Annotated in this window: 51 protein-coding genes (2 of these 51 cut by a window edge); 22 read left to right on the top strand and 29 right to left on the bottom strand. The window is 72.1% G+C overall.

The genetic code is table 11. The annotated features are described in order from the left end of the window. The 4 genes from ACFWBY_RS24515 to ACFWBY_RS24500 form a co-directional block, all read left to right on the top strand. Positions 1-486 carry the 3' portion of an ABC transporter ATP-binding protein gene (locus ACFWBY_RS24515; protein WP_385341446.1) on the top strand. The gene continues 441 nt to the left of window position 1, outside the view, so only the last 486 of its 927 coding nucleotides appear in the window; the start codon falls outside the window, past its left edge; the stop codon is at positions 484-486. Next, entirely contained in the window at positions 483-1,265 is a 783-nt protein-coding gene (locus tag ACFWBY_RS24510; protein ID WP_385341444.1) for an ABC transporter permease, read from the top strand. Before ACFWBY_RS24515 ends, ACFWBY_RS24510 begins: the two co-directional genes overlap by 4 nt. 80 nt (positions 1,266-1,345) lie before the next feature. Further along, positions 1,346-2,482 carry a hypothetical protein gene (locus ACFWBY_RS24505; protein ID WP_385341442.1) on the top strand — a complete coding sequence of 379 codons (1,137 nt, stop codon included), beginning with the start codon at positions 1,346-1,348 and terminating at the stop codon, positions 2,480-2,482. A gap of 4 nt (positions 2,483-2,486) precedes the next feature. Next, positions 2,487-3,476, top strand: coding sequence for a heme A synthase (locus tag ACFWBY_RS24500; RefSeq protein WP_385341440.1), 990 nt, complete (start codon positions 2,487-2,489; stop codon positions 3,474-3,476). A gap of 27 nt (positions 3,477-3,503) precedes the next feature. Here ACFWBY_RS24500 and ACFWBY_RS24495 read toward each other — a convergent pair whose 3' ends face one another. The 3 genes from ACFWBY_RS24495 to ACFWBY_RS24485 form a co-directional block, all read right to left on the bottom strand. Beyond that, on the bottom strand, positions 3,504-4,604 hold the full coding sequence (locus ACFWBY_RS24495) for an amidohydrolase (protein WP_385341438.1): 1,101 nt from the start codon (positions 4,602-4,604) through the stop codon (positions 3,504-3,506). 130 nt (positions 4,605-4,734) lie between these two features. Beyond that, a complete protein-coding gene (locus ACFWBY_RS24490; RefSeq protein ID WP_385341436.1) occupies positions 4,735-5,085 on the bottom strand; it encodes a hypothetical protein in 351 nt (116 codons plus the stop codon). 24 nt (positions 5,086-5,109) lie between these two features. Continuing rightward, positions 5,110-6,057, bottom strand: coding sequence for a heme o synthase (locus tag ACFWBY_RS24485; RefSeq protein WP_385341434.1), 948 nt, complete (start codon positions 6,055-6,057; stop codon positions 5,110-5,112). Positions 6,058-6,325: 268 nt separating this feature from the next. Between ACFWBY_RS24485 and tkt the strand changes: the two genes are divergently transcribed. From tkt to pgl, 5 genes are all read left to right on the top strand, one after another. Then, positions 6,326-8,413: a transketolase gene (gene tkt, locus ACFWBY_RS24480; RefSeq protein WP_385341432.1), complete on the top strand. Its 2,088-nt coding sequence runs from the start codon at positions 6,326-6,328 to the stop codon at positions 8,411-8,413. A gap of 35 nt (positions 8,414-8,448) precedes the next feature. Further along, positions 8,449-9,567, top strand: a complete 1,119-nt coding sequence (tal, locus tag ACFWBY_RS24475) for a transaldolase (protein ID WP_385341430.1) — start codon at positions 8,449-8,451, stop codon at positions 9,565-9,567. Between the two features lie 2 nt (positions 9,568-9,569). Next, positions 9,570-11,102: a glucose-6-phosphate dehydrogenase gene (zwf, locus tag ACFWBY_RS24470; protein ID WP_385341464.1), complete on the top strand. Its 1,533-nt coding sequence runs from the start codon at positions 9,570-9,572 to the stop codon at positions 11,100-11,102. Beyond that, positions 11,099-12,157, top strand: a complete 1,059-nt coding sequence (opcA, locus tag ACFWBY_RS24465) for a glucose-6-phosphate dehydrogenase assembly protein OpcA (protein ID WP_385341428.1) — start codon at positions 11,099-11,101, stop codon at positions 12,155-12,157. The genes zwf and opcA overlap by 4 nt, the downstream gene beginning before the upstream one ends. Before the next feature lie 145 nt (positions 12,158-12,302). Next, entirely contained in the window at positions 12,303-13,085 is a 783-nt protein-coding gene (gene pgl / locus ACFWBY_RS24460; protein ID WP_385341427.1) for a 6-phosphogluconolactonase, read from the top strand. 76 nt (positions 13,086-13,161) lie between these two features. Here pgl and pgi read toward each other — a convergent pair whose 3' ends face one another. From pgi to ACFWBY_RS24395, 13 genes are all read right to left on the bottom strand, one after another. Further along, entirely contained in the window at positions 13,162-14,814 is a 1,653-nt protein-coding gene (pgi, locus tag ACFWBY_RS24455; RefSeq protein WP_385341425.1) for a glucose-6-phosphate isomerase, read from the bottom strand. Between the two features lie 149 nt (positions 14,815-14,963). Beyond that, entirely contained in the window at positions 14,964-15,299 is a 336-nt protein-coding gene (locus ACFWBY_RS24450; RefSeq protein WP_078904317.1) for an RNA polymerase-binding protein RbpA, read from the bottom strand. A gap of 179 nt (positions 15,300-15,478) precedes the next feature. Then, positions 15,479-15,709 carry a preprotein translocase subunit SecG gene (gene secG, locus ACFWBY_RS24445; RefSeq protein WP_266581313.1) on the bottom strand — a complete coding sequence of 77 codons (231 nt, stop codon included), beginning with the start codon at positions 15,707-15,709 and terminating at the stop codon, positions 15,479-15,481. 145 nt (positions 15,710-15,854) lie between these two features. After that, complete coding sequence (gene tpiA, locus ACFWBY_RS24440) at positions 15,855-16,643, bottom strand: triose-phosphate isomerase (protein WP_385341423.1); 789 nt, start codon at positions 16,641-16,643, stop codon at positions 15,855-15,857. A 6-nt stretch (positions 16,644-16,649) separates the two neighbouring features. Next, a complete protein-coding gene (locus ACFWBY_RS24435; RefSeq protein WP_385341422.1) occupies positions 16,650-17,873 on the bottom strand; it encodes a phosphoglycerate kinase in 1,224 nt (407 codons plus the stop codon). A 138-nt stretch (positions 17,874-18,011) separates the two neighbouring features. Further along, a complete protein-coding gene (gene gap, locus ACFWBY_RS24430) occupies positions 18,012-19,016 on the bottom strand; it encodes a type I glyceraldehyde-3-phosphate dehydrogenase (RefSeq protein WP_385341420.1) in 1,005 nt (334 codons plus the stop codon). A 208-nt stretch (positions 19,017-19,224) separates the two neighbouring features. Beyond that, positions 19,225-22,185, bottom strand: a complete 2,961-nt coding sequence (locus ACFWBY_RS24425; protein ID WP_385341418.1) for a M14 family zinc carboxypeptidase — start codon at positions 22,183-22,185, stop codon at positions 19,225-19,227. 167 nt (positions 22,186-22,352) lie between these two features. Continuing rightward, positions 22,353-23,354 carry a DNA-binding protein WhiA gene (gene whiA / locus ACFWBY_RS24420; RefSeq protein ID WP_112449750.1) on the bottom strand — a complete coding sequence of 334 codons (1,002 nt, stop codon included), beginning with the start codon at positions 23,352-23,354 and terminating at the stop codon, positions 22,353-22,355. Continuing rightward, complete coding sequence (gene yvcK / locus ACFWBY_RS24415) at positions 23,345-24,415, bottom strand: uridine diphosphate-N-acetylglucosamine-binding protein YvcK (protein ID WP_385341415.1); 1,071 nt, start codon at positions 24,413-24,415, stop codon at positions 23,345-23,347. Before yvcK ends, whiA begins: the two co-directional genes overlap by 10 nt. Next, positions 24,412-25,449 carry an RNase adapter RapZ gene (rapZ, locus tag ACFWBY_RS24410; RefSeq protein ID WP_385341413.1) on the bottom strand — a complete coding sequence of 346 codons (1,038 nt, stop codon included), beginning with the start codon at positions 25,447-25,449 and terminating at the stop codon, positions 24,412-24,414. Before rapZ ends, yvcK begins: the two co-directional genes overlap by 4 nt. Next, entirely contained in the window at positions 25,446-27,464 is a 2,019-nt protein-coding gene (gene uvrC / locus ACFWBY_RS24405) for an excinuclease ABC subunit UvrC (RefSeq protein ID WP_385341411.1), read from the bottom strand. The genes rapZ and uvrC overlap by 4 nt, the downstream gene beginning before the upstream one ends. Positions 27,465-27,681: 217 nt before the next feature. Beyond that, the gene (locus ACFWBY_RS24400) at positions 27,682-28,470 is read right to left on the bottom strand and encodes a hypothetical protein (RefSeq protein WP_385345124.1); all 789 of its coding nucleotides are present in this window, start codon (positions 28,468-28,470) and stop codon (positions 27,682-27,684) included. A gap of 4 nt (positions 28,471-28,474) precedes the next feature. Next, entirely contained in the window at positions 28,475-29,134 is a 660-nt protein-coding gene (locus ACFWBY_RS24395; RefSeq protein WP_385345127.1) for a papain-like cysteine protease family protein, read from the bottom strand. A gap of 238 nt (positions 29,135-29,372) precedes the next feature. Between ACFWBY_RS24395 and ACFWBY_RS24390 the strand changes: the two genes are divergently transcribed. Continuing rightward, positions 29,373-30,326 carry a hypothetical protein gene (locus ACFWBY_RS24390; protein ID WP_385345130.1) on the top strand — a complete coding sequence of 318 codons (954 nt, stop codon included), beginning with the start codon at positions 29,373-29,375 and terminating at the stop codon, positions 30,324-30,326. A gap of 24 nt (positions 30,327-30,350) precedes the next feature. On the opposite strand, the gene ACFWBY_RS24385 is transcribed toward ACFWBY_RS24390, so the two are convergent. After that, positions 30,351-30,782 carry a Rieske (2Fe-2S) protein gene (locus ACFWBY_RS24385; protein ID WP_385345132.1) on the bottom strand — a complete coding sequence of 144 codons (432 nt, stop codon included), beginning with the start codon at positions 30,780-30,782 and terminating at the stop codon, positions 30,351-30,353. 71 nt (positions 30,783-30,853) lie between these two features. On the opposite strand from ACFWBY_RS24385, the gene ACFWBY_RS24380 reads away from it, so the two are divergent. Continuing rightward, entirely contained in the window at positions 30,854-31,759 is a 906-nt protein-coding gene (locus tag ACFWBY_RS24380; protein WP_385345135.1) for a carbohydrate kinase, read from the top strand. A 128-nt stretch (positions 31,760-31,887) separates the two neighbouring features. Here the strand turns inward: ACFWBY_RS24380 and uvrA are convergent, their stop codons facing one another. Further along, positions 31,888-34,890, bottom strand: coding sequence for an excinuclease ABC subunit UvrA (gene uvrA / locus ACFWBY_RS24375; RefSeq protein WP_385342471.1), 3,003 nt, complete (start codon positions 34,888-34,890; stop codon positions 31,888-31,890). Between the two features lie 196 nt (positions 34,891-35,086). On the opposite strand from uvrA, the gene ACFWBY_RS24370 reads away from it, so the two are divergent. The 3 genes from ACFWBY_RS24370 to ACFWBY_RS24360 all read left to right on the top strand — a co-directional run bounded on the left by ACFWBY_RS24370 (position 35,087) and on the right by ACFWBY_RS24360 (position 38,055). Next, complete coding sequence (locus ACFWBY_RS24370) at positions 35,087-35,782, top strand: maleylpyruvate isomerase family mycothiol-dependent enzyme (protein WP_385342469.1); 696 nt, start codon at positions 35,087-35,089, stop codon at positions 35,780-35,782. An 84-nt stretch (positions 35,783-35,866) separates the two neighbouring features. Continuing rightward, on the top strand, positions 35,867-36,523 hold the full coding sequence (locus tag ACFWBY_RS24365; RefSeq protein ID WP_385342467.1) for an MBL fold metallo-hydrolase: 657 nt from the start codon (positions 35,867-35,869) through the stop codon (positions 36,521-36,523). Between the two features lie 215 nt (positions 36,524-36,738). Next, entirely contained in the window at positions 36,739-38,055 is a 1,317-nt protein-coding gene (locus ACFWBY_RS24360) for an MFS transporter (protein ID WP_385342473.1), read from the top strand. Positions 38,056-38,078: 23 nt separating this feature from the next. Here ACFWBY_RS24360 and ACFWBY_RS24355 read toward each other — a convergent pair whose 3' ends face one another. The 4 genes from ACFWBY_RS24355 to uvrB all read right to left on the bottom strand — a co-directional run bounded on the left by ACFWBY_RS24355 (position 38,079) and on the right by uvrB (position 44,177). Next, complete coding sequence (locus ACFWBY_RS24355) at positions 38,079-39,065, bottom strand: TerC family protein (protein ID WP_385342466.1); 987 nt, start codon at positions 39,063-39,065, stop codon at positions 38,079-38,081. 266 nt (positions 39,066-39,331) lie between these two features. Further along, positions 39,332-41,287 carry a TerD family protein gene (locus ACFWBY_RS24350; protein WP_385342464.1) on the bottom strand — a complete coding sequence of 652 codons (1,956 nt, stop codon included), beginning with the start codon at positions 41,285-41,287 and terminating at the stop codon, positions 39,332-39,334. 81 nt (positions 41,288-41,368) lie between these two features. After that, positions 41,369-41,947 (bottom strand): TerD family protein, encoded by a 579-nt coding sequence (locus ACFWBY_RS24345; RefSeq protein ID WP_329386964.1) that lies wholly within the window; start codon positions 41,945-41,947, stop codon positions 41,369-41,371. Between the two features lie 88 nt (positions 41,948-42,035). Beyond that, positions 42,036-44,177: an excinuclease ABC subunit UvrB gene (uvrB, locus tag ACFWBY_RS24340; RefSeq protein ID WP_385342462.1), complete on the bottom strand. Its 2,142-nt coding sequence runs from the start codon at positions 44,175-44,177 to the stop codon at positions 42,036-42,038. A 243-nt stretch (positions 44,178-44,420) separates the two neighbouring features. On the opposite strand from uvrB, the gene ACFWBY_RS24335 reads away from it, so the two are divergent. From ACFWBY_RS24335 to ACFWBY_RS24325, 3 genes are all read left to right on the top strand, one after another. Further along, complete coding sequence (locus tag ACFWBY_RS24335) at positions 44,421-45,305, top strand: glycerophosphodiester phosphodiesterase (protein ID WP_385342460.1); 885 nt, start codon at positions 44,421-44,423, stop codon at positions 45,303-45,305. Positions 45,306-45,342: 37 nt separating this feature from the next. Beyond that, positions 45,343-45,906: a methylated-DNA--[protein]-cysteine S-methyltransferase gene (locus ACFWBY_RS24330; RefSeq protein WP_385342458.1), complete on the top strand. Its 564-nt coding sequence runs from the start codon at positions 45,343-45,345 to the stop codon at positions 45,904-45,906. A 242-nt stretch (positions 45,907-46,148) separates the two neighbouring features. After that, positions 46,149-47,435: an MFS transporter gene (locus ACFWBY_RS24325; RefSeq protein WP_385342456.1), complete on the top strand. Its 1,287-nt coding sequence runs from the start codon at positions 46,149-46,151 to the stop codon at positions 47,433-47,435. Positions 47,436-47,494: 59 nt separating this feature from the next. Here ACFWBY_RS24325 and ACFWBY_RS24320 read toward each other — a convergent pair whose 3' ends face one another. Next, a complete protein-coding gene (locus ACFWBY_RS24320; RefSeq protein WP_385342454.1) occupies positions 47,495-47,884 on the bottom strand; it encodes a cupin domain-containing protein in 390 nt (129 codons plus the stop codon). Between the two features lie 73 nt (positions 47,885-47,957). After that, positions 47,958-48,758, bottom strand: a complete 801-nt coding sequence (locus ACFWBY_RS24315) for a class I SAM-dependent methyltransferase (RefSeq protein WP_385342452.1) — start codon at positions 48,756-48,758, stop codon at positions 47,958-47,960. 82 nt (positions 48,759-48,840) lie between these two features. On the opposite strand from ACFWBY_RS24315, the gene ACFWBY_RS24310 reads away from it, so the two are divergent. Then, complete coding sequence (locus ACFWBY_RS24310) at positions 48,841-49,812, top strand: pseudouridine-5'-phosphate glycosidase (protein ID WP_385342450.1); 972 nt, start codon at positions 48,841-48,843, stop codon at positions 49,810-49,812. Then, positions 49,809-50,759, top strand: coding sequence for a carbohydrate kinase family protein (locus ACFWBY_RS24305; RefSeq protein ID WP_385342449.1), 951 nt, complete (start codon positions 49,809-49,811; stop codon positions 50,757-50,759). The genes ACFWBY_RS24310 and ACFWBY_RS24305 overlap by 4 nt, the downstream gene beginning before the upstream one ends. A 32-nt stretch (positions 50,760-50,791) precedes the next feature. On the opposite strand, the gene ACFWBY_RS24300 is transcribed toward ACFWBY_RS24305, so the two are convergent. Beyond that, complete coding sequence (locus ACFWBY_RS24300) at positions 50,792-51,421, bottom strand: hypothetical protein (RefSeq protein WP_385342448.1); 630 nt, start codon at positions 51,419-51,421, stop codon at positions 50,792-50,794. 171 nt (positions 51,422-51,592) lie between these two features. Beyond that, entirely contained in the window at positions 51,593-52,252 is a 660-nt protein-coding gene (locus ACFWBY_RS24295) for a uridine kinase (protein ID WP_385342447.1), read from the bottom strand. Between the two features lie 90 nt (positions 52,253-52,342). Here ACFWBY_RS24295 and ACFWBY_RS24290 point away from each other — a divergent pair, with 90 nt between their 5' ends. Then, positions 52,343-53,788 carry a WGR domain-containing protein gene (locus ACFWBY_RS24290; RefSeq protein ID WP_385342445.1) on the top strand — a complete coding sequence of 482 codons (1,446 nt, stop codon included), beginning with the start codon at positions 52,343-52,345 and terminating at the stop codon, positions 53,786-53,788. A 49-nt stretch (positions 53,789-53,837) separates the two neighbouring features. Here the strand turns inward: ACFWBY_RS24290 and ACFWBY_RS24285 are convergent, their stop codons facing one another. Beyond that, positions 53,838-54,227, bottom strand: a complete 390-nt coding sequence (locus tag ACFWBY_RS24285; RefSeq protein WP_385342443.1) for a cupin domain-containing protein — start codon at positions 54,225-54,227, stop codon at positions 53,838-53,840. 140 nt (positions 54,228-54,367) lie between these two features. Between ACFWBY_RS24285 and ACFWBY_RS24280 the strand changes: the two genes are divergently transcribed. Continuing rightward, entirely contained in the window at positions 54,368-55,063 is a 696-nt protein-coding gene (locus ACFWBY_RS24280) for a DUF2293 domain-containing protein (RefSeq protein ID WP_385342441.1), read from the top strand. On the opposite strand, the gene ACFWBY_RS24275 is transcribed toward ACFWBY_RS24280, so the two are convergent. Then, on the bottom strand, positions 55,056-55,772 hold the full coding sequence (locus tag ACFWBY_RS24275; RefSeq protein ID WP_385342440.1) for a chaplin: 717 nt from the start codon (positions 55,770-55,772) through the stop codon (positions 55,056-55,058). The genes ACFWBY_RS24280 and ACFWBY_RS24275 overlap by 8 nt on opposite strands. 126 nt (positions 55,773-55,898) lie before the next feature. Here ACFWBY_RS24275 and ACFWBY_RS24270 point away from each other — a divergent pair, with 126 nt between their 5' ends. After that, positions 55,899-56,069 (top strand): hypothetical protein, encoded by a 171-nt coding sequence (locus ACFWBY_RS24270; RefSeq protein WP_385342438.1) that lies wholly within the window; start codon positions 55,899-55,901, stop codon positions 56,067-56,069. Between the two features lie 45 nt (positions 56,070-56,114). On the opposite strand, the gene ACFWBY_RS24265 is transcribed toward ACFWBY_RS24270, so the two are convergent. Then, positions 56,115-56,136, bottom strand: the final stretch of a protein-coding gene (locus tag ACFWBY_RS24265; RefSeq protein ID WP_385342436.1) for an SWIM zinc finger family protein. The gene runs 1,181 nt beyond the window's last position; the window shows 22 of its 1,203 coding nt (coding positions 1,182-1,203); its start codon lies beyond the right edge, outside the window; it ends in the stop codon at positions 56,115-56,117.

The raw sequence follows: 56,136 nt of genomic DNA, 5'->3' as shown, positions 1-56,136 counted from the left end.
GTGGGCCGGCCCGAGCTGGTCTTCCTGGACGAGCCGACCGCCGGCCTCGACCCGCAGGCCCGCCGCGCGACCTGGGACCTCGTACGGGAACTGCGTACGGACGGCGTCGGCGTCGTCCTCACCACCCACCACATGGACGAGGCCGAGCAGCTCGCGGACGAGGTCGCCGTCATCGACTGCGGCAAGGTCATCGCCCACGGCACCCCCGACCAGCTGTGCCGCGGCGGCGCCGAGAACACCCTGCGCTTCACCGGCCGCCCCGCCCTGGACCTCGCCTCGCTGCTCAAGGCCCTGCCCGACGGCACCCAGGCCGCCGAGCTCACCCCCGGCGTCTACCGGGTCGTCGGCGACGTCGACCCGCAGCTGCTGGCGACCGTCGCCTCCTGGTGCGCGCAGCACGGGGTGATGCCGGACAGCCTCTCGGTGGAGAGGCACACCCTCGAGGACGTCTTCCTCGAACTGACCGGTAAGGAGCTGCGCGCATGAGCGCCGGTACGTTCACCCCCCGCCCGGGGGCCGCGCCCGTGTCGCGCATGATCCTCGCGCAGACCGCGCTGGAGACGCGGATGCTCCTGCGCAACGGCGAGCAGCTGTTGCTCACCGTGATCATCCCGGCGCTGCTGCTGACCCTCTTCTCCGCCGTGGACATCGTCAGCGTGCCCCTCCAGGAGGGCGGCGGGCAGAAGTCCGTGGACTACCTCGCCCCCGGCATCCTGGCGCTCGCCGTCATGTCCACCGCCTTCACCGGCCAGGCCATCGCCACCGGTTTCGACCGTCGCTACGGGGTCCTCAAGCGGCTCGGGGCCTCCCCGCTGCCGCGCTGGGCGCTGATGGCGGCCAAGACCCTGTCGGTGCTGGTCACCGAGGTGCTCCAGATCGCCCTGCTGACGGCGATCGCCCTGGCGCTGGGCTGGTCCCCGCACGGCAACCCGCTGTCGGTCGCCGCCCTGGTCCTGCTCGGCACGGCCGCCTTCTCCGGACTCGGCCTGCTGATGGCGGGCACGCTCAAGGCCGAGGCGACGCTGGCCGCCGCCAACCTGGTCTTCCTGCTGCTGCTGGTCGGCGGCGGGGTGATCGTGCCGATGGAGAAGTTCCCGGAGGCCGCGCAGGGCGTCCTCGGGCTGCTGCCGATCGCGGCGCTCTCGGACGGACTGCGCGAGGTGCTCCAGCACGGGGCCGCGCTGCCGTGGGGCGACGCGGCGATCCTGGCGGCCTGGGCGGTACTGGGTCTGGGCGCCGCCGCGCGCCTGTTCCGCTGGGAGTGAATCCCTTCCCTTGAGCGTTGTACCGGCAGGAGGATGGACGCCTCCACACGACAGCGCACCACAGACGCCGGGGGGCGGGCATGGCGCAGCGGGAGGCCGTTCTGCGGCTGGACGAACAGTGGGCGCGGATCCGGTCGGGCGCGGCTCAGGCGGAGCCGGCGGAGGCGGACGCGCTGCTGGCCGAGCTGATCGGCGCGCTGCGCGAGCCGGCCCGCGCCGACGCCGAGTGCGCGGCCCGGCTGGGCCTGCGCCTGGGCGACCTGGCGGCCCGCCGCTTCGCCGGCGGCGACCGGGCCGGGGCGCTGGCCGCCATAGAGGAGGGGCTGCGGTTCTCGCAGCAGGCCGCCGGGCACGCCCCCGAGTACGCCCGGTGGTACGCCCGGGGCCTGATCAACCAGGGGGTCTGGCTGTCCTGGCCGCTCAGTGACGGGGAGCGGCTGCCCAAGCACCCCCTCGGGCCCGGCGCCGAGAACGGCCCGAGCGCCATGGAGCGGGCGGCCGGCGAGCGCGCCCGGGACCTGACGCGCAGCGCCGTGGAGGTCTGGGCGGCCCTGGACCAGGAGGACCCGGTCAACCAGCGGGGCCTCGCGCAGGCGAAGGTCTTCCTCGGCGACCGGCTCGCCGAGCTGGGCCTGGCCGAGGAGTCCGTGGCCTGGGCGGTGGACGCCGAGGGCGCCTTCAGGCGGCTGCTGCTCGCCGCTCCGGGCCCGGAGGAGTCCCAGGAGGCCGAGGAGGCCCTGGACCACATAGGCCGCCAGCTCGAACTGCGGCTGCGCTTCCTCGCCTTCGGCTCCCTGGCCGGCCTGCGCGCCCGCGGGCTGCTGCCCGAACGGCTGCTGCCCCAGGCCGTGGTGGCCGCGCGGATCCAGGGTGCCTCCGAGGAGGAGATCGCCGTCCGGCTGCGACTGGAGGCCGACCAGGTCCGCACGATGCTGGAGGTGACCCCCTGGCTCGCGGTGTGGCGGATCGAGGTGCGCGGCCCCGACGGGCTGTGGAACGCGCAGCCGCACCCTTGGCGTAGCGGGGCAGAAGTGCGAAACAGGACAGCTGAGGACGTAGCGTCCGAAGTGGTGCGAAGCTTCGCGGCGTCCCCCGACTTCCCGGGCGACGGCGCCTCTTGGCGGATCCGCGTCTGGTGGCACGCGGAGGGCGATCCCGCCGGAGCCCGCTTCCGAATGGTCGCCGGGCCCGACGCCCAGGCCGCCACCCCCTCGTGAAAGTTTGCACAAGGCGCCGCGTACGATAAGGGCCGTGTTGACCCCTCTCGCATACCTCGCCAGCCGCTGGACCCCCTCGCCCCGGACCGTCCAGCGGGCCGCGTTCGCAGCGGTGCTCATGAGCGTCGTCATCGTCGTCACCGGCGGCGCGGTGCGGCTGACCGGATCCGGTCTCGGCTGCGACACCTGGCCCAAGTGCACCGACGACAGCCTGATCGCGACCCAGGAGCAGGGCTTCCACGGGGCCGTCGAGTTCGGCAACCGCATGCTGACGTACGTACTGTGCGCCGCCGTTGGCTGGACCATCACCGCCGCACGCTGCGCCGTTCCGTGGCGCCGCTCGCTGACCCGGCTCGGCTGGGTCCAGTTCGCGCTGGTGATGGGCAACGCGGTCCTGGGCGGCATCACCGTCCTGACCGGGCTCAACCCCTACAGCGTGGCCGGGCACTTCCTGCTCGCCACCTCGCTGATCGCGGTGACGACGATCACCTGGCAGCGCACCCGCGAGGGCGACGGACCCGCCCGCCCGCGCGTGCCCGCTCCGGTGCGGGGGCTCTCGTGGGCGCTCCTCGCGTCCACTCTCGTACTGATCGCGGCGGGCACCGTGGTCACCGGCTCCGGCCCGCACGCCGGCGACAGCAGCGAGATCAAGCGGATGCCGTTCGACTGGGCGACGACCGCCCACGTGCACGCGGTCTCCGCGTGGCTGGTGTGCGCGCTCGCCGTCGCGATGTGGCTGCTGCTGCGCGTGGCCGACGCCCCCGACGACACCCGGGCCCGCGCCCGGGACCTGCTGCTCGTGCTGCTCGCTCAGGGCGCCATCGGCTACGTCCAGTACCTCACCCAGGTGCCCGAGGCCCTGGTCGCCGCGCACATGCTCGGCTCCTGCCTCGTGTGGATCGCGGTGCTCAGGGTCGCGCTGAGCCTGCGGGAGCGCCCGTCGGCCCAGGCCGGGATCCCGGCCCAGGGCGACGCCCGGCTCACCACGGTCTGAGCCGGGGGTAACCCCGACCGCGGGGCCTCAGCTCCGCTCGTCGAGCCGGTAGACGCGGCGCGCGTTGCCCGCCGCGACCATCGCCGCCACCCGTTCGGCGTCCCGCCAGGTCCAGGACCCCTCGGCGACCCATGCGCCGAGGACCCGGCCGAGCGCCTCGCGGAAGGCGAGGGCGCCGACCGCGTGCAGTTCGGGCAGCTGCCGCCCGCCGCCCGAGAACATCAGTTTCCCGAAGGGGGCGGTCTCCAGGGACTCGGCCAGCACCTCGGCCGCCCGGCCCCCGGCCGGTCCGAGGGCCGCGCCGAGGTCGGCGTGGACGTGGGGGAAGAGCGCCGCCAGCCGCGCGGCCTGCCGGTGGTAGGGGTAGCCGCCGAGGAGGACCAGCCGCGTCCCCGGACCGGCGGCCGCCCGCACGAACTCCGTCAGCCGCCCCGGCTCCCCCGCGTCCCCGCCCGTGTGCAGCTGGAGCGGCAGCCCGGACGCGAGCGCGCTCCACAGCAGGTGGCGCAGGAGTACGGGGTCCCGTACGGCCCCTCCCCTGGCCCGCCCGGCCAGCCACCGCCCGGCCGCGCCGTGCACCTCGCCCGGACCGGGCGGCTCGGGCGCGCCCGCGAGGGCGTCCGCGCAGTGCGGCCCGGCGCCGCAGGTGAAGGCCACGGCGCCGGTGGCGGCGTGGTGGAGGGCCTCGGCGAGGTTGGCCAGGAAGGCGGCCGCGGATCCGGAGGTGTCGGCGGCCTGTTCGGCCAGCAGCTCCAGACGCACCAGCTCGAAGGTCTCGCCGTCGCCGGCCCGGGCCAGCTCCTTGAGCCCGGTGAGGTCCCCGGGCGCCCCGGTGTCGACCAGCCGGGCGGCGACCCCCGAGCCGCGCAGCAGCCTGCGGGCGGATTCGGCGGCGCCCAGTTCGCGTCGCCGGGCGAGGTAGCGGGCGGGGGCGCAGTGCGGTTCCAGCCCGAGCAGCGGCGGGCACCAGCGGCGCAGCGCGAAGCCGGTCTGGGTGTCGAAGAGGGTGGTGCCGGCCGCGGGCGGGCCGGCCGATGGGACCAGCTGGGCCTCGAAGGTGGCGAGGCCCAGCTCCGTGCGGAGCACTCCCTGGCAGTACTGGTCCACCAGGGGCGGCGTTTCGATCATCCGGGCATCCCGTTGCGGACGTGAGGAAGGGGCTTCCACACGTCCTAACGGGTGAGCGGGGTGTGAGGTGTTGCTCGCGCTGTTGACCGAGAGGGTGACGGGCCGGGTGACGGCGCGTGCCGCGCCACGCTCAGGCCGCGGGCTTCCCGGCTCCGCCGAGCTGCATGCCGGCCATGCGGCTCCATTCGTAAGGCCCCGTCTTCACGCGCGCGGCGAACTCGCCGTCGAACTCCTCGTGAAGGGTCAGGCCGGCCTTCTCGGCCGCCAGCCGCGCCGTGTCGAAGGTCGGGGCCACCAGGTCGCCCCAGCCGCCGTCCGTGCCCACGAGCACGATCCGGGTGCCGGCCTGGCCGATGTGCGCGAGCTGGCCCTCGGCGCCGCCGTGCTGCTTGGCGAACGCGCCGATCTGCTTGGCCAGCCGCGCGGCCCTGCGGTCCTGCTTCTTGGCCGCGGTGTTCGCGGTCTCCTCGGTTTCTGCCATGGAAGGCATGCTACCGGCGAGTAATCAGCGGAGGAAGGGATCCACGGCGACGGCGACGAAAAGCAGCGACACATAGGTGATCGACCAGTGGAACAGTCGCATCTCCTTGAGCTTCGCGCCCGTCAGTCCCGACTTCGCCCGCGCGTTGAGCGCGTGGGCCTCCCACAGCCACCATCCGCCCGCCACCAGGGCGACGGAGGTGTAGAACCAGCCGGTGTACCCCAGCGGGGTGAGCAGCAGCGAGACCGCGACCATCACCCAGCTGTAGAGGACGATCTGCTTGGCCACGGCCTTGTTGCCGGCCACGACCGGCAGCATCGGCACGCCGACGCGCGCGTAGTCGTCCTTCACCTTCATCGACAGCGGCCAGTAGTGCGGCGGCGTCCAGAAGAAGATGACGAGGAAGAGGATGACCGCGGCCCAGGAGACCTCGTCCTTCACGGCCGACCAGCCGATGAGCACCGGCATGCAGCCCGCGATGCCGCCCCAGACGATGTTCTGGGAGGTGCGCCGCTTCAGCAGCATCGTGTAGACCACGACGTAGAAGAGGAGCGCGCCGAGCGAGAGCGCGGCCGACAGCCAGTTGATCAGCAGCCCGAAGAACAGCGTGGACAGGACACCCAGCGTGATACCGAAGACCAGGCACTCGCGGGGGCTGACCATGCCTGTCACCAGGGGGCGTTGCGAGGTCCTGTCCATCAGCGCGTCGATGTCGCGGTCGATGTACATGTTCAACGCGTTGGCGCCGCCCGCGGACAGGTAGCCGCCGAAGCAGGTCGCGAGGACCAGCAGCAGCGACGGCACGCCCTGTTCGGCGAGGAACATCACCGGCACTGTGGTGATCAGCAGAAGTTCGATGATCCGCGGCTTGGTCAAAGCCACGAAAGCCATGACCCGGGCCCCGAACGGCCGGTGAACGGGAGGGGTCCCGAGCACCCCCGCTGGACGGGATTCGACGGCCGTCACGCACACCCCTGACAGAGAATCTAGCAAGCCCCGACGCGAACCCCGCGGTACACAAGGGTTCGGTGAGGCCTGCGCGTACCACGCCACTCTAGACGTAGCCCTTACCTCGCCCCGCGCGGGGGTCGCCCCGTGTTGGTCCGATCGGCGCCCAGACTCCCGCAACGGACAGCGGGTACTCGAATAGCTGCACGCCGTTGCGGGGGTAGGCTCGGAAACGCGCCGGTGCACCGTTCGTCACCGGGACTAGACATGTGGAGAGGAGCCCTGACCCACGGTGAGCACCAAGCCGACGACCACAGAGCTCGACTGGACCGAACTGGACCAGCGTGCTGTCGACACCGCCCGCATCCTGGCCGCCGACGCGGTTCAGAAGGTCGGTAACGGCCACCCCGGTACGGCGATGAGCCTGGCCCCCGCCGCGTACACCCTCTTCCAGAGGGTGATGCGGCACGACCCGGCGGACCCGGAGTGGGTCGGTCGCGACCGTTTCGTGCTCTCCGCGGGGCACTCGTCCCTGACGCTCTACACCCAGCTCTACCTGGCCGGCTTCGGCCTGGAGCTGGAAGACCTCAAGGCCTTCCGCACCTGGGGCTCGAAGACCCCCGGCCACCCGGAGTACGGCCACACCGCGGGCGTGGAGACCACCACCGGCCCGCTGGGCCAGGGCATCGCCAACGCGGTGGGCATGGCCATGGCCGCCCGCTACGAGCGCGGCCTGTTCGACCCCGAGGCCCCCCAGGGCGCCTCCCCGTTCGACCACATGATCTACGCGATCGCGGGTGACGGCTGCCTCCAGGAGGGCATCTCCCACGAGGCGTCCGCGCTCGCGGGCCACCAGAAGCTCGGCAACCTGGTGCTGCTGTGGGACGACAACCACATCTCCATCGAGGGCGACACGGAGACGGCCGTCTCCGAGGACACCCTCAAGCGCTACGAGGCGTACGGCTGGCACGTCCAGCGCGTCGCGCAGCAGGAGAACGGCGACCTCGACCCGAAGGCCCTGTTCCAGGCCCTCCAGGCCGCCAAGGCCGAGACGGAGCGCCCCTCCTTCATCGCCGCGCGCTCGATCATCGCCTGGCCGGCCCCGCACGCCCAGGGCACCGAGGCCTCCCACGGCTCGGCCCTCGGCAACGACGAGGTCGCCGCCACCAAGCGCGTGCTCGGCTTCGACCCGGAGCAGACCTTCGAGGTCTCCGACGAGGTCCTCGCGCACACCCGCAAGGCGCTCGACCGCGGCCGCGAGGCCAAGGCCGCGTGGGAGAAGGAGTTCTCCGCCTGGCGCACCGCGAACCCGCAGCGCGCCGCCGAGTTCGACCGGATCAACGCCAACGAGCTGCCCGCGGGCTGGGAGGACGAGCTCCCGGTGTTCGAGGCCGGCAAGGGCGTCGCCACCCGCGCCGCGTCGGGCAAGGTCCTCGAGGCGCTCGGCGCGGTCATCCCGGAGCTGTGGGGCGGCTCGGCCGACCTGGCCGGCTCCAACAACACCACCATCGACAAGCACTCCTCGTTCCTGCCGGTGGGCAACCCGCTGCCGGAGGCGGACCCGTACGGCCGCACCATCCACTTCGGCATCCGCGAGCACGCCATGGCCGCGTCCATGAACGGCATCGCCCTGCACGGCCACACCCGTATCTACGGCGGCACCTTCCTGGTGTTCTCCGACTACATGCGCAACGCCGTGCGCCTCTCCGCGCTGATGCACGTGCCCGTCACCTACGTGTGGACGCACGACTCCATCGGCCTCGGCGAGGACGGCCCGACCCACCAGCCCGTCGAGCACGTCGCCGCGCTGCGCGCCATCCCGGGCCTGAACGTGGTCCGTCCGGCCGACGCGAACGAGACGGCCGTCGCCTGGCGCGAGATCCTCAAGCGCCACACCAAGGTGTTCGGCAAGGGCGCCCCGCACGGTCTGGCGCTGACCCGCCAGGGCGTGCCGACGTACGAGCGCAACGAGGACGCCGCCAAGGGCGGGTACGTGCTCTTCGAGGCGGAGGGGGGCGACGCGCAGGTCGTCCTCATCGGCACCGGCTCCGAGGTCCAGCTCGCCGTCGCCGCGCGCGAGGCGCTGCAGGCCGAGGGCGTCCCGGCGCGCGTCGTCTCGATGCCGTCCGTCGAGTGGTTCGAGGAGCAGGACCAGGCGTACAAGGACAGCGTCCTGCCGCCGTCCGTCAGGGCGCGCGTCGCGGTCGAGGCCGGCATCGGCCTGACCTGGCACCGCTACGTCGGCGACGCCGGCCGCATCGTCTCGCTGGAGCACTTCGGCGCCTCGGCCGACGGCGCCGTGCTGTACCGCGAGTTCGGGCTGACCGCCGAAGCCGTGACCGCCGCCGCCCGGGAATCGATCACCGCCGCCGCACGCTGACGTCCGCACCAAGACCAGTAGGAGATGCAATCCCCATGACAGACGCACTGAAGCGCCTTTCCGACGAGGGCGTCGCGATCTGGCTGGACGACCTGTCCCGCAAGCGCATCACGTCCGGCAACCTGGCCGAGCTCATCGACCAGCAGCACGTGGTCGGTGTGACCACCAACCCGGCGATCTTCCAGAAGGCCATCAGCGGCGGCGAGGGGTACGAGCAGCAGCTCGCCGACCTGGCCGCCCGCAAGGTCACCGTCGAAGAGGCCATCCGCATGATCACGACGGCGGACGTCCGCGACGCCGCCGACATCCTGCGCCCGGTCTACGACGCGACCGAGGGCCAGGACGGCCGCGTCTCGATCGAGGTCGACCCCCGGCTCGCCCACAACACCCCGGCGACCATCGCCGAGGCCAAGCAGCTCGCCTGGCTGGTGGACCGCCCGAACACGCTCATCAAGATCCCGGCGACCAAGGCCGGCCTGCCGGCGATCACCGAGGTCATCGGCAAGGGCATCAGCGTCAACGTCACGCTGATCTTCTCGCTGGAGCGCTACCGCGAGGTCATGGACGCGTACCTGGCGGGCCTGGAGAAGGCCAAGGCCGCGGGCCTGGACCTCTCCAAGATCCACTCGGTCGCCTCCTTCTTCGTGTCCCGCGTGGACTCCGAGATCGACAAGCGCCTGGACGCCGTCGGCACCGACGAGGCCAAGGCCCTCAAGGGCAAGTCGGCGCTCGCCAACGCCCGTCTGGCCTACGAGGCCTACGAAGAGGTCTTCGGGACCGAGCGCTGGGCCGCCCTGGACAAGGCGCACGCCAACAAGCAGCGCCCGCTCTGGGCCTCGACCGGCGTGAAGGACCCCGCGTACAAGGACACCCTGTACGTGGTGGACCTGGTCGCGCCCGGCACGGTCAACACCATGCCGGAGGGCACTCTGGAGGCCACCGCCGACCACGGCGAGGTCTCCGGCGACACCATCCGCGGCACCTACGACCAGGCGCGCGCCGAGCTCGGCGCGGTCGCGAAGCTGGGCATTTCGTACGACGATGTGGTGCAGCTGCTCGAAGACGAGGGCGTCGAGAAGTTCGAGGCGTCATGGAACGACCTGCTGAAGTCGACCGAGGCGGAGCTTGAGCGCCTCGCCCCCACGGAGGCCTGAACATTTTGTCTGTGAACGGAGCGAACCCGCTTCGTGACGCACAGGACCGGCGGCTCCCGCGCATCGCGGGGCCGTCCGGCCTGGTCATTTTCGGCGTTACGGGTGACCTGTCGCGCAAGAAACTGATGCCTGCCGTCTACGACCTCGCCAACCGCGGCCTGCTTCCGCCGGGCTTCTCGCTGATCGGCTTCGCCCGCCGCGAGTGGCAGGACGAGGACTTCGCGCAGGAGGTGCACGACGCGGTCAAGGAGCACGCGCGCACCCCCTTCCGCGAGGAGGTCTGGCAGCAGCTCGTACAGGGCTGCCGCTTCGTCCAGGGCGACTTCGACGACGACCAGGCGTTCGAGACGCTGAAGTCGACGATCGAGGAGCTCGACAAGGCGCAGGGCACCGGAGGCAACTTCGCCTTCTACCTGTCCGTCCCGCCGAAGTTCTTCCCCAAGGTCGTCGCCCAGCTCAAGAAGCACGGGCTGGCCGACCAGAAGGAGGGCTCCTGGCGGCGCGCGGTGATCGAGAAGCCCTTCGGGCACGACCTGACCAGTGCGCAGGAGCTCAACCAGCTCGTGCACGACGTCTTCCCGCCCAACGAGGTCTTCCGGATCGACCACTACCTGGGCAAGGAGACCGTCCAGAACATCCTGGCGCTCCGCTTCGCCAACACGATGTTCGAGCCGATCTGGAACCGGTCGTACGTCGACCACGTGCAGATCACCATGGCCGAGGACATCGGCATCGGCGGCCGGGCCGGCTACTACGACGGCATCGGCGCGGCCCGCGACGTCATCCAGAACCACCTGCTCCAGCTGCTGGCGCTCACCGCGATGGAGGAGCCCGGCTCCTTCCACCCCAAGGCGCTGGTGGCCGAGAAGCTCAAGGTGCTGACCGCCGTGGAGCTGCCGGAGGACCTGGGCAAGCACACCGTGCGCGGCCAGTACTCGGCGGCCTGGCAGGGCGGCGAGAAGGTCGTCGGGTACCTCGAAGAGGACGGCATCGACCCCAAGTCGAAGACCGACACCTACGCGGCCATCCGCCTGGAGATCAACAACCGCCGCTGGGCGGGCGTCCCGTTCTACCTGCGGACCGGCAAGCGCCTGGGCCGCCGGGTGACCGAGATCGCGGTCGTCTTCAAGCGGGCCCCGTACCTGCCGTTCGAGTCGGGCGCGACCGAGGAGCTGGGGCAGAACGCCCTGGTCATCCGGGTCCAGCCGGACGAGGGCGTGACGGTGCGCTTCGGCTCCAAGGTTCCGGGCACCTCCATGGAGGTCCGGGACGTCACGATGGACTTCGCCTACGGCGAGTCCTTCACGGAGTCGAGCCCCGAGGCGTACGAGCGGCTGATCCTCGACGTCCTGCTGGGTGACGCGAACCTCTTCCCGCGCCACCAGGAGGTCGAGCTGTCCTGGAACATCCTCGACCCGATCGAGAAGTACTGGGACTCGCACGGCAAGCCCGCGCAGTACCCGTCGGGCACCTGGGGGCCGGTCGAGGCGGACGAGATGCTCGCACGAGACGGACGGAGCTGGCGCCGGCCATGAAGATCGATCTCACGGAGACCAACTCCAGCAAGATCAACTCCGCGTTGGTGCAGGCGCGCCGGGACATCGGCACGCCCGCCATCGGCATGGTCCTCACGCTGGTGATCGTGACCGACGAGGAGAACGCGTACGACGCGCTCAAGTCGGCGAACGACGCGTCCCGCGAGCACCCTTCGCGGATCGTCGTCGTCATCAAGCGGGTCAGCCGCTCGCCGCGCAGTCGCCAGGGCGCCCGTCTCGACGCGGAAGTCCGCGTCGGGACGGCCTCCGGCACCGGCGAAACGGTTGTCCTGCGCCTGCACGGCGAACTGGTCAACCACGCCCAGTCGGTGGTCCTCCCCCTGCTCCTCCCGGACGCGCCCGTCGTCGTCTGGTGGCCCGAGGGCGCGCCGCAGGACCTGGCGGGCGACCCCCTGGGGGCGCTCGGCCAGCGACGGATCACGGACACCTACTCCACCGAGGAACCGATCGGGGCGCTCGGCACCCGTGCCGCGGCGTACGCCCCCGGTGACACGGACCTGTCCTGGACCCGGATCACCCCGTGGCGCTCCATGCTGGCTGCCGCCCTCGACCAGCAGACCCACTCGGTGGCCTCGGCGACCGTGGAGGGCGAGGACGACAACCCGAGCTGCGAACTGCTGGCCATGTGGCTCGCGGACCGGCTGCAGGTGCCCGTCAAGCGCACCTCCTCGTCGGGTCCCGGGCTCACCGCGGTCCGCCTGGAGACCAAGGACGGCGAGATCGTCCTGGACCGGGCGGACGGCTCGCTGGCCACGCTGTGCATGCCGGGACAGCCCGACCGTGCGGTGGCGCTCAAGCGGCGCGACACGGCGGAGCTGCTCGCGGAGGAGCTGCGCCGGCTGGACCCGGACAACACGTACGAGTCCTCGCTGAAGTTCGGCGTGGCCCGGCTGCACGCTCCGGCCGCGCCGTCGGCGGCCAAGGCGGAGGCCCCGAAGCCGGCTTCGGCCAAGGCCAAGGCGGAGGCCGAGACCCCTGCCGCTCCGGCGAAGCCCGCTCCGGCGAAGCCGGCCAAGAAGGCCGCGGCGAAGTAGCACGCACGGGGCCGCTGCGCGGGGCTCTGCCCGCCCCGCCCGACCCCTCCCGGGCTCCGGGAGGGGTCGGGTGGGGTCGGGTGGGGGAAGGCTCCGCGCAGCGCCTCCGGATCCAGAACCGACAAGAAGGCGGCAGCACATGGGCATGACGACACCTCAGGTCGTCGTCCACCGGGACAAGGAGCTGATGGCCCAGGCCGCGGCCGCCCGGCTGATCACCAAGATCGTGGACGCGCAGGCGGCCCGCGGCACCGCGTCGGTGGTCCTCACCGGCGGTCGCAACGGCAACGGCCTGCTCGCCGCGCTGGCCGCGGCCCCGGCCCGGGACGCCATCGACTGGTCCCGGATCGACCTGTGGTGGGGCGACGAGCGGTACCTGCCCGCCGACGACCCCGAGCGCAACCACGTGCAGGCCCGCGAAGCCCTGCTGGACGCCGTCCCCGTGGACCCCGCGCGGGTCCACGCCATGCCCGCCTCCGACGGCCCGTACGGGGCCGACGTGGACGCGGCGGCCGCCTCGTACGCGGCGGAGCTGCGCCGGGCCTCCGGCCCCGAGGACCACGGACCCGTCCCCCGCTTCGACGTCCTGATGCTGGGCGTCGGCCCCGACACGCACGTGGCCTCGCTCTTCCCGGAGCACCCGGCCGCCCGCGAGAGCGAGCGCACGGTGGTCGGCGTGCACGGCGCGCCGAAGCCGCCGCCGACCCGGGTCTCGCTCACCCTCCCGGCGATCCGGGCGGCACGCGAGGTCTGGCTCCTCGCGGCGGGCGAGGACAAGGCCGGCGCGGTGGCGATCGCGCTGGGCGGGGCGGGCGAGGTACAGGCTCCGGCCGCGGCCGCGTACGGCCGCTCCCGCACCCTGTGGCTCCTCGACCGCGCGGCGGCCGCGAAGCTGCCCCCGGCCATGTATCCCCCGGCCTCGGCCTGACCGGTCCGCACACGACGGGGCCCGCCCTCCCGAGCCGGAGGGCGGGCCCCGTCGCGTCACGGGACCGGGCCGCCGGTCAGCGGCCCCGCAGCGAGCGGTACGTCGCCACCAGAGCGCGCGTCGAGGCGTCCAGGCCGGGTACCTCTTCGCCCGCGGAGAGCGCGGGCTCGATGCGCTTGGCCAGGACCTTGCCGAGCTCCACGCCCCACTGGTCGAAGGAGTCGATGTTCCACACCGCGCCCTGGACGAACACCTTGTGCTCGTACAGCGCGATCAGCTGGCCCAGCACCGACGGCGTGAGTTCGGGCGCCAGGATCGTGGTCGTCGGGTGGTTGCCCGCGAAGGTCTTGTGCGGGACCAGGGACTCCGGGGCGCCCTCCGCCCGGACCTCGTCCGCCGTCTTGCCGAAGGCCAGCGCCTGCGTCTGGGCGAAGAAGTTCGCCATCAGCAGGTCGTGCTGGGCCGCCAGGGCGGGCGGCAGTTCGGCCACCGGCCGCGCGAAGCCGATGAAGTCCGCGGGGATCACCCGCGTGCCCTGGTGGATCAACTGGTAGTAGGCGTGCTGGCCGTTGGTGCCGGGCGTGCCCCACACCACAGGACCGGTCTGCCATTCCACCGGATTGCCCTCGCGGTCGACGGACTTGCCGTTGGACTCCATGTCCAACTGCTGCAAGTACGCGGTGAAGCGGGACAGGTAGTGGCTGTAGGGCAGCACCGCGTGCGACTGTGCGTCGAAGAACGCGCCGTACCAGATCCCCAACAGGCCCAGCAGCAGCGGTGCGTTCTCCTGCGGCGGAGCCGTACGGAAGTGGTGGTCCATGGCCGCGAAGCCGTCCAGCAGCTCCCGGAAGGCGGCGGGGCCGATCGCGACCATCAGCGAGAGGCCGATCGCGGAGTCGAAGGAGTAGCGCCCGCCGACCCAGTCCCAGAAATCGAACATGTTGGCCGGGTCGATGCCGAAGTCGGTGACCTTCTCGGCGTTGGTCGACAGCGCCACGAAGTGCCGTGCCACGGCCGCCTGCTCGCCGCCGAGGCCCGCGAGGAGCCATTGCCGCGCCGACGTCGCGTTGGTGATGGTCTCGATCGTCGTGAAGGTCTTCGACGCGACGATGAAGAGCGTCTGCTCCGGGTCGAGGTCGCGCACGGCCTCGTGCAGGTCGGCCCCGTCCACGTTGGACACGAAGCGCAGGGTCAGCTCGCGGTCGGTGAAGGCGCGCAGCGCGTCGTACGCCATCGCCGGACCGAGGTCGGAGCCGCCGATGCCGATGTTGACGACGCTCTTGATGCGCTTGCCGGTGTAGCCCGTCCACTCCCCCGACCGGACCCGGTCGGCGAAGGCCGCCATCTTGTCGAGGACCGCGTGGACGCCGGGGACGACGTTCTCGCCGTCCACCTCGACGACCGCGTCCCGGGGGGCGCGCAGCGCGGTGTGCAGGACCGCCCGGTCCTCGGTCGTGTTGATCTTCTCGCCGCGGAACATGGCCTCGCGCAGCTCGGCCACGCCCGTCGCGGCCGCCAGTGCCCGCAGCAGCGTCAGCGTCTCGTCGGTCACGAGGTGCTTCGAGTAGTCGATGTGCAGGTCCCCGACCCGCAGGGTGTAGCCGGCGCCCCGGCCCGGATCCGCCGCGAACAGCTCCCGCAGATGCGTCTGTCCCAGCTCGTCCCGGTGCTTGCCGAGTGCCAGCCACTCGGGGGTCCGGTTGAGCTTCGTGCGACTGTCTGCGTTCATCTCGGACATCAACCCACTTCTTCCGTCCTGTCGTGCCCCGCCGTTCCCCAACCTAAGGGATAGGAAGCGGCGCAACCGACACAAAGCAGCCCGGCCCGCAGGAGAAGAACTCCTGCGGGCCGGGCCTTAGTCATGTCGGTGGGGACGCGTCAGATCTCGCCGCGCAGCTTGGCGAGCGCCTCGGCGAGGATCGCCTCGCCGTCTGCGTCGGTGCGCCGCTCCCGTACGTACGCCAGGTGCGTCTTGTACGGTTCGGTGCGCGGCGGCGCCGGCGGGTTGTCCCGGTCCTGGCCGGCGGGGAACCCGCAGCGCGGGCAGTCCCAATTGTCCGGCACCTGTGCGTCGCTGGCGAAGCTCGGCTGCGTCTCGTGCCCGTTCGAGCACCAGAAGGAGATGCGCAGGCGGGGCGCGGACTCGCCGCGCTCGGCCTCGCCCATCGGCCCCGCTCCGACCCGACTGCCACGAATCGCGTTGCCACTTGCCACGGTCGTAACTCCCTGCGTGATGGTGCCGCGAAACGTGAGTGGATTCCGTCGCGGGCGCCCAAGTCTACGTAAGGCCCAACGCGCGTCCAGTGAACGGAGTTACCCATTCCAGACGTGAACGCCGGACCTCATGATAGGCCGGGGAGAGCCGACCGGACTGCCGGAATGGCCAGAACGCTTCAGCTGCTGGACTTCATGAGCAGACCGAGCGCGACGATGCACGCGAACCACAGCAGACCGATCACCACGGTGATGCGGTCGAGGTTGCGCTCCGCGACCGAGGAGCCGCCGACCGACGACTGCATGCCGCCGCCGAACATGTCGGAAAGGCCGCCGCCCTTGCCCTTGTGCATCAGCACGAGCAGCATCAGCAGGGCGCTGAAGACGACCAGGGCGATCGAGAACCCCATAATCACGGCTGATTCCTACTTTCTGGCTTTCTGGGCTTTCCCGCATTGCGAAAAAACGAGCACGGGGGCCGGCGGCTGGTGGTCCAGCCTTCCGGCCCCCGCAAGGGTACGACGGATCCGCCCTACCGCATACTCACGATGAGGCTCACTGGTCGCGGAAGCGCACGATCTTCACGAACTCGTCCGCGTCCAGCGCCGCGCCGCCGATCAGGGCGCCGTCGACGTCGGGCTGGGCCATGATCGCGGCGATGTTGCCGGACTTGACCGAGCCGCCGTACTGGATGCGGACCTTGTCGGCAAGCTCCTGCGAGTACAGCTCCGCGAGGCGGGCGCGGATGGCGCCGCAGACCTCCTGGGCGTCCTCGGGGGTGGCGACCTCGCCGGTCCCGATCGCCCAGACGGGTTCGTAGGCGATCACGATGGACTCGACCTGCTCGGCCGGCACGTCCTTGAGGCCGCCGTCGAGCTGGTTCAGCGTGTACTGGACCTGCTGGCCGGCCTTGCGGATGTCCAGACCCTCGCCGACGCACAGGATCGGGGTGATCCCGTGCTTGTAGGCGGCCTTGACCTTGGCGTTGCAGATCCCGTCGTCCTCACCGTGGTACTGGCGGCGCTCGCTGTGGCCGACGGCCACGAACGTGCACTTCAGCTTCGACAGCATCGGACCGGAGATCTCGCCGGTGTACGCGCCGGAGTCGTGCGCCGAGATGTCCTGGGCGCCGTACTTGATCTTCAGCTTGTCGCCGTCGACCAGGGTCTGGACCGAGCGCAGGTCGACGAAGGGCGGCAGGACCGCGACCTCGACGGCGTCGTAGTCCTTGTCGGCGAGGGCGAAGGCGAGCTTCTGGACGTGGGCGATGGCCTCGAGGTGGTTGAGGTTCATCTTCCAGTTGCCCGCCATCAGCGGGGTGCGGCCGGCGGTGTTCTCAGTCATCAGGGGTCAGACCTCCAGTGCGGCGAGGCCGGGGAGCGACTTGCCCTCGAGGTATTCGAGGGAAGCGCCGCCACCGGTCGAAATGTGGCCGAAAGCGTTCTCGTCGAAGCCGAGCGTGCGCACGGCCGCGGCCGAGTCGCCACCGCCGACGACGGTGAACGCGCTGCTGTCGACGAGGGCCTGCGCGATCGCGCGGGTGCCTCCGGCGTAGTCGGGGTGCTCGAAGACGCCCACGGGACCGTTCCAGAAGACGGTCTCGGCGTCGGCGATCTTCGAGGCGTACAGCTCGCGGGTCTTGGGACCGATGTCCAGACCCTCCTGGTCCGCGGGGATCTTGTCCGCGTCCACCGTGATGAACTCCGCCGGGGCCTTGGTCTTCAGGTCCGGGAAGTCCCTCGAGGCGAGGATGTCCACGGGCAGGACCAGCTCGACGCCGTTGGCCTCGGCGCGCGCCATGTACTCCTTGACGACGTCGACCTGGTCCTTCTGGAGCAGGGAGATGCCGACCTCGTAGCCCTTGGCGTGGAGGAAGGTGTACGCCATGCCGCCGCCGATGAGGAGGCGGTCGGCCTTGCCGAGCAGCTCGTCGATGACGGCGAGCTTGTCGGAGACCTTGGCGCCGCCGAGGATGACCACGTACGGCCGCTTGACCTCGGCGGTCAGCTTCTTCAGGACGCCGACCTCGGTGGCGATGAGGTACCCGGCCGCGTGCGGGAGGCGCGCGGGGAGGTCGAAGACCGAGGCGTGCTTGCGGTGGACAGCGCCGAAGCCGTCGCCGACGTAGACGTCGGCGAGCTCGGCGAGCTGGTCCGCGAAGGCGCCGCGCTCGGCGTCGTCCTTCGAGGTCTCACCGGCGTTGAAGCGCAGGTTCTCGATGACGGCGACCCGGCCGTCGGTGAGGGCGGCGACGGTCTCCTTGGCGGAGGCGCCGACGGTGTCGGTGGCGAACGCGACGTCCGCGCCGAGCAGCTCGCCGAGGCGTGCCGCGGCGGGGGCGAGCGAGAAGGCCGGGTCCGGGGCTCCCTTGGGGCGGCCCAGGTGCGAGGCCACGATCACGCGGGCGCCGGCCTCGGCGAGCTTCGCGATGGTCGGCTGGACGGCGCGGATGCGGCCGTCGTCCGAAATCTCGGTGAGCCCCCCGTTCACTGCGAGCGGCACGTTGAGATCGGCGCGGACGAAGACCCGCTTACCGGCTACGCCCTCGGCGAGAAGTTCGTCGATCGTCTTCATGGTTCTACTACTCCTTTTCCCCGGCCGGAACCTGTATCCGTGCGGGGTGAGAGGTACAAGGCAAGCAACAGGGCCCGTACAGCGCTTCGTCGCGCTGAACGAGCCCCGGTGCTCACATTGTGGTGCCTGCTGTGGTGCTTAGAGCTGACCGCCGACGAACACGGTCAGGTCGACGAGGCGGTTGGAGTAGCCCCACTCGTTGTCGTACCAGCCGATGACCTTGACGTTCTTGCCCTGGACCATGGTCAGGGAGGAGTCGAAGGTGCAGGAGAACGGCCAGTTCACGATGTCGGAGGAGACGATCGCGTCCTCGGTGTAGTCCAGGATGCCCTTGAGCTGACCCTCGGAGGCCTTCTGGAACGCGGCGTTGACCTCGTCCTTGGTGACCTCGCGCTCGAGCTCGATGACCAGGTCGGTCACGGAACCGGTGGGAACCGGGACGCGCATCGCGATGCCGTCGAGCTTGCCGGCCAGCTCCGGGATGACCAGCGCGGTGGCCTTGGCGGCACCCGTGGTGGTCGGGATGATGTTCTCGGCGGCGGCGCGGGCGCGGCGCAGGTCCGAGTGCGGGAAGTCCAGGATGCGCTGGTCGTTCGTGTAGGCGTGGACCGTCGTCATCATGCCCTTGACGATGCCGAAGTTCTCCAGGAGGACCTTGGCCATCGGCGCCACGCAGTTGGTGGTGCAGGAGGCGTTGGAGATGACGTGGTGGTTGGCCGCGTCGTACTTGTCCTGGTTGACGCCCATCACGATCGTGATGTCCTCGTCCTTGGCCGGAGCCGAGATGAGGACCTTCTTCGCGCCGGCCGCGATGTGCTTGGCGGCGTCGGCCTTCTTGGTGAAGATGCCGGTCGACTCGATGACGATGTCGGCGCCCAGCTCGCCCCAGGGGAGGTTCGCGGGGTCGCGCTCGGCGAAGGTCTTGAAGGTGTTGCCCGCGACGGTGATGGTGTCGTCGGTGTGGCTGACCTCGGCCTTGAGGCGGCCCAGGATCGTGTCGTACTTGAGAAGGTGCACCAGGGTGGCGTTGTCAGTCAGGTCGTTGACACCGACGATCTCGATGTCCGCTCCCTGCTCCAGGAGCGCACGGAAGTAGTTGCGGCCAATTCGGCCAAAACCATTGATGCCTACGCGGATCGTCACGAACCGATCTCCTCGTTGGTGCGCCGGCCTGTCCGCCGGCGAGCTGTATGGGATGTCCCCGACCGCTTACGACCCTACCTCTCCGTGAGCTTTTGAGTGACATCGACCATGCTCGGACTCGCCCCGGAGCCCCGCGCTCCAAGCGGAGCGCGGGACCTCGGGGACTTTGTGCCCCGTCACCCAAAGTGAGCGAATGCGGGGCCTCTGATCAGCGGTTCAGCGAACGGAGCGCCTTACCGACGAGTACGGCGCGGTCCGCCGCCGCCGGCACGTGTTCCAGGCCGAAGCCCAGGAGGACGGTGTTACGCGTAGTCACGGACGCGTAGGACTTGAACAGCTCGCCCGACCGGGACCAATCGCCCGGAACATCGGGACTTCCGGCAGGTGCGGCCTGGGCGGTCCAGACCCCGAGCGAGGTCTCGAACCCCTCGGCCGCCTGGTCGGTCCCGCCGGTGGACAGGCGCGCCTCGTCCGCGAAGACGCCGCGGCCGCCGGAGCCCGGGTCGGTGATGTAGGAGAGGGAGACCTCGACGCTCTTGCCCGCGTAGGCGCTCAGGTCGAAGGAGACCTGCTGCCAGCCGTTGGAGGAGGCGGTGAAGGAGTTCCAGGAGCCGCTGGTGCCCCGCGCGGTGCAGCCACCGGCTTCGAGAGTGAGGTAGCGGCGCAGGAACGGGTGGTCGTTGACGAAGAATCCGGCCCCGCACTCCTCCGGAACGGTCGTGGAGGTCAGGCCGCCCGCCTCGGGGAGCGTGGTCCAGTCGTCGCCGCCGACGGTGTGTGCCTCCAGGACCGCGTGGTCGTAGCCCTCCTCGGTGTTCCAGTTGAGCGCCGTCTTGAGCTGCGGCTTGTCGGCCGCGCTGACCCCGGTGAGGTCGATGGTGCGGGTGAGGCGCTTCCAGTCGTCGTCCGCGTGGGTGGCCGAGGCCATCCAACCGCCGGCGTAGGGGGCGTACGGGTTCGTGACTCCCGCGTACTGGCCCGCCTGCGCGCTCTTGAACTGCGGGAACTGCGCCGCGGGCAGGGTGTCCGAGGTGACCGTGTAGGAGCCGGGGCGGTCGAGCGGGTTGCCCGACGCGTCGCCGAGGCCGCCCTTGGCCCCGGTGAGGGAGCCCGCGCCGGTGAAACCGGTGGGGCCGGCGACGCCCGCGCGGCCGTAGGCGCCGAGGAAGTACTGGCTGAAGTCGTTGGTCACGGCGCGGCCGACCTGTGCGTTGCCGCCGGCCAGTTCACCGGCCTCGATCAGCCTGCCGCCCTCGTTCAGGTAGTCGCGCACCGCGAGCTGGGTGTCGCCGCCCGGGGACTTGGACCCCGTGTAGTGGACGGCCGTGCGGAAGTGCGAGAGCACGCCGAGGTGGTGGGGGGCGCCCTGGACCGCCACGTCCCAGACCGCCGCGCTCCTGCCGTTGGCGCGCAGCGCGTCGACGTACTCCTGAGCGTGCTGGGCGGGTGCGCCCTCTTCCGCGATCACCAGGACGTCGGCGCGCGGCCGCTCGGCCACCGTGTACGTGAAGTGCTCGCTGGAGACCTGCTTGCCGGAGCGGTCGCGGCCGGTGAACCAGACCTCGACCTTGTCTCCGGGCCTCGCGCCGTCGACCTCGGCCCGGTACTCGTCGAACCAGTTGTTGTCGTCGCCGCCGTAGACGTCACCGCCCTTCCAGGCCTTGAGGTCCTCGTCGTGGGTGCGGCCGCCGTTGATCCTGAAGTTCAGCTCCTTGTCCTTCAGACCCTTGCGGGCCGTGACGGCGACCGTCTGGTCCTCGCCGCGGGCCGCGTAGGAGGTCGTGAAGGGGTCGGGGGTGAAGTCCGCGGCGGTCAGGCTCACGGAGGACTTCGGCTGGTCCGGGCGCTCGGCGCTCTCGGCCACGGAGAGCGCGAAGGGGATGTTCTTGGCGAACTCCGCCTGGATCAGCTTCTCGTCGTCCGGGAAGTTGAAGCCGGAGGCGCAGTCCTCGGGCTTCCACCGGTCGTCCGGGTCGATCGCGGAGGCCGTCTGGCAGGTGGTCATCTCCGGCGTGAACATCATGACGCCGTTGGCGTTGGCGGCCTGGCTGTCGGCCTCGCCGTTGGTGGTGTAGAGCTCCGAGGAGACCTGGGGGTAGTAGCCGGGGACGGCCGAGTTCTCCGGGGTGCCGGCGAGCGCCTTGTAGGCGATGTCGTCGGGGGTCGGGGTGGCCACCTGCCAGCCGACGCCGTAGAGGATCAGCTCGGCGGCCGAGTGGTAGTTGATGGCGTACGCGAAGCCGATGCGCTTCTGGAACCTGTCGAGGGCGACGGTCTCGGGCTCGGAGGAGGCCTTGGGCCCGCGGTAGGTCTCGCTCGACTGGTTGGGCGAGGAGCCCTCGTTGTCGTAGCCCCACTTGTAGGCGAAGTTGCGGTTGAGGTCGACGCCGTCGCCGGCGGTGATCTTGCCGTCGGCGTTGTTGTCGCGCATGTTCTTGCGCCACAGCCGCTGGCCGTCGGCGGCGAAGGTGTAGTCGTAGCCGTCGGGGTTGGCCGAGAGCAGGAACCACAGTTCGGTGGAGTCCACCAGCTTGGTGACGCGCGGGTCCTTGCCGTAGCCGTCGAGGGTGTGGTGCATCAGCCGCCGGGTCATCTCGGGCGTGATCCACTCACGGGCGTGCTGGTTCGACATGTACAGCACGGAGGGCTTGTCGCCGTCCTTGCTCTTCTTGGCGTTCTTGGTGACCTTCAGGGCGAGGATGTCCTTGCCCTGGACGGTCTTGCCGATGGAGACGACCTTCGTGAGGCCGGGGTTCTCCTGGGCCGTGCGCAGGATCTCCTCCTGGAGCCCGCCCTTGCCGCTGTAGGGGCGGAACACCCCGTCGCCGGCCTCCTGGGAGCGCGCCGCGGCCTTGGGCGCGATCTTGCGTTCGGCGAGTTCGATGCCCTGGGCCGCCAGTTCCTCGGCCTGCCCGCCGGTGAGGAAGAGCTCGACCCTGGCGGTCCCGGTGTCGGGGGCGCGTTCGGAGAGCTCGTGCGCGTCCTGGCCGGCTGCCAGGACGAGCGGGACCTGTTCTTTGGTGATGTCGGCGTCGTAGACCCGCACCTCGTCGGCGGCGGACTTCCCCGCCGCCCCGGCCTGGGCGTGGGCCGCTGCGGGTAGTGCGGCCAGTGTCGTGCCGAAGACGAGTGCGCTTGCGGCGAGGATCGATCTCGCGCGGTGCCTCATGTGCCCCCCTGGGCGTCGTCTGCCACGAAAGCTTCGGACGACAGGCTCACGACCAGCCCATGCTCATGTCAATGGGGCCTACGGAAAGTGGCCCGCACGAGTGATCGCACGGGCCCCTTCCGGAGTCACGGTTTGCGCCGACCGGCCGAGGCCGGACGGGGCCGGCCTCAGCCGGCCATGTTGTCGGCCAGCTCCTCGCTGTCGCTGAGGTCCAGGTTCGACTCGGTGCCCGGGATCCCGAGGTCCTGTGCCCGCTTGTCCGCCATCGCCAGCAGCCGGCGGATCCGTCCCGCGACCGCGTCCTTGGTCAGCGGCGGGTCGGCGAGCGCGCCCAGCTCCTCCAGGGAGGCCTGCTTGTGCTCCATGCGCAGCCGTCCTGCCGCCGCGAGGTGCTCGGGCACCTCCTCGGCGAGGATCTCCAGGGCGCGCTGCACCCGGGCTCCGGCCGCCACCGCGGCCCGCGCCGAACGGCGCAGGTTGGCGTCGTCGAAGTTCGCGAGGCGGTTGGCGGTGGCGCGCACCTCGCGCCGCATCCGCCGCTCCTCCCAGGCCAGCACCGAGTCGTGGGCGCCGAGGCGCGTCAGCAGGGCTCCGATGGCGTCCCCGTCCCGTACGACGACCCGGTCCACCCCGCGGACCTCGCGGGCCTTGGCGGCGATGGAGAGTCTGCGGGCGGCCCCGACGAGGGCCAGCGCGGCCTCCGGACCGGGGCAGGTGACCTCCAGGGAGGAGGAGCGTCCCGGCTCCGTGAGCGAGCCGTGCGCCAGGAAGGCCCCGCGCCAGGCCGCCTCCGCGTCGCAGGTGGCCCCGGAGACCACCTGCGGGGGAAGACCCCGGATCGGACGGCCGCGGCCGTCCACGAGCCCGGTCTGGCGTGCCAGCTGGTCGCCGCCGGCGACCACGCGGACCACGTACCGGTTGCCCCGGCGCAGACCGCCCGGAGCCATGATCACCAGGTCCGAGGAGTGGCCGAAGATCTCCAGGATGTCCTTGCGCAGGCGGCGGGCCGCGATCCCCGCGTCCAGTTCCGCCTCGATGACGATCCGGCCGCTCACCAGGTGCAGCCCGCCCGCGAACCGAAGGATCGCCGAGACCTCCGCCTTCCTGCAGCAGGTGCGGGTGACGGGCAGCCGGGCGATCTCATCCTTCACCGCGGGCGTCATCGCCATGGGCCGATCCTTCCATGCATCCGAAAAATACGGTCGTACGCGGCGGCGAGCAGCTCCGGATCATGCTTCGGAGAGCCGTCCTGCCTGGCTACCGGCGCCAGCTCGACCGCAGCGCCGAACCGTTTTGCGGCATCGGCGAGGGACTCGCGGTCGGGCACGGCGGCCTGATCGGCCAGCACCACGTCCAGGGCGAGTTTAGGGGCGTGTCGGGCCAAAACCTCCAAATGACGCTGCGGAGAGAAGCCCTCTGTTTCACCGGGTTGCGGAGCGAGGTTCAGCGAGAGGACCCGCCGGGCCTTGGTCTCGACCAGCGCGTCGAGCAGTTCCGGCACCAGCAGGTGCGGGATCACCGACGAGAACCAGGACCCCGGACCGAGCACGACCCAGTCCGCGTCCAGGACCGCCGCGACCGCTTCGGGCACCGCCGGCGGATCGGCCGGCAGGACCTGGACGGACAGCACCTCGCCCGGCGTCAGCGCCACCGTGGCCTGCCCCCGTACGGTGTCCACGTCCTCGGGGCGGGCCGGGTCGTGGCCCTTGACCAGGGCCTGGAGCTCCAGGGGGACCGCCGACATCGGCAGCACCCGGCCGTGGGCGCCGAGCAGCTTGCCGACGAGGTCCAGGGCCTGGACGGGATCGCCGAGCTGCTCCCACAGGGCGACGATCAGCAGATTGCCGACGGCGTGCTCGTGCAGGTCGCCCTTGGACTGGAAGCGGTGCTGAATGACCCGCGCCCAGGTCTGGCCCCAGTCGTCGTCCCCGCACAGCGCGGCCAGCGCCTTGCGGAGGTCGCCCGGCGGCAGTACGCCCAGCTCCTCGCGCAGGCGCCCGCTGGAGCCGCCGTCGTCGGCGACGGTGACGACGGCGGTGAGGTCGCCCGTGATGCGGCGCAGGGCGGTCAGCGAGGCCGAGAGGCCCCGGCCGCCGCCGAGCGCCACGACCTTGGGCGCGACGACCTTGGGTGCCTCTCCGCGGCGCAGCCCCGTGCGGCCGCCGCCGGCCTCGTCCTTGCCGGAGGTGAGCCGGCGAAGGCGACGGAGCCGCAGGGTGCGTCCGGTCACTCGCGCCCCATGTCCCTGTGGACTACGACGGTCTCGACTCCCTCGGAGGCGAGACGGGCGGCGAGCTTCTCGGACATGGCGACGCTGCGGTGCTTGCCGCCGGTGCAGCCGACGGCGATCGTCACGTACCGCTTGCCCTCGCGGCGGTAGCCGGTGGCGATGAGCTGGAGCAGCTCGGTGTAGCGGTCGAGGAACTCCTTGGCCCCGGGCTGGCTGAAGACGTAGCCCGAGACCTCCTCGTTGAGTCCGGTGAAGGGGCGCAGCTCCGGGACCCAGTGGGGGTTGGGGATGAAGCGGCAGTCGACTACCAGGTCGGCGTCGACGGGGAGGCCGTACTTGTAGCCGAAGGACATGACGGTGGCCCGCAGCTCGGGCTCCTCGTCGCCCGCGAACTGGGCGTCCATCTTGGCGCGCAGTTCGTGCACGTTCAGGCTGGAGGTGTCGATGACCAGGTCGGCGTCGCCCCGCAGCTCGCGCAGCAGGTCGCGCTCGGCGGCGATGCCGTCGACGATGCGGCCGTCGCCCTGCAGCGGGTGCGGCCGGCGGACCGACTCGAAGCGGCGTACGAGCGCGTCGTCCGAGGACTCCAGGAAGACGATCCGCCGGGTCACCCCGCGGGTCTCCAGGTCGGCGAGGGACTCGCGCAGCGCGTCGAAGAACTGGCGGCCGCGGACGTCGACGACGACGGCGATGCGCGCCACGTTGCCCTGCGAGCGGGCACCGAGTTCCACCATGGTGGTGATCAGCGCGGGCGGGAGGTTGTCGACGACGAACCAGCCGAGGTCCTCCAGGCACTTGGCCGCCGTACTGCGGCCGGCCCCGGACATTCCGGAGATGATCACCAGCTCGGGGATGGCCGCCTCGGCGGTATCTCCGGGCTCCACTGTCGTGCCCGTACTCACCTGTGCTCCGTCTCGGTCGTACTCGGATTCGGATGCGGATCCCTGCCGGGAATCATGCTCTGATCCGCGGTCGTGCAGGGATTCGCGGTCGTTCTGGGATTCGCGGTCGTGTTGGGATTCGCGCTCGGTCATTGCTCGGTCCCCCGTTCGGATGCCGCCCCCGCGGGCGCGGGGATCTCATCCTCAATGATCTCCCCGGTCGCCATGTTGACGGCGGGACCGGCGGGCACCGCCCGGGCGAGGGCCGCGGCCACGGTCTCGGCCGTCTTGCGGCCTATGCCCGGGACCTCGCAGATCTGGTCGATTGTCGCCTGCCGGAGCTTCTTCACCGAACCGAAGTGCTTGAGCAGGGCCAGCTTGCGGCTCTCGCCCAGCCCGGCGACCTCGTCCAGCGGGCCCGACCTCAGGCGCTTGCCCCGCTTGTTGCGCTGGTACCGGATGGCGAAGCGGTGGGCTTCGTCGCGCACGCGCTGGAGCAGGTACAGGCCCTCGCTGGTGCGGGGCAGCACCACCGGGTCGTCCTCCCCCGGCAGCCAGACCTCCTCCAGCCGCTTGGCCAGGCCGCAGACGGCGACGTCGTCGATACCGAGCTCCTCCAGGGCCCGCTTGGCGGCGGCGACCTGCGGCTGCCCGCCGTCGACCACGACGAGCTGCGGCGGATAGGCGAAGCGCTTGGGCCGCCCGTCGTCCTCGGCCGTCCGGGCCTGCTCGCCGTCGGCGTCCTCGGGGGACCACTCGCCCGTCTTCAGCTTCTCCTGGAGGTAGCGGCGGAAGCGACGGGAGACCACCTCGTGCATGGAGCGGACGTCGTCCTGCCCCTCGAAGCCCTTGATCTGGAAGCGCCGGTACTCCCCCTTGCGGGCCAGCCCGTCCTCGAAGACGACCATCGAGGCCACGACGTCGTCGCCCTGGAGGTGCGAGATGTCGAAGCACTCGATGCGCAGCGGCGCGCCGTCCAGCTCCAGCGCCTCGGCGATCTCCTCCAGGGCCCGCGAGCGGGTGGTCAGGTCGGCGGCGCGCTTGGTCTTGTGCAGGGCGAGGGACTGCTGGGCGTTGCGGTGGACGGTCTCCATGAGCGCCTTCTTGTCCCCGCGCTGGGGGATGCGCAGGCTGACGAGGGAGCCGCGCCGCTCGGCGAGCCACAGGGCGAGCGCGGCGGCGTCCTCGGGGAGCGCCGGGACCAGCACCTCCTTGGGGACGGCCTCGCCCTTCTCCTCCCCGTACAACTGCTGCAGGGCGTGCTCGACGAGCCCGGCCGTGTCGACGGCCTCGACCTTGTCGGTGACCCAGCCGCGCTGGCCGCGGACACGGCCGCCGCGCACGTGGAAGATCTGTACGGCGGCTTCGAGCTCGTCCTCGGCGACCGCGATCAGGTCGGCGTCGGTGGCGTCCGCGAGGACGACGGCGTTCTTCTCCATGGCCCGGCGCAGGGCCCCTATGTCGTCGCGCAGCCGGGCGGCCTTCTCGTACTCCATCGCCTCGGCGGCGTCGCGCATGTCCCGTTCGAGCCGGGAGAGGTAGGTGCCGGTGCGGCCGGCCATGAAGTCGCAGAAGTCCTCGGCCAGTTCCCGGTGCTCCTCGGGCGTGACCCGGCCGACGCAGGGCGCGGAGCACTTGCCGATGTAGCCGAGCAGGCAGGGGCGGCCGATCTGGGCGGAGCGCTTGAACACCCCTGCGGAGCACGTGCGGACGGGGAAGACCCGGAGCATCAGGTCGACGGTCTCGCGGATCGCCCAGGCGTGCCCGTAGGGGCCGAAGTAGCGCACGCCCTTCTTCTTGGGGCCGCGCATGACCTGGACCCGGGGATAGTCCTCGTTCATGGTGACGGCGAGGGAGGGGTAGCTCTTGTCGTCCCGGTACTTGACGTTGAACCGGGGGTCGTACTCCTTGATCCAGGAGTATTCGAGCTGCAGCGCCTCGACCTCGGTGGAGACCACGGTCCACTCGACGGAGGCGGCCGTGGTCACCATGGTGGCCGTACGGGGGTGCAGTCCGGCGATGTCCTGGAAGTAGCTGGCCAGCCGTTGGCGCAGGCTCTTGGCCTTCCCGACGTAGATCACCCGGCGGTGCTCGTCGCGGAATCTGTAGACCCCCGGGGAGTCGGGGACCTGTCCCGGCTCGGGACGGTAGCTGGAAGGGTCGGCCATGCCAGCCACCCTACTGTCGCCCGCCGACAACCGAGCCGCTCCCCTCCCGCCGCGCGGGTTCCGGGGGCCGCGGGGACGGCCGGGAAGGGTGGCCCCGCGGGGCCGGGGGGCGGGGAGGCGCGGGAGCCCCGCGGGGCCGGCTCGTGGGAGGCGCGGGAGCCCCGCGGGAAGCGTGCCGGGCGCCGCGACCCGGTGGACCCTCCCGGTCAGAGACGGCCTAGGCCCGCGCCTCCCGCCGGCGCCGGGAGCGCCGCACGGCCAGGAGTCCGGCCGCGCCCAGCGCCAGGGCCACGGCTCCGGCGGCGACCGGCGGTACCCCCGTGCCCGCGGACCCGGCGGTGGCTTCCGTGGGGGCGAAGCCACCGGCCTTCCCGGACCTGGCGTAGGCGGTGCCGGGGAGCTTGTCCCCGTACGCCTTCACGACCCGCGCCCGGTAGGCGGCGAGGCTCGTACCCCGCTCGCCCACCGCGGCCACCGCGTCCGGGTCGAGCGGCAGGACCCGCTCGCCGTCGGCCACGTACCACGCGTCGATCTGGGGCTCCCGGAACACCGTCCCGCCGGGGAGCCTCTGCCCGCCGAGCCGGGCGTAGCGGAACTCGTCGTCGCCGGTGGCGATGTTCACCACCTGCCAGCCCGCTTCCGTCCTGGCGGTCCACAGGGCGGCCTGCTGACCGTCCGAGGAGACGGCCCTGCTGGCGAGGAACTCCATCCGGGCCACGGGTGCGCCCGGCTTCCCGGCGACGAAGTCCGGAGACAGGTGGTTGACGGGTATCGTCCCGCCCTCGACGCGGGGCTGCGCGGCGGTCGGCGAGACCTTGCCCTCGCGGGCGAAGAAGCGGGACAAGGTGGCGAGCGTGTCGGGGGCCGTGGCCGCCAGTGCGGCGGCGGCCCGGTTCTCGGCGGTGTCGCTCCGGGGCTGCGGTACGGGGGCGGCGGTCGCCTGGGTGGGGGCCAGGGCGAGCAGCGCGGCCCCCGCGACGACCGCGGCGGCGAGACGGGTCTTCATGGGGTCACGCCCCGATCCGGTAGAGCGAGTGGGTCCAGGAGAAGGTGCTGTTGTTCACGTACCAGGCGTGCGAGGCCCAGTTGTAGCGGTCGCTGGAGGGCCACGGGTCGCCCCAGTACACCCAGCTGTTGGCGGTGTCGTAGCCGTAGACGACGTGCATGTGGCCACCGCCGTTGGACCACTGGATGCGGGTCTCGACCGGGCGGTCGGCGTTGATCTCGCTCTGCACGGTGGAGTACTGGAGCCAGCCGTTGACGTAGGAGCCGGAGCTGATGCCGGCCCAGCGCAGGGCGGTCTGCACGTTGCCGAGGGTGGCCTGGTTGTTGGGGCAGTCGTAGCCCTGCTGGCGGTTGAACGCGGCGTTGCAGAACTGGTTCTGGCTGTAGCCGCGGCCGAACCAGGTGGCGATGGTGTTGCCGGCGGCGGCCCAGCACCAGTTGGTCTTCTGCTGTGCCTGCATGGTGATGTCGAGCCGCTTGTACGCCAGGGCGGCGTTCCCGGCGGCCCCGGAGTCGTCGGCGGTCGCGGTCGCACCGGTCGCGGCGGTCATGGCGGTGGCGGAGCCCGTAGCGGTACCGACGGCGGTGGCGGTACCGGTGGGCAGGGCGAGGAGCAGGGCGGTGACGAAGGCGGCGAGGTGGAGCCGCCGGTGGGGATTGCGCATCGCGTTCCTCCCGAGGTGGGGAGTGGGGGTGGAGGAGCGCGTCCGGACGCTGAGGGGAGCATCAGGGTGTTGTCGGGAACAGGTCAACACGCTTCAATACGGCGTGACATCGCGGTGTGAACGGTGGGGCCGGAGTGTGAACGTCCGCCACCGGTCCACCTGGACCCACCCCTGGCCCGCGCCTCGTACGCGAGGCCGCCCGCACCGCCGCGCGTGAACGTTCACAGGAGGAGCCGCCATGCCGTCGCGCGCGGAGCGCACCTTCTCGGACAGCGCCCCGGAGTTGCCGCACGTGGTCCACACCGGGCCCTTCCACCTCGCGCTGCGCTCCGCCCTGACCGCCCGCGGGCTCCCCCTGCACCGGATCCAGCACCGGCTCGCCGCCCGCGGCATCAAGCTCGGCGTGACCAGCCTCAGCTACTGGCAGCAGGGTGCCCGGCGGCCGCGCCGCCCCGAGTCCCTGAAGGCCGTACGGGCCCTGGAGGAGATCCTCGAACTGCCCGGGGGCACCCTGCTGCGGCTGCTGGAAGCTCCGGAACCCGCCGGCCCCGAGACGGCCCGGCCCCCCACCCGCTCCTACCGGGCCCTGTTCAGCGTGGGCGCGGCCGTGGAGGAGCTGCTGGCCGGCATGGAACTGCCCGCCGACGGCGGCCTGCACACCGTCGGCCACCACGAGCGGGTGCGGATCGGGCCCGCCGGGCAGCTGCTGGGCCGCGAGTCGCAGCACGTCGTACGGGCCCACCGCGACGGGGTCGACCGGTACGTCGCCGTCCACCACGGCGATCCGGGCTGCGATCCCGCGCGCGTCCGGGTACGGGCCGACGAGAACTGCCGGATCGGGCGGATCCGCCGCCACCCCGAAGCCGAGGTGGTCGTCGCCGAGCTGCTCTTCGACGCCCGGCTGCGCGCCGGGGACACCTACGTCTTCGGCTACGGCTTCGAGGACGGCACCGGCGGCCGCAGCGAGGAGTACGTGCGCGGCTTCAGCTACACCGGCGGGCAGTACGTGCTCCAGGTCCGCTTCGACGAGGCCGCGCTGCCGGTGCGCTGGCGCCGCTTCAGCCGCAGCGGGCCGGGCGCGCCGCGCGTAAGGCTCGCGGACCTGGCCCCGAGCGGACCGCACCGCGCCGTGCACCTGGTGGAACAGGGAGTGCGGCGCGGGGTGCTGGGGATCGGCTGGGACTGGGATTGAGCGCGGGCCCGGGCCGGTCCCGGGTCAGCCCGCGATGAGCTTGCCGCCCTCGGCCCGCACCGCAACCTCGGGCAGCGGGTCACCGGCCGGGCCGCGCAGCACCTTGCCCGTGGTCACGTCGAAGCGGCTGCCGTGGCAGGGGCAGTTGCCCTGACCCTCGACGATCTTGTCCAGGACGCAGCCGGCATGGGTGCACTGGGCGCTGAAGGCCTTGTACTGTCCCGCCTCGGCGCAGCTCACCAGGACCTTCGCCTCCCGGAACAGCTTCGCGCCGCCGACCGGCACAGCGGCCGCGTCGCCCAGCTCGACGGGCTCGGCGGGGACCGCCGGGGAACCGGAGCCGCTGTCGGACTCGGTGGAACAGGCCGTGAGCGCCGCTCCCGCACCGGCGGCCCCGACGATCGCTGCGGCGCCCTTGAGCACGGTACGGCGGGCGGCGGGCGGCAAGGCGGACATGCGGTTCTCCCGGGATGCTGGTCGGCTGGGCCCCCGACGATACCGCCGCCCGATGGGATACCTTCCCCCGCGTGATCGTCGTCGGTGGAGAGGCCCTGATCGACCTGGTGCCCGTGGCGCGGCCGCCCGGCGCCCTGCTGCCCCGGCCGGGCGGCGGACCGTACAACACCGCGCTCGCCCTGGGCCGGCTCGGCGCGCGGGTCGCCTTCTGCTCCCGGGTCTCCACGGACGGCTTCGGCGCCTCCCTGCTCGCGGGGCTGAGCGCGGCCGGCGTGGACCTCTCGCTGGTCCAGCGCGGGCCGGAGCCCACCACGCTGGCGGTGCCCGCTCTGGCCCCGGACGGCTCGGCGGCCTACGGCTTCTACGTCGAGGGCACGGCCGACCGGCTGTTCCGGCTGCCGCCCCCGCTACCCCCCGGGGTACGGGCCCTCGCGCTCGGCACCTGCTCTCTGGTGCTGGAGCCCGGGGCGAGCGCCTACGAGGCCCTCCTGCGCCGGGAGTCCGGGCGCGGGCTGCTGACCCTGCTCGACCCCAACATCCGGCCCGCGCTGATCGCCGACCCGGCGGCCTACCGGGCCCGCTTCCTGTCCTGGCTGCCGCACGTCCGCGTGCTGAAGCTGTCGCAGGAGGACGCGGCGTGGCTCGGCGGCCGGGTCGGCGACTGGCTGGCGGCGGGCCCCTCGGCGGTGGTGCTCACACGGGGAGCGGAGGGCATGACGGTGTGGACGCGGGAGGGCGAGGAGTACTCGGTACCCTCCCGCCGGGTCGGCGTGGTGGACACGATCGGGGCGGGCGACACCGTGAACGCGGCGCTGCTGCACCGGCTTTCGGGCACCGCGGCCGCCGGGGACGGAGCGGGCGGCGGAGGCGGGACGACTCCGGTGGACTGGCCCGAGGTGCTCTCCTACGCCGCCCGCGCGGCCGCGCTGACCTGCTCACGGGCGGGCGCGGAGCCGCCGTACGCGGCGGAGCTCTGACACTTCGGCCCGCGCCGCTCCCGCTCCCTACGCGCGCGTATGCGCGCGCCCGGCGGGGGAGCCGTTGCCGGGGGAACCCCCGACAACGGCTCCCCCGGTCCGAACCGGACCCGCGGCCACCCGCGGGATCACGCCTTGCGGGCGCGCGCGGCCTTCTTCGCTGCGGCCGCGGGCGCGGCCTTCTTCGCGGCCGCGGCCTTCTTCGCGACCGGAGCAGCCGCCGCCTTCTTGCGCGCCGTCGCCTTCTTCGCCGGCAGGGCCGGAGCCGGGGCACCGGCCTCCAGGACGCGGTCCGCGCCCAGGATGTCCCGCAGGAACTTGCCCGTGTGGCTCGCGCCCACCGAGGCGACCTGCTCGGGGGTGCCCTCCGCGACGACGAGACCGCCGCCGTACCCGCCCTCCGGGCCCATGTCGACGACCCAGTCCGCGGTCTTGATGACATCGAGGTTGTGCTCGATGACGATCACCGTGTTGCCCTTGTCCACCAGCCCCGAGAGCACCTTGATCAGCTTGGAGATGTCCTCGAAGTGGAGGCCCGTCGTCGGCTCGTCCAGGACGTACACGGTGCGCCCCGTCGACCGCTTCTGCAGCTCCGAGGCCAGCTTCACGCGCTGTGCCTCACCGCCCGACAGCGTGGGCGCCGACTGGCCGAGCCGCACGTACCCCAGCCCCACCTCGTTCAGCGTGCGCAGGTGCCGGGAGATCGTCGGTACCGCCTCGAAGAACTCCGAGGCCTCCTCGATCGGCATGTTCAGGACTTCGGCGATGGACTTGCCCTTGTAGTGGACCTCCAACGTCTCCCGGTTGTACCGGTCGCCGTGGCAGACCTCGCACGGGACGTACACGTCCGGCAGGAAGTTCATCTCGATCTTGATCGTGCCGTCGCCGGAGCAGTTCTCGCACCGGCCGCCCTTGACGTTGAAGGAGAAGCGGCCCGGCAGGTAGCCGCGCACCTTCGCCTCCATCGTCTCCGCGAAGAGCTTGCGGACGTGGTCGAAGACACCGGTGTAGGTCGCCGGGTTGGACCTCGGGGTCCGTCCGATGGGCGACTGGTCGACGTGCACGACCTTGTCGACGAGGTCGTCGCCGTCCACCCGCGTGTGCCGCCCCGGCACGGACCGCGCGCCGTTGAGCTCGCGGGCCAGGTGCGTGTACAGGATGTCGTTGACCAGCGTCGACTTGCCGGAGCCCGATACGCCCGTCACCGCCGTGAGCACGCCCAGCGGGAAGGACACGTCGATGTCCTGGAGGTTGTTCTCCTTGGCGCCGTGGACCGTGAGCCTGCGCGACGGGTCCACGGGGCGGCGTACGTCCGGGAGGGGGATGGCCCGCTTGCCCGACAGGTACTGCCCGGTGATCGACTCGCTGTTCTTCAGCAGGTCCTTCAGCGAGCCGCTGTGCACGACCTTGCCGCCGTGCTCGCCGGCGCCCGGGCCGATGTCCACGACCCAGTCGGCGACCTTGATGGTGTCCTCGTCGTGCTCGACGACGATGAGCGTGTTGCCCATGTCCCGCAGCCGTACGAGCGTCTCGATCAGACGGTGGTTGTCCCGCTGGTGGAGACCGATGGACGGCTCGTCCAGGACGTACAGCACGCCCACGAGGCCGGAGCCGATCTGCGTGGCCAGCCGGATGCGCTGGGCCTCGCCGCCCGACAGGGTGCCGGCGGCGCGGTTGAGCGAGAGGTAGTCCAGGCCGACGTCGACGAGGAAGCGGAGCCTCTCGTTGACCTCCTTGAGGACCCGCTCGGCGATCTTCTTGTCGCGGGCGTCGAGCTTCAGACGCCCGAGGAAGTCCGCGCACTCGCTGATCGACATCGCGGCGACCTCGGCGATGGAGCGGTCCATCACCGTCACCGCGAGCACGATCGGCTTCAGGCGGGTGCCCTCACAGGTGGGGCAGGGCACTTCGCGCATGTAGCCCTCGAAGCGCTCGCGGCTGGCGTCGCTCTCGGACTCCGAGTGGCGCCGCTTGACGAACGGCACCGCGCCTTCGAAAGCCGTGGTGTAGGCCCGCTCGCGCCCGTACCGGTTGCGGTAGCGGACCTCGATCTGCGTCTTGTGGCCGTACAGCAGGGCCTTCTTCGCCCGCAGCGGCAGCCCGGCCCACGCGATGTCGGTGCGGAAGCCCAGCTCCCCGGCGAGGGCGCCGATCAGCCGCTGGAAGTAGTCCTTGGTGTGGCCGAGGGACCACGGGGAGACCGCGCCCTCGTCCAGGGACTTGTCCTCGTCCGGGACGATCAGCTCCGGGTCCACCTCCATGCGCGTACCGATACCGGTGCACTCGGGGCAGGCGCCGAAGGGGGAGTTGAAGGAGAAGGAGCGCGGCTCCAGCTCCTCGAAGGACAGGTCGTCGTACGGGCAGTAGAGGTGCTCGGAGTACATCCGCTCACGCTCGGGGTCGTCCTCGGCGAGGTCGACGAAGTCCAGGATCACCATGCCGCCCGACAGCCCGAGGGCGGTCTCGACGGAGTCGGTCAGTCGGCGCTTGGCGCCCTCCTTGACCGTGAGGCGGTCGATGACCACCTCGATGGTGTGCTTCTCCTGCTTCTTCAGCGTGGGCGGCTCGGAGAGCTGGATCGTCTCCCCGTCCACCCGGGCCCGGCTGTAGCCCTTGGTCTGGAGGTCGGAGAAGAGGTCGACGAACTCGCCCTTGCGCTCGCGCACCAGCGGCGAGAGCACCTGGAAGCGGCTTCCCTCGGGCAGTGCGAGCACCTTGTCGACGATCGCCTGCGGCGACTGCCGCGAGATCGGGCGGCGGCACTCGGGGCAGTGGGGCTTGCCGATGCGGGCGAAGAGCAGGCGGAGGTAGTCGTAGACCTCGGTGATGGTGCCCACGGTCGAGCGCGGGTTGCGCGACGTGGACTTCTGGTCGATCGAGACGGCCGGGGAGAGGCCCTCGATGAAGTCGACGTCGGGCTTGTCCATCTGCCCGAGGAACTGGCGGGCGTACGACGAGAGCGACTCGACGTAGCGGCGCTGGCCCTCGGCGAAGATCGTGTCGAAGGCCAGGGAGGACTTGCCCGACCCGGAGAGTCCGGTGAAGACGATGAGGGAGTCGCGGGGCAGGTCGAGCGAGACGTTCTTGAGGTTGTGCTCGCGAGCGCCACGAACGATGAGACGGTCGGTCACGCCGGTCCGCACCTTTCTTGAGAGAGCGGGGGCACGGGCCCCCGTCCCAGGGTATTGGGGGGCGCCTCTGCGCTGGACTTGGAGAGTGGACTCCGTGGACTTCGAGCGTATAGCACGTGCATTCGATTTCCGGCACTACGCCGACTGCTTCACCCGATCGTGTGGCGAGGACCCTCGAAGGACTAGGCTCGTCCGCATGATTGATCATGTGCACGACCTGCGATCTGTACGTGAGGCCACGGACCGGCTGCTGACCGCGGTCGCGAAGCTGGACAACGCCGCCCTGGCCGAAGAGTCACATCTCCCCGGCTGGACCCGCGGCCACATCCTGGCCCACCTCGCCCGCAACGCGGACGCCCTGGTGAACGTCTTCGAAGGCCGCCCCATGTACGAGAGCGGCGCCAGCCGTGAGGCGGACATCGAGCGCGACTTCGGCCGGCCCCTGGTGGAACAGCTGGAGGACGTGCGGAATTCCGCCGCCCGCTGGGAGGAGGTGGCCGGGCGCCCGCAGGACTGGACCCGCGTCGTGGCGCTGCGCAACGGGGTCACCGATGTCGCCGCCCGCGTCCCCTTCCGGCGCCTGATCGAGGTCGAGCTGCACCACGTCGACCTGAACATCGGCTACGGGCTCTCGGACCTCCCCGAGGAGTTCACCGACCGGGAGATCGACTTCCTCGCCGAGCGCTGGTCGGGCCGTCCGGACGTGCCGCCGGTGACGCTGCGGGCGGCCGTGGCCGGCCAGGTCTGGCACACCGGCGGCACGGAGGGCACCCCGGTGGTCTTGGAGGGGCCCAAGGACGAACTGCTCGGCTGGCTGGCCGGGCGCGGACTCCAAGGCGCCCACCTCGCCGTCCTGGCCGGCGACGGCCTGCCCGAGCTCCCTCCGCTCTGAGGGTCGTCCCCCAGGTCCTGTCGGATCCCGCCGGGCCCACGGCTCGACCGACGAGATCCGAACGGGACGACCTAGGATGCCGATATGACGTACAGCGGAGCGGTCAAGGTCGGCGGTCCGGCCGACGTGCACGAACTCTCGGACCTGATGATTTCCAAGGTCGCGGTGGGCGGGATGAACAACAACGCCTACCTGCTGCGCTGCCGGGCCACCGACGAGCAGCTGCTGATCGACGCGGCCGCGGAGCCGGAGACGCTGCTGAGCCTGATCGGCGACAGCGGCATCGCGTCCGTGGTCACGACGCACCGGCACGGCGACCACTGGGGCGCCCTCCAGGCGGTGGTCGAGGCGACCGGCGCGCGGACGTACGCCGGCGCCCACGACGCCGAGGGCATCCCCGTGGCGACCGACGTGCTCGTCGCGGACGGGGACACGATCACCGTCGGACGCATCACGCTGACCGCCCGCCACCTGGTCGGCCACACCCCCGGCTCGATCGCGCTGGTCTACGACGACCCGCACGGCCACCCGCACGTGTTCACCGGCGACTGCCTCTTCCCGGGCGGCGTCGGCAACACCTGGGGCGACCCGGAGGCCTTCGTCCGCCTCGTCGACGACGTCGAGGCCAAGCTCTTCGCGCGGCTGCCGGACGAGACGTGGGTCTACCCGGGCCACGGCAACGACACCACGCTCGGCGCCGAGCGGCCGCACCTGGCCGAATGGCGCGAGCGCGGCTGGTAGCGGACACCGAATCCGTCAACCTGGTACCGGACTGCACTCCTTCCGGTCGATGATGGCCGAACGCACGTCCTGAGGGCACGGGGCGGGGTAATTGCTGCACCATGCAACAAGACCCCTCCCCGGCCACCGAGGCCACCCCCGCGGATCACGTCCCCGTGCCCCCCACCGCGGAACCCGCCCCCGCTGATCCCGACGCCGCGGTTCCGCGCCCCTCGATGCTCCGGCTCGCCTCGGCCTCCCTCGCCGGCACCGCCATCGAGTTCTACGACTTCTTCGTCTACGGCACCGCCGCCGCCCTGGTGCTCGGCCCGCTCTTCTTCCCCTCCTTCTCGCCGCCGGCCGCCACCCTCGCCGCCTTCGGCACCTTCGGAGTCGGCTTCCTCGCCCGCCCCCTGGGCTCCGCCGTCTTCGGCCACATCGGGGACCGCCACGGCCGCCGCCCCGTGCTGCTCGGCTCCCTTCTGCTCACCGGTCTCGCCACCGTGGCGGTCGGCTGCGTGCCCTCGTACGCCTCCATCGGCCTGGCCGCGCCGATCCTGCTGGTCGTACTGCGCTTCCTCCAGGGCTTCGGCCTCGGCGGCGAATGGGGAGGCGCGGTGCTGCTGACCGCCGAGCACGCCCCCGAGGGCCGGCGCGGGCTGTGGTCGAGCTTCCCGCAGATGGGCCCGGCGGTCGGGTTCCTCCTGGCCAACGGCCTGATGCTGACCCTGTCGGGCACGCTCACCGACGGACAGTTCGCCGCCTGGGGCTGGCGGGTGCCGTTCTGGGCGGCGGGGCTGCTGGCCCTGGCCGGGCTGTGGCTGCGCCGCTCGGTCGAGGAGACCCCGCAGTTCCGCGCGCTCGCCGAGGCGGACCGGCGGGCGGACGCCCCGCTGGCCGAGGTCGTGCGCGACCACTGGCGGCTGCTCCTGCTCACCGGCGGGGCACTCGCCGTGGGGTACGCCGTCTTCTACGCGGCCACCACCTGGTCCCTCGCCTACGCCACCGAGCACCTCGGGGTGCACCGCACGGTGATGCTGTCGTGCGTCATGGCGGCCGTGGCACTCAAGGGCATGGCCACCCCGGCGGTCGCGGTGCTCGGCGACCGCTACGGCCGGCGCCCGCTGTGCCTCGCCGGCTGCGCGGCCTGCGCGCTGTGGATGTTCCCGTTCGTCGCGCTGCTGCGCACGGCGGACCCGCTGCTGATGACGCTGGGGCTGCTCGGCGCCCTGCTCGGCATGGTGACGATGTTCGCGGTGGTGGGCGCCTACCTGCCCGAGCTGTACGCGCCGCGGATCCGCTGCACGGGCGCGGCCGTCGGCTACAACCTCGGCGGGGTACTGGGCGGCGCGCTGACCCCGATCGCGGCGACGGCACTGGCGGACGGACCCGGCCCCCCGTGGGCGGTCGCCGTGTACCTGACGGCGATCGCCACGGTCTCGCTGGCGTGCTTCGCCCTGCTGCCGGAGACGAACCCGGTGATCGTGCGGCAGCGGGCGGGCGCCCCGGCGGGATCGGAAACGGGGGCGGCCGAAGCGGCCGCCCCCGTCTAGCCCCGCAGGACCTTCCGGCGCGTTCAGGCGTCGACGCTGTCGGGCTCCGTGGCGGCGGCCTCGGCTGCCGCCTGCTTCTTCGAGGCGATCAGGCTGGTGATCGTGGTGATCACCAGGACCGCGCAGATGACGCCCAGGGAGACCGGGATGGAGATCTGCGGGACGTGCAGGCCGGACTCGTGCAGGGCGTGCAGCACGAGCTTGATGCCGATGAAGCCCAGGATGACGGAGAGGCCGTAGCTGAGGTGGACCAGCTTCTTGAGCAGGCCGCCGATGAGGAAGTACAGCTGGCGCAGACCCATCAGGGCGAAGGCGTTGGCGGTGAAGACGATGTACGGGTCCTGGGTGAGGCCGAAGATCGCGGGGATGGAGTCCAGGGCGAACAGCACGTCGGTGGTGCCGATGGCGAGCATGACGACCATCAGCGGGGTCATGACGCGCTTGCCGTTGTTCAGGACGAAGAGCTTCGTGCCGTGGTAGCGGTCGGCGACGCCGAACTTCTTCTCGATGGACTTCAGGAGGCGGTTCTCCTCGAACTCCTCTTCCTCCTCGTCCTTGCGGGCCTCCTGGATCAGCTTCCACGCGGTGTAGATGAGGAAGGCGCCGAAGATGTAGAAGACCCACGAGAAGTTGGCGATGATCGCCGCGCCGGCGGCGATGAAGATCGCCCGCAGGACGAGGGCGATCAGCACGCCCACCAGCAGCACGCGCTGCTGGAGGTGGGAGGGGACCGCGAACTTCGCCATGATCAGGACGAAGACGAAGAGGTTGTCCACGCTCAGGGACTTCTCGGTGATGAAGCCGGCGAAGAACTCCTGCGAGGCCTGGCCGTGCCCGAAGACCATCAGGCCGAGACCGAAGAGCGCGGCGAGGGCGATCCAGACGACCGTCCAGATGCCCGCTTCCTTCATGGAAACGTCGTGTGGCTTGCGGCCGATGAAGAAATCGGCGCCGATGAGGATGCCCAGACCAAGAATGGTCAGCACCCAGAGGGTCAACGAAACGTCCACTGTCTACACGCCTCCGGCAGATGGCTCAGCACTTTGTCAGCGTCATCGCTGCCGGAGGTCTCTTCCACCCGGAGGGCCAGGAGGCCACGGGCCGGCGCCCCGGGACCGGTTACGGTCCGTATTGACGGGCACGCCGTAGCAGGAAAGCAGGAATACTCCCCTCCGCACGACAAGGGTAGCGGCCACATGCGCTCAAGGTAAAGGGAAAACCAAGGACTGGTCAGTAGACGGTCATCCGATGCCCGGCGGCGGGTCGCCGCCGGCCGCTACCCGGCGGCCCGCCGGGCCGCCGCTACCCGCTCCAGAGCCTGATCGAGGACCCGGCTTCCCTGCGGCGGAAGGTCCGGCTCGAAGGTCCAGGCGTGCTGGACCCACGGATCGGCGAGATGGTTGTCGGGCACGGGCGACAGCCGCATGAGCGAGCGCCACAGCGGATCCAGCAACGGCCCGTAGGCCGAGGCCTCGTCACGGTCCGCGACCATCAGCAGGTGCACGCCGACCGCCGGCCCCTCGTCGGCGAGGTAGCGCAGGCGGGTGACGGCCCGATCGTCGAACCCGTGCGGGAAGTCGTGTACGAGGAGCAGCTGGTCGGAGGTGTCCACATCGGGCGGCAGGTCCTCCGGAGCCCCGGCCCGCACCGCCATCTGTACGAGGTCCACCCGCCGGGTCAGCCGCTCCAGGGTCTCGGTGACCCCGGCGGCCCCGGCGGCGGGCGGCCCGGCCAGCACCCCGGCGCGCACCAGCGGAGCCAGCGAGGCCGAGGCGGCGCCGGCCGCGTCGATGACGTGCACGGCGAACCGGTCGGCGGGATGGGCGGCGAGCAGCCGCGCGGCGTGCGCGACGGCCATGTCCATGGCGGCCCGCCGCAGCCGGTCGGTGTCCATGGCCATGGCTGCCTCGGAGCCGGTGCGGCCGTTGTCGATCCACAGGCCGCGCTCCAGCGGGACCCGGACCAGCATGGGAACGCGCAGGTCCGGCCGCTCGGGCAGATGGAGGTCGCCGAGGCGCAGCGCCAGGGGGCTCTCGGAGGGCGCTGCGTGCGCGTGCCAGACCGGGTTGTCCCAGCGGGCGTACGCGGCCGGCAGCGCGGGCTCGACGACTTCGGACTCGGCGGTGAGCACGACGAGGTCCCGGTCGAGGACTTCCTGCGCCCGCGCGACCAGTTCGTCGCGGCGGGCCCGGGCGGCGTCGCGCGCGGCGTTCCCGGAGCCGCCGAGGCGGTGGCGGGGGTCGGACAGGGCCTCGTCGAGCTCGCGGTCCATCCGGGAGTCGGCGAACTCGACGGCACCCCGGTAGGCGGCCACCGAGCGCGCCAGGTCCTCGAACATGCCCCAGACCTGGTTGTAGAGCCGCTCCTCCATGGACCAGCCGCTCGCGTCCCCGGCGACGGGGCGCGGCTGCTCGCCGGGCGGGGTCGGCGCGGCGGGGCGCGGCGCGGGCTCGGGGGGCTCCGTGCTGGTGCGGCGGCGCGGGTGGGCGTAGCTGACGGTGGGCGGTCCGCCGGCGGTGTCCCCGCCGGGCGTACCGGCGTAAGGGGATCCGGAGACCGGCTCCGGCGGGGCCGGGGCGGGCGGAGCGTCCTGCGGGGCGGGGGAGGGAGCGGGCTCCGGTGCCCGCAGGCCGCGCGGCACGGTGGGAGCGGGCCCGCCGGGCATGGCCGCCAGGGTGATGTCCCCGGCCGGGGTCTGCCCCAGGGCGGCGGCGGCCAGCTCGGCGGCCGCCGGGGCCGGCAGTCCGGCGTCGGTCAGGAGCGCGCCGAGCCCGCCGGCGTAGCCCTGGCCGACGGCGCGGACCTTCCAGGCTCCCTGGCGCCGGTAGAGCTCCAGGGCCACGACGGCGGTCTCGGACTCCAGGCCGGTCAGTGTGTACCCGGCGAGCTCGGCGCCCGCCGGGTCGCCCACGGACACGTAGGAGGCCGGGACCGCGCCGAAGCGGGCCGGGCCGCCGGGCGGCAGGACCAGCACCAGGCCGACCCGGTGCACGGCCGGTCCGACCGCGTCGAGGTCGACCAGGACGCTGTGCTGTCCCGAGACCGTCCCGGGCACTTCCAGCCCCGGCAGGGTCCGGGCGCCGGGATGGGCCAGCGACTCGGGGCCGGCGAGCCGGCCCTCGTCATCGGCGACCTGGGCCAGGGCGAGCACCGGTGTGCCCGCCGAGACCCTGATCTCCACCCTGCTCCGGGACAGGGGGTGGTTCTGCCCCCGGACCAGTTCGGCCGTCATCGTGCAGCCCCTCCCCCGTACCCGTTCTTGCGCCGTGCGATCTCGTAGGTCGCGCTGTACCGCTTGGTGTCCTCGTGCTGCTTACAGGTGCGGCAGGATCGCCGGCATCAGGTCCTGGAACGTACGGCCGTTGGCCGGGTTGCCGAGGGCCGTCATCTGCCAGCCGGCGCCGGCACGCGACACCTTCGCCATGATCTGCGCGGTGTACTGGCCGCCGCCGTCGAGGGTGTAGCGGGCCAGCTCCTGGCCGTTGGTCTCGTCGACGATGCGGCAGAAGGCGTTCTGCACCTCCTGGAACGTCTGGCCGGTGAACGAGTTCACCGTGAAGACGATCTGGTCGATGTGCACCGGCACGCGCTGCAGGTCGACGAGGATCGACTCGTCGTCCCCGCCCTGGCCGACGCCGCCGACGAGGTTGTCGCCGGTGTGCCGGACCGAGCCGTCGTCGCTCTGCAGGTGCCGGAAGAACACGACGTCGACGGGCTGCTTGTCGGCGAAGAGCACCGCCGAGGCGTCGAGGTCGATCTCCCGGGTCCGCGAACCGAACAGACCGCGGCGCTTGGCCGCCTGCCAGCCGAGGCCCATGCGGACCGCGGTCAGCGTGCCCCCGTCCGCCTTCTGCAGACTGATGGCCTGACCCTTGGTCATGTTGACCGTCACGCGCTGTCCCCTCTCCATAGCCCTCCCCCGATGGGGGTGCGCAGCGTGTACCTGCGGCTGGGTCCCAACCCTACTGACCGGCCCCGGGTCAGGCGAGGCCCGCTTCCTTCATCTGTCGGAGCTCCTTCTTCAGTTCGCCCACCTCGTCCCGGATCCGGGCCGCGACCTCGAACTGCAGCTCGGCGGCGGCGCCGCGCATCCGCTCGGTCATCTGCTCGATGAGCGCGGCCAGTTCGGCGGCGGGCCGGTCGGTCAGGACCTCGGCGCCCTTCACCCCCTTGGCGCCCTTGGCGCCCTTCGCCCCGGCCTTGCCGCCCAGCGCCGGGACCGGCGCCTTGAGGGCCTTGCCGTCCTTCGTCTGGCGGTACCCGGTGCCGAGCAGCTGCTCGGTGTCGAGCTCCTCGCGGGCGATGGTCGCCACGATGTCGTTGATCTTCTTACGCAGCGGCTGCGGGTCGATCCCGTGGGCGGTGTTGTAGGCGACCTGCTTCTCGCGGCGGCGGTTGGTCTCGTCGATCGCCTGGGCCATCGCCGGCGTGATGCTGTCCGCGTACATGTGGACCTGGCCGGAGACGTTGCGGGCGGCGCGGCCGATGGTCTGGATCAGCGAGGTCCCCGAGCGCAGGAAGCCCTGCTTGTCGGCGTCGAGGATCGCCACGAGCGACACCTCGGGCAGGTCGAGGCCCTCGCGCAGCAGGTTGATGCCGACGAGGACGTCGTACTCGCCGGCCCGCAGCTCGCGCAGCAGCTCGATCCGGCGCAGGGTGTCGACGTCGCTGTGCAGGTAGCGGACCTGGATCCCGAGCTCCAGGAAGTAGTCGGTGAGGTCCTCGGCCATCTTCTTGGTGAGGGTGGTGACCAGGACCCGCTCGTCCTTCTCCACCCGCTGCCGGATCTCGTGCACCAGGTCGTCGATCTGGCCCTCGGTGGGCTTGACCACGACTTCCGGGTCGATGAGGCCGGTGGGGCGGATGATCTGCTCGACGAAGCCGTCGCCGCGCGAGAGCTCGTACTTCCCCGGGGTGGCCGAGAGGTAGACGGTCTGGCCGATCCGCTCCTGGAACTCTTCCCACTTCAGCGGCCGGTTGTCCAGGGCGGACGGGAGCCGGAAGCCGTGGTCGACCAGGGTCCGCTTGCGGGAGGCGTCGCCCTCGTACATCGCGCCGATCTGCGGCACCGTGACGTGCGACTCGTCGATGACGAGGAGGAAGTCCTCGGGGAAGTAGTCGATGAGGGTGTTGGGCGCGGAGCCGCGCTCGCGGTCGTCCATGTGCAGCGAGTAGTTCTCGATGCCGGAGCAGGACCCGATCTGGCGCATCATCTCCAGGTCGTACGTGGTGCGCATGCGCAGCCGCTGGGCCTCCAGCATCTTGCCCTGCTTCTCCAGCTCGGCGAGGCGTTCGGCGAGCTCGGCCTCGATGCCGCGGACCGCCTTCTCCATGCGCTCGGGGCCGGCGACGTAGTGGCTGGCGGGGAAGACGTACAGCTCGCGGTCCTCGCTGATCACCTCGCCGGTCAGCGGGTGCAGGGTGGACAGGGCCTCGATCTCGTCGCCGAACATCTCGATGCGGACGGCCAGTTCCTCGTAGACCGGGAAGATCTCGATGGTGTCGCCGCGCACGCGGAAGGTGCCCCGGCTGAAGGCCACGTCGTTGCGCGTGTACTGGATGTCGACGAAGCGGCGCAGCAGCTGGTCCCGGTCCATCTCCTCGCCGACCTTGAGGGGGACCATCCGGTCGACGTACTCCTGCGGGGTGCCGAGGCCGTAGATGCAGGACACGGACGCGACGACGATGACGTCGCGCCGGGTGAGGAGGGAATTGGTCGCGGAGTGGCGCAGCCGCTCCACCTCCTCGTTGATCGAGGAGTCCTTCTCGATGTACGTGTCCGACTGCGGTACGTACGCCTCGGGCTGGTAGTAGTCGTAGTACGAGACGAAGTACTCGACGGCGTTGTTCGGCAGGAGCTCGCGGAACTCGTTCGCCAGCTGGGCCGCGAGCGTCTTGTTGGGTGCCATCACCAGCGTGGGCCGCTGGAGCTTCTCGATCATCCAGGCGGTGGTCGCCGACTTGCCGGTGCCGGTCGCGCCGAGGAGCACGACATCCTTCTCACCTGCGCGGATGCGCTTCTCCAGCTCAGCGATGGCTGTCGGCTGGTCGCCGCTGGGCTGGTAGGAGCTGACGACCTCGAAAGGCGCCACCGTGCGTTCGATCTTCGATACGGGCCGCATGGGTCAACCGTACGACCCCCCACTGACAGCCGACGTTTCCGGGGCCCGGCGGGGCCGTGCGGGTCTGGTCCGTTTGTCGTAGTTCGGTGGCGCCCCCGCGATCTTCAACCCCATGATCGCCGTACGCGGCTCCTCACCTGAAAGGGCGTCGAGAACGCATCGCCGAAAGTGCACCGCCGCAACGAATGCCGCTGCGCGCCCGTTTGAGAACGGGAGCAGGCTCACGACCCGAGGAGAACGCGCATGTACGTCCGACCCGCCGCCGCGGCCGCCACCGCCTTCCTGGGACTCACCCTGACCGTGTTCGGCGCGACGGCCGCCTCGGCGGCTCCCGGTCCGGACTGGCTCTCCAACCCGATCGTGTACGCCCACCGGGGGGCTTCCGCCTACGCCCCGGAGAACACCCTCGAGGCGGTCGACCTGGCCAGGCGGATGGGCTTCGACTGGGTGGAGAACGACGTACAGCGCACCGCGGACGGCGAGCTCGTGGTGATCCACGACGACACCCTGGCCCGCACGACCGACGTCGAGCAGGTGTTCCCGGACCGCAAGCCCTGGCGGGTCAAGGACTTCACCACCGCGGAGATCGCCCTGCTGGACGCGGGCAGCTGGTTCGGCCAGGAGTTCGCGGGCGCCCGGGTGCCGACCCTGCGGCAGTACATGGACCGGGTCCAGCGCAACCGGCAGCGGCTGCTCCTGGAGATCAAGAAGCCTGAGCTCTACCCCGGGATCGAGGAGCAGACCCTGCGCGTGCTGGAGGAGACCGGCTGGCTGGACGAGTCCCACGTGAGCCGGCGCCTGGTGGTGCAGAGCTTCAGCGCCGACTGCGTCCGCGCCGTGCACGAGCTGCGCCCCGACCTGGTGACGGCCTTCCTCGGCACGCCGGCCGTCGCCGACCTGCCGCGGTACGCGCGGTTCGCCGACCGCATCAACCCCTGGTACACCACCATCGACGGCGACTGGGTGGCCGCGGTGCACGGCCTGCTCGGCGCCCACGGCAAGGCCATGGAAGTGGACACCTGGATCGTCGACGACGCGGAGACCGCCCGGAAGGTCCGGGACATGGGCGTGGACGGGATCATCACCAACAAGCCCGACGTCGTACGGGAGGCCGTGGGCGGGTACTGAGCGGCGGCCGTGTCGGCGGGGGCCGTACCGTGAAGGGGTGGACAGCACCGAGCGGCCCCGCGGGCCGCACCTCGAATGGACCGTCGTCCCGAGCGACATAGGCCCCCTGCTCCTGGCCGCGACCCCGCAGGGCCTGGTCCGGGTCGAGTTCCACGCCGGGCCGGAGCGGGCCGACGCGATGATCGGCGCGCTGGTCTCCCGGCTCGGCGCCGACGCCTGGCGTCCCTCCCCGGGCGACGAGGTCCTGCTGGCCGAGCCGGTGCGCCAGCTGGCCGCGTACTTCGCCGGTGACCTGCGCCGCTTCGAGCTGCCGCTGGACTGGCGGCTCAGTTCCGGCTTCAACCGCGAGGCCCTGCGGGAACTGGACCGTTCCGTGCCCTACGGAGCGGTCGTCGGGTACGGGGAGCTGGCCGCCCGGACCGGCAGGCCGGGCGCGGCCCAGGCCGTCGGGCACGCCATGGGCTCCAATCCGCTGCCGCTGGTGGTGGCCTGCCACCGGGTCGTCGAGAACGACGGGGGCATCGGCGGGTTCGGCGGCGGCGTGGAGACCAAGCGCTTCCTGCTCGCCCTGGAGGGTGTGCTCCCGCAGCCGCTGTTCTGAGCACGCCGGGACGTACGGCTCCGCGTGGGGCGGTCGGGCTGTGCGTGGGCGTACGGCTCCGCGTGGGGCGGTCGGGCTGTGCGCGGTGCCGCGGGACTCGGCCCCACGGCGGGCCGGCCACTCGCCCACGGTAACCCTGTTCCGCGAGACGGTAAGGGGTGGGAAACTGCGGCGGTGACTACTCCCGCCGCCGCCGGATCCGGCCCCGCGCTCCCGCCCCACCCACGCCGAGGGGGCACCGCGTGAGCGCCGCACCGGACACCGACCGGTTCGCTCCGCCGATCGACCGCGCCGACCTGCCCCGGCTGCGGCGCCGGACCTCCGGAGTGCTGATCGCCGGCCAGATCCTGGGCGGCATCGGCGTGCCCATCAGCATCGCGCTGGCCCCGGTGCTGGCCACCGAGGTCAGCGGCACGGAGTCGCTGTCCGGCTTCGCCTCCACCGCCTCCGTGATCGGCACCGCCGCCTTCTCCCTGCCGCTCGCCGCACTGATGACCGCCCGCGGCCGTCGGCCCGGCCTGGTCCTCGCCTACCTGATCGGCGCGGCCGGCGCGGCCCTCGTCGTCCTGGCCGCCTCGGTCAAGAGCTTCCCGCTCCTGATGCTCGGCATGGCGGCTTTCGGAGCCGCCTCCTCCGCCAACCTCCAGGCCCGCTTCGCCGCGGCCGACCTGGCGGAGCCCGACCACCGGGCCCGGGCGATCTCCGTGGTGGTCTGGGCCTCCACCATCGGCGCGGTGCTCGGCCCCAACCTGTCCGCCCCGGCCAGCCGCAGCTTCGCCGGGACCTCCATACCCCAGACGGCGGGCCCCTTCGTGTGGGCCGGCGCCGTCTTCCTGCTCACCGCCGGGCTGATCTCCGTACTCCTGCGCCCGGACCCGCTGCTGACGGCCCGGGCGCTCGCCGCGCCCGAGGAGCAGACCCGCGCCGGGCGCTCGCTGCGCGCCGGGTTCGCGGCCGTCAAGGCCTCCCCCAGGGCCCGTCTCGCGCTGGTCACCATCGCGGTGTCGCACACCGCGATGGTCTCGATCATGGTGATGACCCCGGTCGACCTGGGCCACCACGGCGCCGGGCTCCAGCTCATCGGACTGGTCATCAGCGGGCACATCGCCGGCATGTTCGGCTTCTCGCCCGTGATGGGCTGGCTCGCGGACCGGATCGGCCGGCTGTCGGTGATCGGCCTGGCGGCCGGGCTGCTGTCGGTCGCCGCGCTCCTCGCGGGCACCGCCGGCGGGAGCCACGCCCAGAGCGCCGCCGGTCTCTTCCTGCTCGGCCTCGGCTGGTCCGCGGGCATGGTGTCCGGCTCGGCGCTGCTGACCGACTCGGTGCCGCAGCCCGCGCGCGCCGCCGTACAGGGCCTGGGGGACCTCACGATGAACACGGCCGCCGGTGTGGGCGGTGCGGCCGCCGGCCTGATCATGTCCCAGGCGGGCTACGGCTGGCTCAACGCGGTCGGTGCCTCGCTGCTCCTGCCGATGGCGGCGCTCGCGCTCTTCACCTGGCGCCGCCATCCGCTCAAGGCCGCGGGCTGAGGCCCGTCCCGTGGCCCCCGGTGGATGGCCCGCCGGGGATCACAGGACCGCGCTGGGGCTCAGTAGCTGATGTGGTAGGCCTTGCGGAGCGTCTCGTGGACGGTCCAGACGGTCTTGTCGCCCTCTCGCAGGACACATGCGGATCCCGGTCCGACTTCCAGCGTCGCGCCGCCCTCCACCTCGATGGTGGCGCGACCGGCGACCACGACGAACAGCTCGTCCGCCTCGGTGTCCGTGACCGCGCCCGGGGTGATCTGCCAGATCCCGCGCACCTGGGAGCCGTCGGCCGCCTCCCACAGCACCTTGCCCGTCACGACGGGCTCGCCGGAGACGATCTGCGCGGGGTCGAGGGCCTCCGGCTCCAGCTCGGAGTCGGGGAGGTCCACGACCGAGACGGCGAAGGAGGCGGGGGCGGAGGCGGGGGCGGCGCTGTGGTCACTGGTGCTCATGGGTCGTCAGCCTATTCCGGGCTTCCCTCCCCCCGGGGTGGCCACAGCGTCCAGCGCGCGCCCGCCCCACCCGTCACCCTGTCGAGCGGCGCCGGGCGATGAGGACCGGCTGGTGGAAACCGGTGTCCGACGGCGCGTGCCACACGGCGTCGACGAAACCCGCCTCCGCGGCGAAGGCGGCCGTCTCCTCCTCCGGCAGGGCCCAGTACGTGGTGCCCGACACCTTGGCCGTCCAGGTGTCCCCGGCGGGCAGTAGCTGGAAGAACTCCAGGTCGTAGCGGGCCCCGTCGGCGTGCCAGTGCCACAGCTGGAAGGTGATCGTCCGCCCGTCCGGACCGGTGCGCACGTGCGGGGCGTCGCTCTGCGGCCGGGTCCGGCGCAGTTCCCCGTACGGGCGGGTGGACAGGAGCAGCAGTCCGCCGGGGCGCAGCACCCGCAGCATTTCGGCCAGCGCGGTCCGTACGTGGGCGGCCGTCAGCAGGTGCGGCAGGGCGTTGTCGGCGCAGACCACCGCGTCGAAGGAGCCGTCGGGGAAGGGCAGTGCCCGCATGTCGGCGGCCAGGACCGGCAGGGCGACCCCCCGCGCCCGTGCCTCGCGGGCCGCGCGGGCGACGGAGACGGGGCTGAGGTCGCTGCCTGTGACGCGGTGGCCGAGGGTGGCGAGGCCCAGGGCCTGGGTGCCGATGCCGCAGGCGCTGTCGAGGATCCGGAGCGGCGCCGGGCCGAGGGCGGCGCCGAGCAGGGCGTCCAGGGAGCGGCCCTGGCGGGTGGTGCTCGCCTGCCAGTCGGCGTACAGGAGGTCGTAGCGGCCGGCGAGTTCGTCGTAGAAGCCGCGCGGATCGCGGCGGGGGTCCCGGGCATCCGGAGCGCTCATGGCGGAACGCTACTCGGACAGGATCGCACCGGTGCGTCGGGGGCGCGTTTGGGGCGCCGGGTCCCGTGCCAGGGATGGGGACATGTCTCAGCACACAGCATCGGAGCCCACCGTCCCCGCCACCGCGGCCGGCGCCACCACCGCGGTCCCCGTCCTGTCGGACGAGGTACGCGAGGCGCTCGCCCGCGGGCAGCCCGTCGTGGCCCTGGAGTCGACGATCCTCGCGCACGGCCTGCCCCGCCCGCGCAATCTGGCGGTGGGCGGGGAACTGGAGGAGCTGGTCCGGTCGGAGGGGGCGGTTCCGGCGACGATCGCGGTCGTCGACGGGGTGGCGTACGCCGGTCTCGACAAGGCGCGGCTGGAGCGGATCGCGGGTGGCGAGGGAGTGCGCAAGCTCGGCCACCGGGATCTGGCCCCCGCCCTCGCCACGGGCGCGACGGGCGCGACGACGGTGTCCGCGACGGCCTTCCTGGCCGCGCGTGCGGGCCTGCGGGTCTTCGCCACGGGCGGGCTGGGCGGCGTGCACCGGGAGTGGACGCGCTCGCAGGACGAGTCGGCGGACCTGTCGCTGCTGGCGCGGACGCGGATCACGGTGGTGTGCGCGGGGGTGAAGTCGATCCTGGACGTGCCGGCGACGTTGCAGCGGCTGGAGACCCTGGGGGTGGGGGTGCTGGGGTACGGGACGGATCGTTTCCCCGGGTTCTACCTGGCCGATTCCGGCGAGCCGGTGGAGTGGACCGTGGACCGCCCGGAGCAGGTTGCGGCGGTGATGGCCGCCCAGGACGCGCTCGGCGGGCCGCGGTCGGCACTGCTGGTCGCCAATCCGGTCCCGGAAGGGGAGCAGTTGGATCCGGAGCTGCACGACCGGGTACTGGCCGAGGCGCTGTCGCAGTGCCGCGAGCGCGGGATCACGGGTCAGGCGGTGACACCGTTCCTGCTGGGGTTCCTGGTGCGTGCGACGGGCGGCGCCTCGCTGGAGGCGAACCTCGCGGCGGTACGGGGCAACGTGCGCCTCGGGGCCCGGATCGCGCGGGCCTGGGCGGCGCGGCCGTGACCCCGGCGCCCGGCAGCGACGCGGCGTCCGCCCCGGGGGCCCTGCTGGTCATCGGGGACGTGGTGACGGACGTCGTGGCGATCCATGCGCGGCCACTGGCTCCGGCCACCGACACCCCGGCCCGGATCCGGACCCTGCCGGGCGGCGCCGGAGCCAACGCGGCCTGCTGGGCGGCCCGCTCGGGCGCCGCGGAGGTACGCCTCCTCGCGCGGGTCGGCGCCGAATCGGCCCGGTGGCACGAACGGGCGCTGCTCGACGCGGGGGTGCGCCCCCGGCTGGTGATCGATCCGGCCGAGCCGACCGGGACCGTGGTCGCGCTGGTCGGCAAGGACGCGGAGCGCACCTTCCTGACCGACAGCGGGGCCGCGCTGCGCCTCTGCCCCGCCGACTGGGATCCCGCGCTGCTGGACGGGGCCGCTCATCTCCACCTGTCCGGCTACCTGTTCTTCGCCGGGGCCAGCCGGGAACTGGCCCGGGTGGCGCTGCGGGACGCGGGCGCGCGGGGGGTGCCGGTGAGCGTGGATCCGGCTTCGGCCGGCTTCCTGGCCGCGCTGGGCCCGGAGCGCTTCCTGGCCGCCGTGGCGGGGGTCGGCGCGGCGGGGGTCGGCGTGCTCCTGCCGAACGAGGACGAGGCCCTGCTGCTGGCGGGTCTGACGAGGGAGGCCGGCCCCGCCGGGGTGGCCCGGGCCGCGGCGGAGCTGAGCCGGCGGGTTCCGCTGGTGGTGGTCACCCTGGGCGCGGCCGGAGCGCTGGTCGCCGAAGACGGCCGGGTGACGGCCGAGGTGGCCGCGCAGACGGCCGAGGCGGTGGACTCCACGGGTGCGGGGGACGCCTTCACCGGCGGGTTCCTCGCCGCCCGGCTGGCCGGCGCGGGTACGGCGCGGGCCGCCGGGGCCGGGTGCCGGGCGGCGGCGCTGGCGGTGACCCGGCTGGGCGGGCGGCCGTAGGGGGACCGTACGGTCGTGGACCGAGGCGTTCCTTACGAGGTGTACTGCTGGTCGAGCGAGTCGATGACGCCCGCGCCGTCCAGGTGGTAGCGGAAGACGCGACCCTGGTCGGGATGGGCGATCAGCCAGTCGGTGAGCTGCTGGAGCGTGATCGGCCGGCTCACCGTGCTCGCGACGACCGGGGTGACGGCCGTGATCTTGGCGTCCTCGGCGATGTTGAGGAAGGTCTCCTTGCCGACCGTCTCGAAGGGGGCGGCGTCCGCGCCCGGCGCGGCGCAGCCCCAGTTGCCGTGCTTGACGACGAGGCTGTGCGCGCCTCCTTCGGGGGTGTAGCGGTTGACGGCGATCTCGTCGGGCGAGATCGGCATCTTGTGGTCGCAGGTGGAACCGGGCGCGGGCGTCTTGGCCCTGCCCGTCGGGGTGGCGGCGGGGGTCGGCTCCTGCGCGGGCTTCGAGGGGGCCGGAGCGGCCGAGGGCGTGGCGGAGGGCGTGGCCGTGGCAGGCGCGCCGGTGGTGGGGCTCGCACCGGCGGCTCCCGCCCCGGTGTCCTCGTCGCCGCCGCAGCCGGTGAGGGCCAGCGTCCCGCACAGGGCGAGCGCGGCCAGCGCCGCCCGGCCGCGCGTCCGTCTCCCGGCCCGAACCCGTACGCCCTGTCCGCGCATTGCCGTCTCCCTCTGCCAAGGCGCCACCGGGTGGCCGCCGTCGAAGCGTGCCGTCAACGTAGCGCTCGGTATCGGCCAGGGCGATGGCCGGAACCGTTCGTCACCGTGCCGGGATCCCCTTGTTGCGGTGCGCGGACCTCCGTGACGGGCCTGGGGTGCGAGGTCCCTGTGTCAGCCGTGTCGGCGTTCGCGCAGGCCCGTCCAGGCGGGGTGGCGGGGGTCGTCGGCCCGGACCAGCACGTCGGCCAGGTCCGCCGGGCCGGTCTCGGCCTCGTAGCGCTCGAAGGCGGGCAGGGTCCAGCGGGCGGACTCCTCGGTCCGGCGGGCGAGCGCCCCGCGGGAGAGGCTGATGTGGACGCTGAGGTCGAAGGGGAACCAGTGGCCCAGGAGTAGCGGGCCGTGCACGATCAGCACGCCGCCCGGCGGGAGTTCGGCATAGGCGCTGCGGGTCGCCCGGTCGGTCACGGGGTCCCAGAGGTCCGGCAGCACCCGGCCGGTGCCGCCCGGGTCGGTCGGACCGAAGACCTCGCGCCAGAGCGCGGCCGTGTCGTACCAGGAGCCGAGGTAGGAGTCCACGTCCTCGCGCCCGAACTCGAAGCGCAGGGAGGCCGGTCGCAGGAAGTCCTCGGCCGCCACCACCAGGACCGGGCGGCCGCGCGGACGCAGCGCGTCGGCGAGTTCGCCGGCGAGCACGCCCGTGAGGGCGGCGGGCGCACCGTCGATGCCCACCCGCCGCCAGGCGGCCGCCCCTTCGTCGTCGGGCGGTCCGTCGTCGAGGTGACCGGCGAGCCGCTCGGCCATCCGCTGCCATGTGATCGCTTCCAGCTGCACGAGCCCATTGTCAGTGGTGGCACCTAACGTTTTTCACGAGGGATCACCGGCGCACAGGGCCGGCGGCCCGGCCTTGGGGAGGGGTCTGTCATGGCTCGGGAGACGACGTATCTGGAGCTGTCGCAGGACGACGGCGGTGCCCACAAGTTCTACGAGGTGACCGTCGACGGCACCGCCGTCTCGGTGCGGTACGGGCGCATCGGTGCGGACGGGCAGCTGCAGAACTCCTCGTTCCCCACGGTCGAGAAGGCCCGCGCGGCCGCCGCGAAGAAGGTCGGGGAGAAGGTCCGCAAGGGCTACGCCCCGGCGGTACGCGGCGTCCGCGCGGCCCGGTCGGTGACGCGCCGACAGGTGACGGCCACGCCTTCGACGGCGCGCACGGCCGCCCCGGTCCTGTGGCGGTTCCGTACGGGTTCGTCGGCCTTCGGGATCCATGTGGACGAGGACCGCTGCTGGGTCGGCAACCAGGCCGGCGACGTCTACACGCTGAGCCACGGCGGTGAGGTGCTGGCCCGCTATTCGCTGCCGGACGGGGTGAAATGCCTGGTGGCGGACGAGTTCTGGATATACGCGGGCTGTGACGACGGCACGGTGTACGACCTGTCGTCGAAGGTGCCGTTCGGGGCGTACGACATCGCGGCCGATGTGGACATCTTCTGGCTCGACATCCACGAGGGCGTACTGAACGTGTCCGACCGCGACGGCGGGCTGACCGTGATCGACCACGAGGACGAGTTCCAGTGGTCCCGGCGCTCCGAGGGCTCCAACGCCTGGATGGTGCGGGCGGACGAGCGGGGCGTCTACCACGGCCACAGCAAGGGCGTGACGGCCTACGCCCCGGACGGCGGGCGGCAGTTGTGGCACACGCCGACCAACGGCTCGGTGCTGTTCGGGTGGCAGGAGGACGACTCGGTGTACGCGGGGACCGGCCGCAACACCGTGCAGCGGCTGTCGAAGGCGACGGGCGCGGTGCAGGCCTCGTACCGGTGCGACGCGGCCGTGTACTCGTGCGCGACGTCGCCGGACGGGCGGCACGTCTTCGCCGGTGACCTCGCGTCCTCGGTGTACTGCTTCGACGCCGACGGTCGACGGCTGTGGAAACTGGGAACCGGCAGCGGGGCGGCGCTGTCCATGCAGTACCTGGACGAGCGGCTGTACCTGGTGACCACCGACGGGTCGCTGGTGTGCGTGGACGCGAGCGAGGCGGCGATCGCCTCGGCCCGGGAGGGGTCGGTGCCGACGGCCGTCGATGTGAAGTCGGCGGCAGCCCTGCCCGTTTACACCCCGGCGGCGACGCCCGCAGCGGTGGCGACGGTGTCGGTGGCCTCGGTGCCCGCGGGCGGCGTGGTCGTGGAATGCGTCCAGCAGGGCGGCCGGATGCGGGTCCAGGTGGTGTCGGGCGGTTTCGAGCCCTCCTGGAACGTGCAGTTCCCGCGCGGCATACGGGAGGCCGGTGCCCGGTACGTCGTGGACGGACTGCACGCGGCGTCCGGCGGCTTCTACCGCGTGCGCGGGGAGATACGCCGTCTGGTCTGACCCGGTGCGCGATGGACGGGCCCCGTCGTGTTCCGCGCGGCGGGCCGGCTCACCCGGTACGCGGGGGGCAGGCGCACGGCGTGGCCCCGGGCGGTGCCTCGGCGGGCAGCGCGAAGGGGTCGCCCTCGGCGAGGGCGGCGGTCACGTGGAGCACGACGGGCTGCTTGCCGAAGTTGCGTCCGAGGTGGACGTGCCGGATGCCGGCCGGTTCGACGAAACCGGCTCCGACGTGGTGTACCTCGACCGTGCCGTCGTGCAGGATCCGGGTCAGCGTGCCGGACTTGACCACCGCTATCAGCGGGACGCGGTGGTAGTGCCAGCCGGTGCATCCGCCCGGCTCTATGGTGATCTCTCTCGCCACGAGATCGGAGGCGGCCTCCGTCTTGGGGCGCCGTGCCGTCGCCTGGGGGCGCCGCGCCGTCGCCTGCCTTCCAGCCATGTCTTCCTCCTCGATGGGCCCGCCTCGGCCCACCCTGCTCAAGGTAGGAGGACATCACGATGCCGGGGAAGACTCTGTGAAAGGGCAACTACCCATTCGTACAAGGTGATATACGGCCAAGACAGCGGTATCACATCGACATGAGCCTGGTCGTTTTCGAGTCGACGAAGCAGATCCACTGCGCGCAGTGCAGGCGGGGACCGCTACGGCACCTCGTCCGCGAGGCCGGCGTGCCCCGCTGCCTCGACTGCGCAGACCTCGGACACCTCGTGTACCTGCCGCGCGGCGACACGGCACTCACCCGTCGTGCCCACGAGGCCAGTTCGCTCTCCGCCGTGGTCCTCCGCTTCCACAAACGCCGCCGCCGCTACGAACGCCTGGGGCTCTTCGTCGAGGACGCCGCCCTCGCCCGCGCGGAGCGCGCCTGCCTCGCGGACGCCGAGGCGCGGGCGCGGCGCCGGGAGCGCGACCGGCTGCGCCGCGCGGCCGAGGACACCCGGTTCACGGCGGCCTTCGCCGCCGAGATCCTGCGGCTGTTCCCCGGGTGCCCCGCCGAGCGGGCGGGGGCCATCGCCGCGCACGCATCGGTGCGCGGCAGCGGCCGGGTGGGGCGCAGCGCGGCCGGCCGGGCCCTCGACGAGCCGGCGGTGTCGGCCGCGGTACGGGCGGCCGTGCGTCACCTCGACACCGAGTACGACGCCCTGCTGATGGCGGGGGTCCCCCGCTTCGCCGCCCGGGCCCGGCTGCGGCCGCGCATCGACGCGGTCCTGGACGGCTGGCGGACGGCCGACGCGGCGCGGTCCCTGCCGTCCGGCGTTTCCCGGGCCGCTAGTTGAGCCGGAAGCGGCGGTAGAGCAGCACGCCGCCGAGCAGCAGCGCTCCGCCGCCGGGGAGCAGGTAGCCGACGCCGTCGGCCCCGGTGTGGGCGAGCGACGGACCTCGCGACGGGTCTTGCGACAGGCCTCGCGACGGAGGAGGAGGCGGGGTGACGGGGCGCACCGTGACGGGCGGCTGTACGGGCTCGGAGCCGCCGGGGGTTCCGCCGTTGACGGAGGTGTTGCCGGTGGAGGAGTTGCCCACGCCGACCACGCTCACCGCGTTCCCGCTGATGTTCAGGGGGATGTCGACCGGGAGTTGGAGCCCGTTGCCGGACAACAGCCCCGGCGAATCCTTTCCGCTCCCGTGTGCCACCGCTCCCCCGCCGTTCCCCGCACCGTTTCCGGCGCCCTGTTTCGAGGACCGGGACGACGGATGGGAGGGCCGCGGCCCCGGCTCACCGGGACGACCGCCGTCCGGGGCCTCGTTGGCGCACCGGTTCCCGGCGGCCGAGTTGAGCACGCCGACCACGCTCACGGTGTTCCCGCACACGTTCAGCGGCGTGTTCACCGGCAGCTGCACGAGGTTCCCCGACAGCAGCCCCGGCGAACGCTCGGCCCGCCCGGCCGCGTCCGCGTCGGCGTGGGCGAGGCCGCCCACTCCCGCGACCGCCAGTCCACCCCCCGCGACCACCGCCGCGATCAAGCCATTCCGACGACTGTGACGCATCAGCTTTCCTGCCTTCCGAGGAGTCCACGGGTGTTCCACCCGCACCGGAGACAACGCGCTGGACCCGTTCGGGTTATAGAGCCGGTAGGCATTTCACTCCATCGTGTACTGGGTAATCCCTACTTCATGACTCGCCCGCTGCTCCTCCTCGGCGTGGACGGCTCCGTCAATCCCTTCCGGTCCCGCCTCGCGGGTCTGCGCGGATACACCGGCCGCCGGATGTGGCCCGCGGTATGGCTGTCCTGCCGCGCGCCGGATTCCCGCAGCGCCCGGCGCGGCCTGCGGGTGCGCCTGTAACCGGCGCACGGCGCCCGCCTGCCGGCCCTGCCCCCGCGGCCGGGCTCAGCGCAGAAGGGCGGTGACC

The organism is Streptomyces sp. NPDC060049 (assembly GCF_042736715.1).
Lineage (GTDB): Bacteria > Actinomycetota > Actinomycetes > Streptomycetales > Streptomycetaceae > Streptomyces.
This window is presented reverse-complemented; position numbering and strand designations above follow the sequence as displayed.

Excerpts from the sequence above, each read along its gene's own strand:
- ACFWBY_RS24510 (WP_385341444.1), top strand. The coding sequence starts at position 483 with ATGAGCGCCGGTACGTTCACCCCCCGCCCGGGGGCCGCGCCCGTGTCG.
- ACFWBY_RS24505 (WP_385341442.1), top strand. The coding sequence starts at position 1,346 with ATGGCGCAGCGGGAGGCCGTTCTGCGGCTGGACGAACAGTGGGCGCGG.
- ACFWBY_RS24495 (WP_385341438.1), bottom strand. The coding sequence starts at position 4,604 with ATGATCGAAACGCCGCCCCTGGTGGACCAGTACTGCCAGGGAGTGCTC.
- ACFWBY_RS24490 (WP_385341436.1), bottom strand. The coding sequence starts at position 5,085 with ATGGCAGAAACCGAGGAGACCGCGAACACCGCGGCCAAGAAGCAGGAC.
- tal (WP_385341430.1), top strand. The coding sequence starts at position 8,449 with ATGACAGACGCACTGAAGCGCCTTTCCGACGAGGGCGTCGCGATCTGG.
- opcA (WP_385341428.1), top strand. The coding sequence starts at position 11,099 with ATGAAGATCGATCTCACGGAGACCAACTCCAGCAAGATCAACTCCGCG.
- pgl (WP_385341427.1), top strand. The coding sequence starts at position 12,303 with ATGACGACACCTCAGGTCGTCGTCCACCGGGACAAGGAGCTGATGGCC.
- pgi (WP_385341425.1), bottom strand. The coding sequence starts at position 14,814 with ATGAACGCAGACAGTCGCACGAAGCTCAACCGGACCCCCGAGTGGCTG.
- secG (WP_266581313.1), bottom strand. The coding sequence starts at position 15,709 with ATGGGGTTCTCGATCGCCCTGGTCGTCTTCAGCGCCCTGCTGATGCTG.
- tpiA (WP_385341423.1), bottom strand. The coding sequence starts at position 16,643 with ATGACTGAGAACACCGCCGGCCGCACCCCGCTGATGGCGGGCAACTGG.
- ACFWBY_RS24435 (WP_385341422.1), bottom strand. The coding sequence starts at position 17,873 with ATGAAGACGATCGACGAACTTCTCGCCGAGGGCGTAGCCGGTAAGCGG.
- ACFWBY_RS24425 (WP_385341418.1), bottom strand. The coding sequence starts at position 22,185 with ATGAGGCACCGCGCGAGATCGATCCTCGCCGCAAGCGCACTCGTCTTC.
- whiA (WP_112449750.1), bottom strand. The coding sequence starts at position 23,354 with ATGGCGATGACGCCCGCGGTGAAGGATGAGATCGCCCGGCTGCCCGTC.
- rapZ (WP_385341413.1), bottom strand. The coding sequence starts at position 25,449 with ATGACCGAGCGCGAATCCCAACACGACCGCGAATCCCAGAACGACCGC.
- uvrC (WP_385341411.1), bottom strand. The coding sequence starts at position 27,464 with ATGGCCGACCCTTCCAGCTACCGTCCCGAGCCGGGACAGGTCCCCGAC.
- ACFWBY_RS24400 (WP_385345124.1), bottom strand. The coding sequence starts at position 28,470 with ATGAAGACCCGTCTCGCCGCCGCGGTCGTCGCGGGGGCCGCGCTGCTC.
- ACFWBY_RS24395 (WP_385345127.1), bottom strand. The coding sequence starts at position 29,134 with ATGCGCAATCCCCACCGGCGGCTCCACCTCGCCGCCTTCGTCACCGCC.
- ACFWBY_RS24390 (WP_385345130.1), top strand. The coding sequence starts at position 29,373 with ATGCCGTCGCGCGCGGAGCGCACCTTCTCGGACAGCGCCCCGGAGTTG.
- ACFWBY_RS24385 (WP_385345132.1), bottom strand. The coding sequence starts at position 30,782 with ATGTCCGCCTTGCCGCCCGCCGCCCGCCGTACCGTGCTCAAGGGCGCC.
- ACFWBY_RS24370 (WP_385342469.1), top strand. The coding sequence starts at position 35,087 with ATGATTGATCATGTGCACGACCTGCGATCTGTACGTGAGGCCACGGAC.
- ACFWBY_RS24365 (WP_385342467.1), top strand. The coding sequence starts at position 35,867 with ATGACGTACAGCGGAGCGGTCAAGGTCGGCGGTCCGGCCGACGTGCAC.
- ACFWBY_RS24360 (WP_385342473.1), top strand. The coding sequence starts at position 36,739 with ATGCTCCGGCTCGCCTCGGCCTCCCTCGCCGGCACCGCCATCGAGTTC.
- ACFWBY_RS24350 (WP_385342464.1), bottom strand. The coding sequence starts at position 41,287 with ATGACGGCCGAACTGGTCCGGGGGCAGAACCACCCCCTGTCCCGGAGC.
- uvrB (WP_385342462.1), bottom strand. The coding sequence starts at position 44,177 with ATGCGGCCCGTATCGAAGATCGAACGCACGGTGGCGCCTTTCGAGGTC.
- ACFWBY_RS24335 (WP_385342460.1), top strand. The coding sequence starts at position 44,421 with ATGTACGTCCGACCCGCCGCCGCGGCCGCCACCGCCTTCCTGGGACTC.
- ACFWBY_RS24320 (WP_385342454.1), bottom strand. The coding sequence starts at position 47,884 with ATGAGCACCAGTGACCACAGCGCCGCCCCCGCCTCCGCCCCCGCCTCC.
- ACFWBY_RS24315 (WP_385342452.1), bottom strand. The coding sequence starts at position 48,758 with ATGAGCGCTCCGGATGCCCGGGACCCCCGCCGCGATCCGCGCGGCTTC.
- ACFWBY_RS24310 (WP_385342450.1), top strand. The coding sequence starts at position 48,841 with ATGTCTCAGCACACAGCATCGGAGCCCACCGTCCCCGCCACCGCGGCC.
- ACFWBY_RS24300 (WP_385342448.1), bottom strand. The coding sequence starts at position 51,421 with ATGCGCGGACAGGGCGTACGGGTTCGGGCCGGGAGACGGACGCGCGGC.
- ACFWBY_RS24290 (WP_385342445.1), top strand. The coding sequence starts at position 52,343 with ATGGCTCGGGAGACGACGTATCTGGAGCTGTCGCAGGACGACGGCGGT.
- ACFWBY_RS24285 (WP_385342443.1), bottom strand. The coding sequence starts at position 54,227 with ATGGCTGGAAGGCAGGCGACGGCGCGGCGCCCCCAGGCGACGGCACGG.
- ACFWBY_RS24280 (WP_385342441.1), top strand. The coding sequence starts at position 54,368 with ATGAGCCTGGTCGTTTTCGAGTCGACGAAGCAGATCCACTGCGCGCAG.
- ACFWBY_RS24275 (WP_385342440.1), bottom strand. The coding sequence starts at position 55,772 with ATGCGTCACAGTCGTCGGAATGGCTTGATCGCGGCGGTGGTCGCGGGG.
- ACFWBY_RS24270 (WP_385342438.1), top strand. The coding sequence starts at position 55,899 with ATGACTCGCCCGCTGCTCCTCCTCGGCGTGGACGGCTCCGTCAATCCC.